The sequence below is a fragment of the Collinsella aerofaciens ATCC 25986 genome, assembly GCF_964239575.1.
GTDB classification, from domain to species: domain Bacteria; phylum Actinomycetota; class Coriobacteriia; order Coriobacteriales; family Coriobacteriaceae; genus Collinsella; species Collinsella aerofaciens_BQ.
Genome location: NZ_CAXSQQ010000005.1, coordinates 56,251 through 113,921 on the forward strand (window position 1 = coordinate 56,251; position 57,671 = coordinate 113,921).

Annotated in this window: 46 protein-coding genes and 2 tRNA genes (2 of these 48 only partly in view); 34 read left to right on the forward strand and 14 right to left on the reverse strand. The window is 61.8% G+C overall.

Going from position 1 to position 57,671, the window contains the following annotated elements; genetic code table 11:
* From ACESUZ_RS04330 to ACESUZ_RS04345, 4 genes are all read left to right on the forward strand, one after another.
* Nucleotides 1-969, forward strand: partial view of a ribonuclease R family protein gene (locus tag ACESUZ_RS04330; protein WP_373198671.1) — the 3' portion only. 1,167 nt of this gene lie to the left of the window's left edge; only the last 969 of its 2,136 coding nucleotides appear in the window; its start codon lies off the left edge, out of view; the stop codon is at nucleotides 967-969.
* A gap of 177 nt (nucleotides 970-1,146) precedes the next feature.
* Nucleotides 1,147-1,614, forward strand: a complete 468-nt coding sequence (locus ACESUZ_RS04335) for a recombinase family protein (protein WP_443985222.1) — start codon at nucleotides 1,147-1,149, stop codon at nucleotides 1,612-1,614.
* Between the two features lie 242 nt (nucleotides 1,615-1,856).
* Nucleotides 1,857-2,438: a VanZ family protein gene (locus tag ACESUZ_RS04340; protein WP_373198673.1), complete on the forward strand. Its 582-nt coding sequence runs from the start codon at nucleotides 1,857-1,859 to the stop codon at nucleotides 2,436-2,438.
* Between the two features lie 122 nt (nucleotides 2,439-2,560).
* Nucleotides 2,561-2,920, forward strand: coding sequence for an arsenate reductase family protein (locus tag ACESUZ_RS04345; protein WP_055285675.1), 360 nt, complete (start codon nucleotides 2,561-2,563; stop codon nucleotides 2,918-2,920).
* A 195-nt stretch (nucleotides 2,921-3,115) separates the two neighbouring features.
* On the opposite strand, the gene ACESUZ_RS04350 is transcribed toward ACESUZ_RS04345, so the two are convergent.
* Nucleotides 3,116-3,526, reverse strand: a complete 411-nt coding sequence (locus ACESUZ_RS04350) for a hypothetical protein (RefSeq protein WP_271746478.1) — start codon at nucleotides 3,524-3,526, stop codon at nucleotides 3,116-3,118.
* 276 nt (nucleotides 3,527-3,802) lie between these two features.
* On the opposite strand from ACESUZ_RS04350, the gene ACESUZ_RS04355 reads away from it, so the two are divergent.
* The 6 genes from ACESUZ_RS04355 (at nucleotide 3,803) to ACESUZ_RS04380 (ending at nucleotide 6,388) form a co-directional block, all read left to right on the forward strand.
* Nucleotides 3,803-3,876 (forward strand) — tRNA-Gln (locus ACESUZ_RS04355).
* Nucleotides 3,877-3,893: 17 nt separating this feature from the next.
* Nucleotides 3,894-3,970 (forward strand) — tRNA-Glu (locus ACESUZ_RS04360).
* A gap of 97 nt (nucleotides 3,971-4,067) precedes the next feature.
* A complete protein-coding gene (locus ACESUZ_RS04365) occupies nucleotides 4,068-4,985 on the forward strand; it encodes a tetratricopeptide repeat protein (protein WP_271759129.1) in 918 nt (305 codons plus the stop codon).
* Entirely contained in the window at nucleotides 4,975-5,445 is a 471-nt protein-coding gene (gene smpB / locus ACESUZ_RS04370; protein WP_035137396.1) for an SsrA-binding protein SmpB, read from the forward strand. Before ACESUZ_RS04365 ends, smpB begins: the two co-directional genes overlap by 11 nt.
* 206 nt (nucleotides 5,446-5,651) lie before the next feature.
* Nucleotides 5,652-6,155 carry a flavin reductase family protein gene (locus tag ACESUZ_RS04375; protein WP_373198675.1) on the forward strand — a complete coding sequence of 168 codons (504 nt, stop codon included), beginning with the start codon at nucleotides 5,652-5,654 and terminating at the stop codon, nucleotides 6,153-6,155.
* Between the two features lie 89 nt (nucleotides 6,156-6,244).
* Nucleotides 6,245-6,388, forward strand: coding sequence for a rubredoxin-like domain-containing protein (locus tag ACESUZ_RS04380; RefSeq protein ID WP_055251878.1), 144 nt, complete (start codon nucleotides 6,245-6,247; stop codon nucleotides 6,386-6,388).
* 149 nt (nucleotides 6,389-6,537) lie between these two features.
* Here ACESUZ_RS04380 and ACESUZ_RS04385 read toward each other — a convergent pair whose 3' ends face one another.
* Entirely contained in the window at nucleotides 6,538-7,809 is a 1,272-nt protein-coding gene (locus tag ACESUZ_RS04385) for an Nramp family divalent metal transporter (RefSeq protein ID WP_373198677.1), read from the reverse strand.
* 60 nt (nucleotides 7,810-7,869) lie between these two features.
* Complete coding sequence (gpmA, locus tag ACESUZ_RS04390) at nucleotides 7,870-8,643, reverse strand: 2,3-diphosphoglycerate-dependent phosphoglycerate mutase (RefSeq protein WP_443985223.1); 774 nt, start codon at nucleotides 8,641-8,643, stop codon at nucleotides 7,870-7,872.
* A 570-nt stretch (nucleotides 8,644-9,213) separates the two neighbouring features.
* On the opposite strand from gpmA, the gene gltB reads away from it, so the two are divergent.
* The 5 genes from gltB to ACESUZ_RS04415 all read left to right on the forward strand — a co-directional run bounded on the left by gltB (nucleotide 9,214) and on the right by ACESUZ_RS04415 (nucleotide 19,457).
* Complete coding sequence (gene gltB, locus ACESUZ_RS04395) at nucleotides 9,214-13,911, forward strand: glutamate synthase large subunit (protein WP_373198679.1); 4,698 nt, start codon at nucleotides 9,214-9,216, stop codon at nucleotides 13,909-13,911.
* A gap of 5 nt (nucleotides 13,912-13,916) precedes the next feature.
* Complete coding sequence (locus ACESUZ_RS04400) at nucleotides 13,917-15,398, forward strand: glutamate synthase subunit beta (protein WP_373198681.1); 1,482 nt, start codon at nucleotides 13,917-13,919, stop codon at nucleotides 15,396-15,398.
* Between the two features lie 415 nt (nucleotides 15,399-15,813).
* Nucleotides 15,814-16,521, forward strand: coding sequence for a hypothetical protein (locus ACESUZ_RS04405; protein ID WP_195919256.1), 708 nt, complete (start codon nucleotides 15,814-15,816; stop codon nucleotides 16,519-16,521).
* A gap of 193 nt (nucleotides 16,522-16,714) precedes the next feature.
* The gene (locus ACESUZ_RS04410) at nucleotides 16,715-17,791 is read left to right on the forward strand and encodes a hypothetical protein (protein ID WP_373198682.1); all 1,077 of its coding nucleotides are present in this window, start codon (nucleotides 16,715-16,717) and stop codon (nucleotides 17,789-17,791) included.
* A gap of 295 nt (nucleotides 17,792-18,086) precedes the next feature.
* On the forward strand, nucleotides 18,087-19,457 hold the full coding sequence (locus ACESUZ_RS04415; RefSeq protein WP_230308367.1) for an amidohydrolase family protein: 1,371 nt from the start codon (nucleotides 18,087-18,089) through the stop codon (nucleotides 19,455-19,457).
* 90 nt (nucleotides 19,458-19,547) lie between these two features.
* Here the strand turns inward: ACESUZ_RS04415 and ACESUZ_RS04420 are convergent, their stop codons facing one another.
* The 7 genes from ACESUZ_RS04420 to ACESUZ_RS04450 form a co-directional block, all read right to left on the reverse strand.
* Entirely contained in the window at nucleotides 19,548-20,021 is a 474-nt protein-coding gene (locus ACESUZ_RS04420) for a hypothetical protein (protein WP_373198683.1), read from the reverse strand.
* 146 nt (nucleotides 20,022-20,167) lie between these two features.
* Entirely contained in the window at nucleotides 20,168-20,437 is a 270-nt protein-coding gene (locus ACESUZ_RS04425; protein ID WP_226812542.1) for a metal-sensing transcriptional repressor, read from the reverse strand.
* 138 nt (nucleotides 20,438-20,575) lie between these two features.
* On the reverse strand, nucleotides 20,576-20,797 hold the full coding sequence (locus ACESUZ_RS04430; protein WP_055310331.1) for a heavy-metal-associated domain-containing protein: 222 nt from the start codon (nucleotides 20,795-20,797) through the stop codon (nucleotides 20,576-20,578).
* A gap of 147 nt (nucleotides 20,798-20,944) precedes the next feature.
* Nucleotides 20,945-23,284, reverse strand: coding sequence for a heavy metal translocating P-type ATPase (locus ACESUZ_RS04435; protein WP_373198685.1), 2,340 nt, complete (start codon nucleotides 23,282-23,284; stop codon nucleotides 20,945-20,947).
* 331 nt (nucleotides 23,285-23,615) lie between these two features.
* Nucleotides 23,616-25,274, reverse strand: a complete 1,659-nt coding sequence (locus tag ACESUZ_RS04440; protein WP_373198727.1) for a protein kinase domain-containing protein — start codon at nucleotides 25,272-25,274, stop codon at nucleotides 23,616-23,618.
* A 27-nt stretch (nucleotides 25,275-25,301) separates the two neighbouring features.
* Nucleotides 25,302-25,700: a hypothetical protein gene (locus ACESUZ_RS04445; protein ID WP_373198687.1), complete on the reverse strand. Its 399-nt coding sequence runs from the start codon at nucleotides 25,698-25,700 to the stop codon at nucleotides 25,302-25,304.
* A 171-nt stretch (nucleotides 25,701-25,871) separates the two neighbouring features.
* Nucleotides 25,872-26,834 (reverse strand): FHA domain-containing protein, encoded by a 963-nt coding sequence (locus ACESUZ_RS04450; RefSeq protein ID WP_195245911.1) that lies wholly within the window; start codon nucleotides 26,832-26,834, stop codon nucleotides 25,872-25,874.
* Between the two features lie 588 nt (nucleotides 26,835-27,422).
* Here ACESUZ_RS04450 and ACESUZ_RS04455 point away from each other — a divergent pair.
* The 12 genes from ACESUZ_RS04455 (at nucleotide 27,423) to ACESUZ_RS04510 (ending at nucleotide 43,641) form a co-directional block, all read left to right on the forward strand.
* On the forward strand, nucleotides 27,423-29,666 hold the full coding sequence (locus ACESUZ_RS04455) for a DEAD/DEAH box helicase (RefSeq protein ID WP_373198690.1): 2,244 nt from the start codon (nucleotides 27,423-27,425) through the stop codon (nucleotides 29,664-29,666).
* 681 nt (nucleotides 29,667-30,347) lie between these two features.
* Entirely contained in the window at nucleotides 30,348-31,049 is a 702-nt protein-coding gene (locus tag ACESUZ_RS04460) for a 4Fe-4S dicluster domain-containing protein (RefSeq protein WP_373198692.1), read from the forward strand.
* Nucleotides 31,050-31,391: 342 nt separating this feature from the next.
* A complete protein-coding gene (locus ACESUZ_RS04465) occupies nucleotides 31,392-31,904 on the forward strand; it encodes a PTS sugar transporter subunit IIA (RefSeq protein ID WP_373198694.1) in 513 nt (170 codons plus the stop codon).
* 18 nt (nucleotides 31,905-31,922) lie between these two features.
* Complete coding sequence (locus tag ACESUZ_RS04470) at nucleotides 31,923-32,777, forward strand: PRD domain-containing protein (protein ID WP_271755783.1); 855 nt, start codon at nucleotides 31,923-31,925, stop codon at nucleotides 32,775-32,777.
* A 99-nt stretch (nucleotides 32,778-32,876) separates the two neighbouring features.
* The gene (locus tag ACESUZ_RS04475) at nucleotides 32,877-34,493 is read left to right on the forward strand and encodes a PTS transporter subunit EIIC (RefSeq protein ID WP_373198696.1); all 1,617 of its coding nucleotides are present in this window, start codon (nucleotides 32,877-32,879) and stop codon (nucleotides 34,491-34,493) included.
* 3 nt (nucleotides 34,494-34,496) lie between these two features.
* Nucleotides 34,497-35,879: a 6-phospho-alpha-glucosidase gene (locus ACESUZ_RS04480; protein WP_195534849.1), complete on the forward strand. Its 1,383-nt coding sequence runs from the start codon at nucleotides 34,497-34,499 to the stop codon at nucleotides 35,877-35,879.
* Between the two features lie 256 nt (nucleotides 35,880-36,135).
* Entirely contained in the window at nucleotides 36,136-37,968 is a 1,833-nt protein-coding gene (locus ACESUZ_RS04485) for an NAD(P)-binding protein (RefSeq protein ID WP_373198698.1), read from the forward strand.
* Nucleotides 37,962-39,773, forward strand: a complete 1,812-nt coding sequence (locus ACESUZ_RS04490; protein ID WP_443985224.1) for an NADH-dependent [FeFe] hydrogenase, group A6 — start codon at nucleotides 37,962-37,964, stop codon at nucleotides 39,771-39,773. The genes ACESUZ_RS04485 and ACESUZ_RS04490 overlap by 7 nt, the downstream gene beginning before the upstream one ends.
* A gap of 2 nt (nucleotides 39,774-39,775) precedes the next feature.
* The gene (locus tag ACESUZ_RS04495; RefSeq protein WP_373198700.1) at nucleotides 39,776-40,831 is read left to right on the forward strand and encodes an ABC transporter substrate-binding protein; all 1,056 of its coding nucleotides are present in this window, start codon (nucleotides 39,776-39,778) and stop codon (nucleotides 40,829-40,831) included.
* Between the two features lie 24 nt (nucleotides 40,832-40,855).
* Entirely contained in the window at nucleotides 40,856-42,211 is a 1,356-nt protein-coding gene (locus tag ACESUZ_RS04500) for an ATP-binding cassette domain-containing protein (protein WP_373198702.1), read from the forward strand.
* A 226-nt stretch (nucleotides 42,212-42,437) separates the two neighbouring features.
* Complete coding sequence (locus ACESUZ_RS04505; protein WP_006235351.1) at nucleotides 42,438-42,641, forward strand: type II toxin-antitoxin system RelB/DinJ family antitoxin; 204 nt, start codon at nucleotides 42,438-42,440, stop codon at nucleotides 42,639-42,641.
* A gap of 88 nt (nucleotides 42,642-42,729) precedes the next feature.
* Entirely contained in the window at nucleotides 42,730-43,641 is a 912-nt protein-coding gene (locus ACESUZ_RS04510) for a CPBP family intramembrane glutamic endopeptidase (RefSeq protein WP_373198703.1), read from the forward strand.
* On the opposite strand, the gene ACESUZ_RS04515 is transcribed toward ACESUZ_RS04510, so the two are convergent.
* Entirely contained in the window at nucleotides 43,638-45,779 is a 2,142-nt protein-coding gene (locus ACESUZ_RS04515) for a YgiQ family radical SAM protein (RefSeq protein ID WP_373198705.1), read from the reverse strand. The genes ACESUZ_RS04510 and ACESUZ_RS04515 overlap by 4 nt on opposite strands.
* Nucleotides 45,780-46,032: 253 nt before the next feature.
* Here ACESUZ_RS04515 and ACESUZ_RS04520 point away from each other — a divergent pair, with 253 nt between their 5' ends.
* The 3 genes from ACESUZ_RS04520 (at nucleotide 46,033) to ACESUZ_RS04530 (ending at nucleotide 49,428) form a co-directional block, all read left to right on the forward strand.
* Nucleotides 46,033-46,749: a YoaK family protein gene (locus tag ACESUZ_RS04520; protein WP_373198707.1), complete on the forward strand. Its 717-nt coding sequence runs from the start codon at nucleotides 46,033-46,035 to the stop codon at nucleotides 46,747-46,749.
* Between the two features lie 230 nt (nucleotides 46,750-46,979).
* A complete protein-coding gene (gene fucO / locus ACESUZ_RS04525) occupies nucleotides 46,980-48,146 on the forward strand; it encodes a lactaldehyde reductase (protein WP_195502787.1) in 1,167 nt (388 codons plus the stop codon).
* Nucleotides 48,147-48,408: 262 nt separating this feature from the next.
* Nucleotides 48,409-49,428 carry a M42 family metallopeptidase gene (locus tag ACESUZ_RS04530; RefSeq protein ID WP_373198709.1) on the forward strand — a complete coding sequence of 340 codons (1,020 nt, stop codon included), beginning with the start codon at nucleotides 48,409-48,411 and terminating at the stop codon, nucleotides 49,426-49,428.
* A 136-nt stretch (nucleotides 49,429-49,564) separates the two neighbouring features.
* Here ACESUZ_RS04530 and mnmA read toward each other — a convergent pair whose 3' ends face one another.
* Both mnmA and cysK read right to left on the reverse strand, forming a co-directional pair.
* Nucleotides 49,565-50,788 carry a tRNA 2-thiouridine(34) synthase MnmA gene (mnmA, locus tag ACESUZ_RS04535; RefSeq protein ID WP_260699260.1) on the reverse strand — a complete coding sequence of 408 codons (1,224 nt, stop codon included), beginning with the start codon at nucleotides 50,786-50,788 and terminating at the stop codon, nucleotides 49,565-49,567.
* A 57-nt stretch (nucleotides 50,789-50,845) separates the two neighbouring features.
* Nucleotides 50,846-51,784: a cysteine synthase A gene (cysK, locus tag ACESUZ_RS04540; protein ID WP_055310201.1), complete on the reverse strand. Its 939-nt coding sequence runs from the start codon at nucleotides 51,782-51,784 to the stop codon at nucleotides 50,846-50,848.
* 253 nt (nucleotides 51,785-52,037) lie between these two features.
* On the opposite strand from cysK, the gene ACESUZ_RS04545 reads away from it, so the two are divergent.
* Entirely contained in the window at nucleotides 52,038-52,466 is a 429-nt protein-coding gene (locus ACESUZ_RS04545; protein ID WP_022094857.1) for an RrF2 family transcriptional regulator, read from the forward strand.
* 141 nt (nucleotides 52,467-52,607) lie between these two features.
* On the opposite strand, the gene ACESUZ_RS04550 is transcribed toward ACESUZ_RS04545, so the two are convergent.
* Nucleotides 52,608-52,973, reverse strand: coding sequence for a phage holin family protein (locus ACESUZ_RS04550; protein WP_035137358.1), 366 nt, complete (start codon nucleotides 52,971-52,973; stop codon nucleotides 52,608-52,610).
* 324 nt (nucleotides 52,974-53,297) lie between these two features.
* Between ACESUZ_RS04550 and ACESUZ_RS04555 the strand changes: the two genes are divergently transcribed.
* The 3 genes from ACESUZ_RS04555 to ACESUZ_RS04565 form a co-directional block, all read left to right on the forward strand.
* Nucleotides 53,298-53,597: a YerC/YecD family TrpR-related protein gene (locus ACESUZ_RS04555; protein WP_022094855.1), complete on the forward strand. Its 300-nt coding sequence runs from the start codon at nucleotides 53,298-53,300 to the stop codon at nucleotides 53,595-53,597.
* Between the two features lie 220 nt (nucleotides 53,598-53,817).
* Nucleotides 53,818-56,913 carry a PD-(D/E)XK nuclease family protein gene (locus ACESUZ_RS04560; protein ID WP_373198712.1) on the forward strand — a complete coding sequence of 1,032 codons (3,096 nt, stop codon included), beginning with the start codon at nucleotides 53,818-53,820 and terminating at the stop codon, nucleotides 56,911-56,913.
* A gap of 3 nt (nucleotides 56,914-56,916) precedes the next feature.
* On the forward strand, nucleotides 56,917-57,671 hold the 5' end (the start) of the coding sequence (locus ACESUZ_RS04565) for a UvrD-helicase domain-containing protein (protein WP_373198713.1). The gene runs 2,872 nt beyond the window's last position; only the first 755 of its 3,627 coding nucleotides appear in the window; the start codon lies at nucleotides 56,917-56,919; its stop codon lies beyond the right edge, outside the window.

Below are 57,671 nucleotides of genomic sequence, written 5' to 3' on the forward strand. Positions count from 1 at the left end.
GAACTTCGCCGTCGTATTCGTCGCGCCCGCGGCTCAGTCGATTTTGACACGGCCGAGATTCGCGCTCTATTGGATGAGGACGGAGTGCCCGTGCAGATTGTGGCGCGTGAGCGTTCGTGTGCCACGTCGCTTATCGAGGAAGCCATGCTGCTCGCCAACGAGTGCGTTGCAGAGTGGCTGGCGGACCGTGATATCGAGGCCTGCTATCGCGTGCATGAGGATCCGAGCCCCGACAGCCTGCACGGTGCCGCCGTTGCGCTGGCGCAGCTAGGCATCATCGACGATCGCCGTGCTGCCGGTATTGCCCTGGGGAGTCCCGATGAACTGCAGGCTGCAGTTGATGCTGCCGCCGGTACGGCCAACGCACCGCTCGTCAACACGCTGCTTCTGCGCAGCATGCAGCGCGCGCTGTACAAGCCGCGCAACGAGGGCCACTTTGCGCTCGCCGCGCCGTGCTACTGCCACTTTACGAGTCCCATCCGTCGCTACCCCGATCTGGTGGTGCACCGCGTACTCAAGCTGCAGTTGGCCTATGAGCAGCTCGGCGGCAAGGACGCCTTGGTCCGTACGCCGCGGCTGATCGGCAAGGGGCGCGAGTCGCTGCCGCGCATTCTGCCGCAGATCTGCCGCGCATGCAGCGATGCCGAGCGCGCGGCAGATGCCGCCAGCCATGCGACGCAAAAGATCAAGATTGCCCAGTACTATGAGGACCGTCTAGGCGAGCGCTATGCCGGAACCGTCTCGTGGGTTAGCAGCATGGGCCTCTTTGTGCGCTTGGACCTGACGCAGGTCGAAGGCTTGGTTTCGATCAAGAGCCTGGGCAACGAGTGGTTCGAGTTCGACGAGGACGCGCTAACGCTCACGGGTGCCGACACGGGCACCCGTTACGAGCTGGGGCAGCGCGTGATCATCGAGGTCTCGCGCGTCAATACCACGCGTGGGCACTTGGACTTCAAGCTTATCCATTAGCCAAATCCCGACTGATGGTGGGGGAGCGGAGGGCGGCCTTTCGGGACCGCCCTCCGCATTTGAATCGTGGCTACCTTGCCGTCTGCTCGGCCGCCCGCTTACCTGCTATTTGAGAGGTAAAACCTACCAAAATAAACCTGTCCCTTTTTGGCAGGTTTACAAGAAAGCGGGGATGAGATGGCGACGGTGTACGGTTATGCGCGGGTGAGTTCGCGCGATCAGAACCTTAATCGGCAGCTGGATGCGCTGGGCGCCTATGGCGTGGGCTCGGCGAATATTTATGCCGACCATGCGAGCGGCAAGGACTTCGATCGACCGCGTTATCGCGAGCTGCTGCACGTCCTGGGAGACGGGGACGTACTGGTGGTGCTTTCTATCGACCGACTTGGCCGTAATTACTCCGAGATTCTTGAGGAATGGCGACGCATTACCAAGGAGCTCGGGGTTGCCATTGTGGTGTTGGACATGCCATTGCTTGACACGCGCGTCAGGGCCAGCGGCGCGCCGGATGTGACCAACACCCTGATTGCCGATATTGTGCTGCAACTGCTGAGCTACGTGGCGCAGGTGGAGCGCGAGAATATCCATCGGCGCCAGGCGGAGGGGATTGCAGCGGCGCGAGCGCGAGGGGTCCGTTTCGGTTGACCTCGCAAGCCGTGCCCTCCTCAGTTTGAGCTGGTGCGCGATAGCTATGAGGCAGGCGATATTACCCGCAGCCAGGCAGCAAAATGCCTGGGCGTGTGCGTGGGGACGTTCGATCGCTGGATGCGCGAGGCGGGGTAGGGGTTTGCGTCGCTTTGTCGCTTCCTGTTGCGATTCAAATTTTGATACGGTGACGATGCCATTTGGGGCTACACTCGCTGATATTCAAAAAAGGAGGTTGGCCCTTGGCGCGCGTAAAACAAATAATCGGATGGACCGCGATCGTTCTGTTCGCTGCAACGCTGGCGGGCATCTGGGTGCTGACGGAGCAAAATGCGGTGGAGACGTCGTTGCTGAGCGAGTCCACCGCGCGTGTGGTGGAGGGTCAGGCTACGGGCGTTCAGGCCGCCGATGCCACGGGTGAAGCCCAGACGGAGAACGGAATGACCGGGGGCACCGATTCGGCTGCCTCGAATGTCCGGTCTGGCCGACTTGCTTCCATTCGCATGTGGGTGGGCACAAACGTCCGTCGCGTTGCCCATACCGTAGAGTTTTTCTTCGTCGGATTGTTCGCCTCGGTGGTCGTGGTCTGCTTTTCCAGGCGTCCGTGGAGCGTATGCTCCCGTTGCGTGCCCGTATTGCTCTTTTGCGCCGCCTGCTCCGTTGGCGATCAGGTACATAAGATCTTTGTTCCCGGCAGGCATTTCGACGTTATCGATTTAGGATTCGATGCTGCGGGCTATGTCACCGCCATGCTGTTGGTATTGCTGGCAGCGGCGTTGGTGCGCCATGCGACTCGGCCGATCGGCGCCCATGCGAGGCGCTAGCCTTAAGACGAGACATCGCGACTGCCTATGCTTCGACATTGACTACAATAACGGCTGCAATCGCGAGTGGTCGTCGATGTGCAGTTTTCCAGACACCTGTTTTCTCTAAGAAAGGAAATCCCATGGCGGTATTGTTTGTTGAATATCCCAAGTGCTCGACCTGTAAGAAGGCCAAGGCATGGCTGGACGAACATGGGGTAGAGTATATCGATCGCGATATCGTTTTGGACAATCCCACGGCTGATGAGCTTGCGACCTGGATTGCTCGTTCGGGGCTGCCGGTGCGGCGCTTCTTTAATTCGTCGGGCATGAAATATCGAGAGCTGGGCCTGAAGGCGCGTCTGGATGCGGGCATGACGGATCAGGAGTGCTACGAGCTGCTGGCGACCGACGGCATGCTGGTCAAGCGTCCGCTGCTGGTGGGCGACGACTTTGCGATTCCCGGCTTTAGGGAAGCGGCTTGGGCCGAGGCGTTGCTGTAGCGGCTGCGGAAAGTGCGACCCGTTTTAAGCTCGGATTCCGGGACGCAGTTTCCGGTTGAAGGGGCTAGCGGAAACCGTATCCCAGTTTGAGCGCGAAATCTGGGATACGGTTTCCGTTTGGGGCCTCTAGGGGAAAGCGCGTCCCGTTCTGGACGTAAATTCCGGGATGAGCTTTCCGGTTGGCGGGCATATGCGCTAATCCTCAAGCTGTGCCCATTCGTGCGGATCGTAGACCTTTACGTGTTTGTTGGGCTTGCCGCTCCAGTACTCCTCGTCCATAAAGGGCAGATATGCCTGAACGCCGGGGCAGATAAAGGGAATCCGCTGCTGTTGCAGTCGCTCGCGCTGGCGCTGCTCCAGGTGCGCCTCGGATATGACGGTCGGCATACCGGACAACTCGACGAGGCTTGCCTGGATTCGCTTAAGGTCGGGGAGTCCCGCGTGCCATGACATCCGCATGATCAAAAAGGATGCACGGCGGTATTTTGCCTGCACCACAGTAATGGCGGGGCGCAGTGTGGGATGGATTTTGTCCCGTTCGGGCCAAAGGTCGGCAGTGATCTCGAGGCCCAGGGTCTCCCATAGGTAATCAAGCTCTTCGTCCATGGTACCTCGATATCTACGCGATCATTGATACTTCGATTGTGTTGCCTGGTGCTATCGTTTTCGCGGTAGAATCTGCCAACGGTTGACGGCTACCGCTCGCGGTGTTTTGCCCTTCGTGTACAGCGGTCGGCTTCACAGGTCCTTCACGGGTTGGACTAAATTAGGCCAATTTGACTGAATTTCAAAAAAGTCAAAATTGGGGCTTGCGTCACGGCGAGACTTCCCGTATATTTCTTTCTTGCGCAAAGGCACAGCCGAGCGCAGCGATGCAGTCATTGGGATGTCGTCTAATGGCAGGACAGCGGATTCTGGTTCCGTCAATGGGGGTTCGACTCCCTCCATCCCAGCCATTGCATTTGCTACATATGGCCCGTTCGTCTAGCGGTTTAGGACGCCGCCCTCTCAAGGCGGAGATCACCAGTTCGAATCTGGTACGGGCTACCAAAATTGAATGCCCGGGCCTCGTAAGAGACCCGGGTTTTGTGTATTGACCGATGCTTAAGGCGCGCGTTGAGTCTGCCGCCCGGATCGAGGAGTTGTCATGGATCTGCCCATCAGCTTGCAAGACATCACGTATGCCGAGAACTATCTGGCGCAGGGCGACCTGGCTACGGCGACGCCGCTGCTGGAGCGTCTGGTGGAGCTCGCCGAGGAGTATATCGACGCTGAGTGCAAGACGGAGGAGAAGCGTCAATACTTTAGCTTCGATAGCAAGTTTGAGCGCTTGGCCTATCGCCGCGTGGAGAAGGATCCGCGCGAGCTCGTGCAGGTCGAGGTGCCGTTTGACCGCCTGTACTCTGACATGGCGTTTGCCTACATTCGCCAGCAGGATTATGTGAGTGCTCGCAACGCCTTGATGCAGGCCGTGCGCTGGGACCCCATGAACTGCAACTACCGCCTGGATCTGGCCGAGCTGTTCCGCGCTCTCGAGGACAAGCAGGAATGGGCATCGCTCTCGTTCTCGGTGCTGGAGCGTGCAAGCGATGGCAAGTGCGCCGCCCGCGCTTACGCCAATCTAGGTCAGTACTTCTTGGAGCCCGAGACCGAGAACGTTTCGGCTGCCGTGGGCTGCGCGCGTCTGGCGCTGCGCCTGGCGCCCAACGATGCGCATACGACGCGCCTGCTCAACAAGATCCATACCACCTATCCGGATGCCGCCGATGAGAGCGACGACCACGTGATGGGTGAGCTCGCCCTGCAGGGCGTGCCGACCTCACCTTCGGCCGAGATCGCCATCTGCCTGATCATGTGTGCGACCGATGCTGCAAGCGACGGCGACAAGCAGGAGGCGACGCGCCTGACGGTGCGTGCTCGCGACTTGGTGGGCGAGGAGGCCTGCGCGGCGATTATCAAACTGGTGCGCGAGAGCGATGCCGAGCTCAATGCCGAGCGCAAGGCAAAGCGCGCAGGTGCCGACAAGGGAACCGATGGCGCCAAGGAGGCCGGCGATGCCCAGTAAGCGCGAGCGCAAACTCATTTCCAAGAATCGCTCGGCACATCACGAGTACTTTATCGATGAGACGTTTGAGTGCGGTATTGAGCTGAGCGGCACCGAGGTCAAGTCGATTCGCGAGCGCGCCTGTCAGATCACTGACACTTTTGCGCTGATTCGTGGCGGCGAGTGCTGGCTCGTCGGCCTGCATATCCACCCTTATAGCCATGGTGGCGTGTGGAATCGCGATCCCGACCGTCGGCGTCGTCTGCTGCTGCACCGCAAGGAGATCGACTTTCTTGACGGCAAACTTCGCAACCGTGGTTATGCGCTGGTTCCGTTGGAGCTCTACTTTAATATCGACGGCCGCGTAAAGCTACTGCTGGGTCTGGGTCGCGGCAAGAAGCTCTACGACAAGCGCGAGGACATGGCCAAGCGTGATGTCCAACGCGAGATCGACCGCGCCCTCAAAGAGCGCAATCGCTGACCACCCTTCATAAGTTGCGGTGGAATACGGACTGTTTTGCCTGTTTGAGGGGCTATTCAGTCCCTATTTCACCGCAACTGCGGGCGTCTCATCTTGCTTACTGTTTTTACACATATGTCTTAAAGGCGGCGTCCGTTATAGGCGCCGCCTTTTTTGTGGGTACATACATCCATGAGGTTCAATCCCGAGTTAGGGGAGTGATCGTTGTGGATAAAACTGCGTTCTTTACCATGCCGAGCGGTCTGTATGTGGTGAGCGCCGCGGCCGATGGGCTGCGCGCCGGCTGCGTCATCAACACGGCGGTGCAGGTGACGTCTACGCCGCCGCGCATCTCGGTTGCCGTGAATAAGGACAATGTCACGTCTGGTGTTATCTCGTCTGCCAAGGCCTTCGCGCTGACCGTGATCGACCAGACGGCCGATATGCTCTACATTGGCAACTTTGGGTTCCGCACCAGCAGTGACTATGACAAGTTTGCCAAGTACGAGACGCGCGAGACCACGCTGGGCATGCCCTATGTGCCCGAGCACGCGGCAGCGCTGTTTAGTTGCCGTCTGATTGACACCGTGGACGTGGGCACGCATCTGCTCTTTATTGGCGAGGTTGAGGATGCCGAGCGTCTGAGTGGCGAGACTCCGTTGACCTATGACTACTACCACAAGGTGCTGAAGGGCAAGACGCCGCCCAAGGCTTCATCGTATCAAGGCTAGAAATGTTCTAAAAATACTTGCATTATATTATTGAGAACATATACTAATAAGTGAAGTACATCACCAGTCGCGTTCGAGAGGAGAACATCATGGCTGAGGAGAAGAAGACGTATAAGTTTGTGTGCGTCGTTTGCGGTTACGAGGTTGAGGTCGACACGCCCGAGCTGCCCGAGGACTACGTGTGCCCGGTGTGCGGCGTCGGTCCCGATCAGTTTGAGCTCGTCGAGGAGTAGCTCGCAGGCACACGGCGAAAGCCGAATATAGCTCTGTCCAAGGGCCCCGGTCGAATTCTCGGCCGGGACCCTTTTGATTTATCTGACGGTTTAAAACGGTCTCACGTGTTACAGATCGAGACGTTTGTCTGGGCGGGCTCCCCGTCCCGTTACATCCCCGTTAGCAGCACGATGTCGAGAGCCGTCACGATGGCACCGATCCCTACGAGCAACGCGTTGAGCGGGCGCGAGTTGGCGTATTTGCCCATGACGCGGGGCGAACTGGTGAGTCGTATGAGCACAAAGACCGTAATTGGCAGCTGAAGCGACAGCAGCGCCTGACTCCAAATGAGACCCTCAAAAGGATTCGGGACGACCAAGCACGCCGCCACTGCGCCGGCGAAACAGGCCGCCACCCCGATCGAGGAATGTCGGTCGTGGATGTCGTATTCCTCGTCGAACATGCCCGCGGTGATGGTGCCCGCCGCCATGCCCGCCGTCACACTACTCGAGAGGCCCGCAAACAGCAGCGCCACGGCAAAGATGGTCGAGCTCGCCGGGCCCAAGATGGGGGAGAGCGTGGCCGCTGCGACAGCGAGGTCGTCTACGACAATACCGTGCGCAAAGAAGGTTGTCGCGGCCAGGATGACCATGGCCGAGTTGATTGCCCAGCCCACGCCCATCGAGAAGAGCGTGTCAAAGAGCTCGTAGCGCAGACGTTCTTCGATAACTTGCTCGCCTTGGCCTTCGAAGTGCATGGATTGGATGACCTCGGAGTGCAGAAAAAGGTTGTGTGGCATAACGACCGCACCCAGGACACTCACGATAATCGCGGCAGAGCCAGTGGGCATACTGGGCGTGATCCAGCTTGCGGCGGCTTGCGGCCAGTCGACCTTGACTAGTGCAAGCTCGGCCAAAAACGAGAGTCCTACCACGCCGACGAAGGCGATGATCCAGCGTTCGGCGCGCTTGTAGGAGTTCGTCATGAGCATCGCCATCGATACTGCCGCCACGATGACGCAGCCCGCACGCACGGGCAGCCCAAAGAGCATCTGGAGCGCAATCGCACCGCCCAGGACCTCTGCCATGGCGGTGGCGATCGTAGCGAGATAGGCGCTGCCGAGCACCGCGCGTCCCACGATGCGGGGGAGAAAGCGGGTCGTGGCCTCGGCGAGACAGGCGCCCGTGGCGATACCCAGGTGCGCCGCGTTGTGCTGCAGCACGATGAGCATGATCGTGGACAGCGTGACGATCCACAGCAGCGCGTAGCCAAACTGCGAGCCGGCGGCCATATTGGAGGCCCAGTTGCCCGGGTCGATAAAGCCGACGGTCACGAGCAGCCCGGGGCCGATATGCCGTGCAATGTCTAGGCCTCCGTGACCACCGGTGCGCCGGGAGCCAAAGTGTTGTTTGAGATGGTTGATCATGGTCGGTTCCTGCATAGGGGCAGCGCGGCGCCGCGCTTGGGTCATGCGGCGCCGCGCGCTCGGTTTGGGTTGGGGTTACTTGCGCGCCTTGCCCTGGTTGGCCACGGCGTCGATCTTGGCGGCGATGGTTGCCGGGTCGCCGATGTAGCGCTTGTCGAGAACATTGAAATCGGCATCGAAGGTGTAGACGAGCGGCACGCCGGTGGGGATGTTGACCTTGAGGATTTCCTCGGGCGTGAGGTGCTCGAACTTCATGACGAGCGAGCGCAGGGAGTTGCCGTGTGCGGCGATGAGTACGCGCTTGCCGGCGAGCATCTGGGGGCGAATCTCGTCTTCGAAATAAGGCCAGGCGCGGGCAATCGTATCTTTGAGGCACTCGGTATAGGGCAGCTGATCGGGCGCGACGTCGCGGTATTGCTCCTGGGTGTGGGGGTCGCGACTGTCGCCCGGCTCGAGCGCCGGCGGGCACACGTCGAAGGAGCGGCGCCAGATGAGCACCTGCTCGTCGCCGTGCTCCGCCGCGGCATCGGCCTTGTTGAGACCCTGCAGCGCGCCGTAGTGGCGCTCGTTGAGCTTCCAGGATTTGATGACGGGCAGCCACTCGCGATCCATCTGGCCGAGCACGATGTTGAGGGTGTGAATTGCGCGCTTGAGACGCGAGGTGTAGCAGACGTCAAAGTCGAAACCGGCTTCTTTGAGGGCGCGGCCGCCTGCGGCGGCTTCTTCACGGCCCGTGTCGGTGAGCTCAACATCGGTCCAGCCGGTGAACAGGTTGAGTTTGTTCCACTCGGATTCTCCGTGCCGGATAAGGACGAGTTGCATCGTCTGTTGGTCTGTCTGGTGTGCCATAGGGGCCTCCTTAATGTGGCACGACGCGCGTGCCGTTTGCTTGACGCCGCAAAGGATACCCGTTTTAGGCTAAAAAGTTAACCAAGACTAACAAAATTGTTGTATTTGAATGGGATGGTGAAAGAGGGGCTGCCGAAATGTCTCGATCTGTAACAACAAGGGATGGAAATTGGGCCTAGGTGTTACAGATCGAGACAGGAAGAAATGGTCCTATGGAAAATCTCGATCTGTAACAGCTGACCGCCAAAACCGACCCTTCGTGTTACAGATCGAGACAAACCAAAACCGTCCTGCAGAAAATCTCAATCTGTAACATCTAGGCGCCAAAATTGGGGCTTCCTGTTACAGATTGAGATGGTAGATGCAGTGAGCTTACAGGCCGCCCGGCACGCGGAAGGTGGCGTTGCCGATGGGCTCAATCGACACCTCGGGCGCATGCTCAACCTGCGACACCCACTCGTAGGGAGCGCGTTACGCGATTGTTTCGAAACGGGCGGGAAACACAACGGGCCGGCGATGCTCCTAGTATGCCTATTCAACTGACTGTCTAACACCAAGGGGAGGATCGCGATGCAGGCAGATTCCGCTCAGCAGCAGGGCCTTTATCGCCCCGAATTCGACCACGATGCATGTGGCATCGGCGCGCTTGCCGATATCAACGGCGAGCGTCATCACCAGATTCTGGACGACGCACTGTCCATTCTGGTCAACTTGGAGCACCGCGGCGGCACCGGACTCGAGAAGAACACCGGCGACGGCGCCGGAATCCTGTTTCAGGTTCCGCATCACTTTTTCCGTAAAGAGGCTCAAAAGTGCGGTCAGATTCTGCCGGCAGAGGGCGACTATGGCGTGGCCATGCTGTTCTTCCCGCAGGACGACAAGGGTGTAGAGGATGCCCGCCGCGTGTTTGAGGAGGGCTGCGCCGAAGCCGGCGTGCCGCTGCTCTTCTGGCGCGAGGTGCCGGTCGACCCGCACGACCTGGGCGAGACGGCCCGCGCCTGCATGCCCACCATCTTGCAGGCCTTCCTGGGCCGTCCGGACGACACGCCGGCGGGCGACGCCTTCGAGCGTCGTCTGTACGTGTGCCGCCGCACCATCGAGAAAAAGGCCGACGCCGAGTTTGCCCTGCGCGACAAGATCTTCTACGTGTGCTCCATGAGCTCGCGCACCATCGTGTACAAGGGTATGCTGGTCGCCACGCAGATGCGCCGCTTCTTCATCGATCTCAACGACGCCGCCGTCAAGACGGCCGTGGCGCTCGTCCACTCGCGCTACTCCACCAACACCACGCCCAGCTGGGAGCGCGCGCACCCCAACCGCTTTATCATCCACAACGGCGAGATCAACACCCTCAAGGGCAACGTCAACTGGATTCGCGCCCGCGAGCCCAACCTGTACAGCCCCGTGCTGCAGCACGATCTTGAGCGCGTGATGCCCATCATCAACCGCGAGGGCTCCGATTCCGCGATTCTGGACAATGTGCTCGAGTTTTTGGTCATGAACGGTCGCCCGCTCACGCGTGCTGCGTCCATGTTGCTGCCCGAGCCGTGGGATCACAACGACAGCCTGAGTGAGGAGCGTCGCGCCTACGACGCTTACCAGTCCATGCTCATGGAGCCGTGGGACGGTCCGGCCGCCATCGCCTTTACCGACGGTCGCACGCTGGGCGCTGCCCTCGACCGCAACGGCCTGCGTCCCGCCCGCTACTATGTGACGCGCGACGGCCGCTTTATGCTGGCAAGCGAGGTGGGCACCATCGAGGTGAGCCCCGAGAACATCCTGACGAGCGGCTGTCTGGGACCGGGCCAGATGCTCGAGGTCGATTTTGCCCGCGGCTGCGTGATCTACAACGATGAGCTGCGTGCCCGCTATGCCAAGGAAAAGCCCTACCGCGACTGGATTGCCGAGGAGACGCTGACCGTTGACGCGCTCGACAAGCCCGTCGCGCCCACGCCCGCCGAGGATACCGAGGTGCCCGCCGCCGTGCGCATGGCCAAGCTCGGGTATCACTGGGATGATGTTGACGAAGTCGTGCGTCCCATGGCCCAGCAGGGCAAGGCGCCGCTCGCCTCGATGGGTATCGATGCGCCGCTGGCCTGCCTGTCCAAGAAGACGCGCTCGTTCTTCGACTACTTCTATCAGCTGTTCGCCCAGGTCACGAACCCGCCGATCGATGCCCTGCGCGAGCATATGGTCACCTCGACCACGCTCTACCTGGGCAACCACGGCAACCTGCTCGAGGACTCCCGTACGGCCTGCCAGCTGGTTCGCTTGGAGCGCCCGTTGCTCAACGAGGAGGAGTTCGAGCGTATCTGTGCCATCGACCGCGTGGGCTTTAAGACCCGCCGTTTCCGTGCCGTGTACCGCCGCGACGCGGGTGAGGGCGCGCTGCAGGCTGCGCTCAAGCAGCTTGCCGAAGACGTCGAGGCCGCGGTTCGCGATGGCGTGAACATCGTGGTGCTGAGCGACCGTGCTGCGGCGGGCGAGGTCCCTGTGCCGTCACTGCTCGCTGTGGGCTGCGTGCACAACCACCTGATCCGCGCCGGCGTGCGTACCTTTGCCGACATCGTGGTGGAGTGTGGCGACGCCGTGTCTCCGCACGACTTTGCGGCACTGGTGGGCTACTCCGCGAGCGGCATCTATCCGTACAACGCGCATTCGTGCATTCGCGACTTGGCGGCGCACGGCGATCTGGACGTGACAGCCGAGCAAGGCATCGCCAACTACAACAAGGCTGCGACTGCCGGCATCGTTTCCATCATGTCCAAGATGGGCATCTCCACGGTGCAGAGCTACCATTCGGCGCAGATCTTCGAGGCCGTGGGCTTTACGCCGGAGTTTGTCAACGCGTACTTCGCCGGCACGGTGAGCCGTGTGGGCGGTATGGGTGTCGAGGACGTTGAGCGCGAGCAAAACGAGCGCTACGACGCCGCGCTCGCTATCCTTAAGAGCCCGGCTCCCGATCAACTGCCCACGCTGGGTCTGACCAAGTGGCGCCCGCTCGGCGGCGAGGATCACCTTATCGACCCGCAGACCGTCTACCTGCTGCAGACCGCCTGCCGCGAGGACAGCTACGACACCTTTAAGGAGTACAGCGCCCGCCTGCACCGCACCGGCCGTGCCGTGCGCCTGCGTGACCTGCTGGACTTTAATGCCAACGGTCGCACGCCGGTTTCGCTCGACGAGGTGGAGCCCGCGCTCAACATCGTCCGCCGCTTTAACACCGGCGCCATGTCGTACGGCTCCATAAGCAAGGAAGCACACGAGTGCATGGCCATCGCCATGAACCGCCTGCACGGCCGTTCCAACTCGGGCGAGGGCGGCGAGGACCCGCGTCGCGAGACCCCGCTGGCTAACGGTGACTCCAAGAATTCCGCCATCAAGCAGGTGGCAAGCGCGCGCTTTGGCGTGACGAGCCGCTACCTGTGCAGCGCCTTCGAGATTCAGATCAAGATGGCCCAGGGCGCCAAGCCCGGCGAGGGCGGCCACCTGCCCGGCAAGAAGGTCTACCCCTGGATTGCCGAGGTCCGTCAGTCCACGCCCGGCATCGGCCTGATCTCGCCTCCGCCGCACCACGATATTTACTCTATCGAGGACCTGGCAGAGCTGATCTTTGACCTTAAGAACGCCAACCCCGGCGCACGCGTGTCGGTCAAGCTGGTCAGCGAGGCCGGCGTTGGCACCATCGCCACCGGTGTGGCCAAGGGTGCCGCCGACAAGATCTTGATCAGCGGTCATAACGGCGGCTCGGGCGCCGCGGCGCGCGACTCCATCTGGCACGCCGGCCTGCCGCTGGAGCTTGGCCTTGCCGAGGCTCAGCAGACGTTGCTGCAAAACGGCCTGCGCTCCCGCGTGGTGCTCGAGGCCGACGGCAAGCTCATGGACGGCACCGACGTCGCCGTCGCCTGCCTGTTGGGCGCCGAGGAGTTTGGCTTTGCGACCATGCCGCTCATCTCCATGGGCTGCCTCATGCAGCGCGACTGCCAGCAGGATACCTGCCCGGCCGGCATTGCCACGCAAAACTGCCGCTTGCGTCGCGGCTTCCGCGGCAAACCCGAGCACGTTGAGCACTTTATGCTCTTTGTTGCCGAGCAGCTGCGCGAGGTCATGGCGAGCCTGGGCTTCCGCACCGTCGACGAGATGGTCGGCCATCCCGAGTGCTTGCGCCAGGTCGAGGTCCCGGGCAACCGCAAGGCCAACCTGCTCGATCTGTCGCCCGTGCTGGCGAGCGCGACCTGCGAGTTCGGTGCCCATATTCCGGGCGCCGACGGTCGCCACTTCCTGCCGCAGATGGCTGCGGACAGCGAGCTCGACAAGACGCTCGATTCCACGTTGTTTGTGCCCTATACGGCCGATGCCCGTGCGCACCTGCGTCCGATTCGCTTCCGTGCCGATATCGCCAACGTCAACCGTTGCGTGGGCACCATCCTGGGCAACGCGGTGACCAAGGCGCATCCCGAGGGCCTGCCCGCCGGCTCCATTACCATCGATTGCGATGGTTCGGCTGGTCAGAGCTTTGGCGCGTTCCTTCCGCGTGGCATTGCGCTCAACGTGTGCGGCGACGCCAACGATTACTTTGGCAAGGGCCTTTCGGGCGGCGAGGTGTCGGTGCGCCCCAACCCGCATGCGACTTACAAGTTCGACGAGAACATCATCGTGGGCAATGTTGCGTTCTTTGGCGCCACGAGCGGCCGCGGCTTCATTAACGGTCTGGCCGGTCAGCGTTTTGCCGTGCGCAACTCCGGTGCCACCGTGGTGGTCGAGGGATGCGGCAACCATGGCTGCGAGTACATGACGGGTGGTCTGGCGCTCATCCTGGGCGAGGTCGGGCAGAACTTCGCTGCCGGTATGACGGGTGGCGTGGCCTATGTCTTTGACCAGTACGGCACGCTCGATGCCCGCGTGAACCACGAGAGCGTTGAGCTTAAAGCCCCGACGGCCGGTGAGCTGGCGCAGATTCGTGCGCTCATCCAGGAGCACGTGGACGCGACGCAGAGCCCGCGCGGCATTAAGCTGCTCTACAGCTTTGAGACGATGAGCAAGCACTTTGTGAAGGTCATTCCGACCGAGTACGAGCGCGTGCTGGCGATTGTCGCCGCCGCCGAGGCCGTCGGCAAGACGCATGAGCAGGCCGAGGAGCTGGCGTTTGACATTGTGACCGGTCGGGCGAGTGCCGCGGATGTTGCTCGCTTCGATGTTGCGGGCGGTGCTGCGGGTGCTGCGTCCGTGGCTGCCAGCTCTGTTGCTTCGACCAAGAAGGAGGCGTAAGTGCCATGGGTAAGCCCGGTGCTTTTCTTGATATCGATCGCGTGACCCATGAGCTGCGCCCCGTGGAGGAGCGCAGCCGCGATTTCGATCCGCTGTACGTGGAGCTCGACGACGACGCGCGCCGTGCCCAGGCGAGCCGCTGCATGATGTGCGGTGTGGCGTTTTGTCAGATGGGCGCGAGCTTTGGCAAGGCACGTCCGAGCGGTTGTCCGCTGCACAACCTGATTCCCGAGTGGAACGAGCTGGTGTACCGCGGCCGTTGGGACGAGGCCGCCGAGCGCCTGTCACTCACCTCGCCCATGCCCGAGTTCACGAGTCGCGTGTGCCCGGCGCTGTGCGAGGCCGCATGCAACCTGGGCTCGGTCGATGGCCAGCCCACGACGATCCATGACAACGAGCGCGCGATTAGCGACCATGAGTGGGCCAACGGCGGTCCGCACCGCTTTGAGCCGGCAGGGGAGGGTGCACCCACGGTTGCCGTGGTGGGCTCCGGTCCCGCTGGTCTGGTGGCAGCATGGGAGCTTGCGCGTCGTGGCGCCCGCGTGACGGTGTTTGAGCGCGACGACCGCCCGGGCGGTCTGCTCATGTACGGCATTCCCAACATGAAGCTCGAGAAGTCCGTGGTCGAGCGTCGCGTGGCGCTCATGCGCGAGCTGGGCATTGTGTTCGAGCTGAGTGCCGACGTTACGAACCCTGCGGTGGCGGCCAAGCTCAATGGCTTTGACGCCGTCGTGGTGGCTGCCGGTGCTCGCGCCCCGCGTGGGCTGGCTGCTGAGAATATTGACGCACCCGGCGTGGTGTATGCCGTGGACTACCTGACGGCCTCGACCGTCTCGGTGCTCGATGGCGGCGAGCCTGTCGTCGATGCACACGGCCTGGACGTCGTGGTCATTGGCGGCGGCGATACCGGTAACGACTGCGTGGGCACCGCGGTACGTCAGGGTGCGCGCAGCGTGCGCCAGTTTGAGTTCTTGCCGGCGGCGCCTGATGCGCGCGCGGCGAGCAACCCCTGGCCGCAGTGGCCAAACGTTAAGAAGACCGACTACGGCCAGCAGGAGGCCATCGCTGTCATGGGCGGCGAGATGCGCGCTTGGGGCGTGGATACGCTCGAGGTGCTGCTGGACAAGAAGGGCGCGGCCGCGGGCCTGCGCGTGGTCGATCTGGATTGGTCGGCTGGCAAGCCCGAGCGCATCGCGGGCTCCGAGCACGAGGTGCCGGCCCAGCTGGTGCTCATCGCCTGCGGCTTTACGGGCCCAGAGCACGGTGTGTTCGACGCCGTTGGCGTGCCCGTTGCCACTGCTGGTCGTCCGCTGCCTGTGATGGCCGCCGAGGGCTCGCATCTTGCGGCGCGTGTTGGCGGCGTCGCTGTGGATGCCGCGCCGGTGTATGTTGCCGGTGACGCTCGTAACGGCAGCTCGCTCGTGGTGAACGCTATGGCCGACGCCCTGGCCTGCGCTGCCGAAGTCGCCGACGCGCTGGAGCTGTAAGGCGGCTGTCCACAGCTGAATCGTCAAGGGCTGTCCCCGAATGCCGGCCCAAAAGGAACGTCCCCAAGTGCCGGCAGCTGGGGACGTTCCTTATGTGCCGGCATTCGGGGACACTCCTTGCGAGTTCGCAGGCGACTTTGTCATTTGCCGACGTGCAAGTGTTCATTCGTCGACGTTTGCGACTGTGCTACTCTGCTCTTTCTGTGGTGGTAGCGGGCGTTTGCCTCAAATGAGTGAACTGACTGTCTATATCTACCTGCGGTTTCTTTGCGGTGCGCTCATTCGGTCAAGTGTCCCGTCAAGTGTTTGGTCAGCATCTGGTTTGCAGCCGGAGGCCTATTTTGCCCGCGCTGGTCGTGGCTGCCCACCCTCCTCGTAAGCTCAAATTGAGGTTCATCAGTTTGAGGAGGATGCCGTGACTGACCACGTTTTAGACCGAGCGCAGCTGGCTGAAGCCGTCGGCAACGATATTGCCGACATGGCCCATTTTTGGATGCTGCGGAAGTTCCAGTTTTTGGAGCCGGCACGCGAACAGTTCGAGATCATTGTCGACCCGTGGCTCAGCTATTGCACCGAGCCTTCGCAAAACGAAATCATGGCCTACAACATGGCATTTACCGATTGGCTGCTCTTCGAGCGCCCTTATCGCCATGGCAAGACGCTGCTCGAGCTGTATGTTGACGAACCGCCGGCATCGCTTTCGCCTGCCTCGCTCAAGCGGCTCGAGCAGGTACGCGACACGCAGTATTTCTCGCGCTTTGGCATTTTGGACAAGGATCCTGCGAACGGCATGGTTGCGCTGAAGGATACGCGTGCCGACCGTCGCTTTGATGTCTACGACCCGCATATCGTGCAAAAGGAGCATTGGAGCGACGGCGCGATCGCGGTGCGCCTCGCCTGCATCGACGATGTCTGGCTGACGGCGGGACAGCTCTATCTGTATGACATCGCGCGCCTGAGTGACACGGCGGTCGATGGACCGGGTGCGGTGCATCCCGAGGATCTGCAGGACGGCTTTGACACCTCGTGCGTCAGCTTCTTTTTGCGCCTGGTCCGCGACATCATGGGCGCCCAGGGGCGGTACGTGAAGTCGCTCAACATCTACGAGCAGGAGTGGGAGTAGGGGATGTGACTGGCGTCGCCCTGCTGCCCTGACTTTGTCTCAATCTGTAACGTTTGGCGGCTGTTTGGGCCCGTAACTGTTACAGATTGAGACGGAAGGTTGGCGGCTGCCGAAAGATCTTGTTCTGTAACAACTAGAGGCTCAAAGACTGTCTTCCTGTTACAGATCAAGACATTTGTCAGCGGAGGCAACGGTGACGATGGTCCATTTGTCTGACGTGGTGGTGATGAAAGTGTCTAATACCGTTCTCAAACACAAACATGCGACTCGCAACACGTTGGCGCGGAATAGGATGCTCGCGCGGCTCACGGAGACGGCCAAGCAAGGTGCGCTGCTCGCAACGCATGACAATACCGAGCTCATGTGGCTGCGACGCCATGTTGGAACCGACGATATCGCGGAGCCCGAGCCGTACCTGTTCTGTTTTCAGCATGATTGGGATGCATTGACGCCGGCGGAGCGAGCGCTGAGGACTATCAAAGGGCTTGCGAAATTTCATCCCGATTGGGCGTTTTGGGGATATGACGCCGCGCTGATATGGGGTCTGGAGGTGCCGAATGATCTGCTCGGGCCGCGTTTCCTTGTTAAGACTTGCTGTTCGGTGACGTTGAGCGGCGGGTGCAGGTTGTTGCGTCCGCAGATTGCGGGCGCGCTCGAGCGCGTCGACGGCGTGCGGGTGACGTCGTTTTGGCGCACGGCGGAGGATTGCTTGCTGCGTGCGCCGTTCTCCTACGGGTTGGCGATTGCCGATTCTGCACTGCGGGTGAAAGACGTATCACGTGGGGATTTGTGCGAGCGCCTCCGCGCCGATTGCGAGGGCAGGCGAGGGTATCGCAGGGCACAGGCGATTGCGTCGTATGCGGACGGGCTGTCCGAAAACGGCGGCGAGTCTCGGTTCCGAGCGTTCTTTATTGCGTACGGCTTTCCGGTTCCGGAGCTGCAGGTGGAGTTTCGCGACCCGCTCGATCCGAGCCAGGTGTTTCGCGTCGACTGTTTTTGGCGGCTCGAGGAGGGAACGTGCGTGATTGGCGAGCTGGACGGTAAGGGGAAGTACACCCTGCAGAGCGGCGAGGCCCGGGAGCCGGTCGACCCATTCGTGGCAGAGCGTCAGCGGGAATCTCATCTGACAATGCTCGGGCACAAGGTGCTTCGGTTTACGTTTGATGAGCTCAAGAATCCGGGGAAGCTGGTTGAGAAGATGAGGCTGGCGGGTATTCCGCGACGGCCCGATTTGGCTGAGGAGTGGAGACGTCGGTGGTATGGGCGCTGAGAGGTTTTGTCTTGATCTGTAACGTTTAGAAGTTGTTTGAGTTCGTAATTGTTACAGATCGAGACAAACCGGTGAAACGTCGACCGAATGTCTCGATCTGTAACATCAAGGGGCCCAACAACCCTGTATCTGTTACAGATCGAGATATTTCCCTGGTGTCGCTGGGGTGGGACTGCAGCATATTCCGTCTCCCACATCCCCTCTTCCCTCCGTTAACCGATGCGTCTGCAACAATCCAGCGGGACTAGGTGATAATGGACAAATGTTCAAGTTAATCGTGAGGGAGGAGCTCGATATGGCGTCTGCCGATCGTTCCACGTTGTTTATCAATGCGACCATTCTGGATGGCTCGGAGCATATGGAGCCGCAACCCGATATGGCCGTGACTGTTGAGCGCGGCGTCATCACCTGGATGGGGCCGAGTGCTGTGGCGCAGGCGCCCGCGGGTGCCGAGGTTATCGACCTGGGCGGTGCGTATCTCATGCCCGGTCTCATCAATATGCACGTGCACCTGTGCGGCTCGGGCAAGCCTGTCTCGGCCGGCGATGCGGGCGCGCTGATGAAGAAGCTCGATAATCCCGTGGGGCGCGCCATCGTGCGCCATATTCTTAAGGGCAGCGCCCAACAACAACTGGCAAGTGGCGTGACCACGGTGCGCGGCGCGGGCGATCCGCTGTTTGCCGATCTGGCCGTGCGCGATGCTATCGATGCCGGCAAGTATCAAGGTCCTCGCCTGGTGGCGCCGGGAACGGGCGTCACGGTGCCGGGCGGCCATGGTGCGGGCTTGTTCGCCCAGGTGGCCAACAGTCCCGCCGAGGCAGCCGAACAGGTGCGCGACCTGTATGCGCGTGGTGCCGACGTCATTAAGCTGTTCGTGACGGGCGGCGTGTTCGACGCTACCGAGGTGGGCGAGCCGGGCGTGCTGCGCATGCCGGTCGAGGTTGCCGCGGCGGCGTGCAAGGCTGCGCACGAGGTGAGTCTGCCGGTTATGGCCCATGTCGAGAGTACCGAGGGCGTGAAGGCCGCGCTTGAGGCCGGCGTTGACACGATTGAGCACGGCGCTCCGTTGACGCCCGAGATTCTGGAGCTGTACCGTGGCGCCGCGGGCACGCAACTCGAGGGGCGTGCGCCCAGTGTTACCTGCACTATCAGCCCGGCGCTGCCGTTTGTATTGCTCGACCCGAAAAAGACCCATTCGACCGATACGCAAAAGAAGAACGGCGATATCGTGTGCTCGGGCATTATCGAGAGCGCCCGTGCCGCACTGGAAGCTGGCGTTAAGGTGGGCCTGGGTACGGACTCGAGCTGCCCGTTCGTGACGCAGTACGACATGTGGCGTGAGGTGGCCTATTTTGCCAAGTATGTCGGCGTGAGCAACGCCTTCGCACTGCATACGGCTACGCAAGTCAACGCCGAGCTGCTGGGGCTGGACGGCGAGACTGGCACGATCGAGTGCGGCAAGGCCGCCGATATCTTGGTGACGCGCGAGAACCCGCTCGATGACCTGTGCGCTCTGCGTGAGCCGATGCACGTGATGTGTCGCGGCGATCTGGTGTGCAAACTCAAGGTGAAGCGCATCCCCGAGGTGGATGCCGAGCTCGACGCGATTATGGCCATGCCAGCCGAAGCGCTGGCTGAGGAGCTGGCCCGCGACGGCGTAGCATAGGTGTGACAAAGGGACAGCTCCGTTGTCGCATACAAAAAGCCGAGGTCTCAGCGCGAGGCCTCGGCTTTTATTTGTCCTATGGTATGGCGGCTAGGAGCGCGTCTCCATCTTGGCGTGGCACTTGGGGCAGGTGACGCGGATCTTGCCCTTGCCCTTGGGGACGGAGAGCATCTGGCCGCAGTTGGGGCACTTGAGATAGGCCGTGGTCTTGCGGCCCTTCCACATCTTCTTGGCCGTGCGCTTGGCACGCTCAAAGTCTTCCTTACTGGTGCCGGCCGCGCGTGAGGTGCTGGCCGCTGCGGTTCCGCCGCCCAAGCTGGCGACGAATTTGCCCAGGCAGGGGACGTTTGCAGTCGCGGCGACAAAGGCCTCGTTCTCCTTGCGACGTGCGTCGACGTTTTTGGACAGGCCGCGCAGCACGCCAATCACGATAACGGCGATGGCGATCCAGCTGAGCCACTGGATGCGGGCTATCGATCCGACCATCGCGATGACGATGCCGGCAAAACCCATCACGATGGTGAGTTCATCGGCACCATTGCGACCCTTCATAAAGTCATTCATGCAAATTGCCTTTCGTTCGATATGCTGCACGCCTTTATACCCGATTTAGAGCAAGGGGGACAGGTTAATCTGCACCAATGTGGTGCAAACATACCTGTCCCCGGAATACCAAGACGGTGCAAACGTACCTGTCCCCAATGCCCCAATTACTTGGAGAGTTTGTCGACGACGCGTTCGATTTCGGCGAGTTTGGCGGCTTTGAGGTCTTCGTCGCCCGATTCGATTGCCGAAGTCACGCAGCCCTCGATATGCGCCTTGAGCACGTCGGCGTTAATGCGCGCGAGGAGCGCCTGTGTGGCCATGAGCTGCGTGGAGATATCGACGCAGTAGCGGTCCTCCTCGACCATCCGCAGGATGCCGTCGATCTGACCGCGTGCCGTCTTGAGCATGCGGGTCACCGATTTATGGTCTGCCATCATGTCGGGTCCTCGTTTCTGGTCGATCTTCCGGATGTCCCCGTCAGTTGCGGTGAAATACGGACCGTTTAAAGGCCTAGGGCGGCACAACAGTCCGTATTTCACCGCAACTTCTGAGGATTCAGTAGGCAGCGACTGCTATGCGGCGGTCACAGACAGGGCGTGGAATTTCTCGCCCGCGGCCTCGACAGCGGCGGCGAGTTGCTCGGCGGTTACGGTGTCGGCGCACTCAACCTGGACGGTCTGGGTCTCGTGATCGGCGTCGGCGTCGGTCACGCCGGCAACGTTGAGCAGTGCCGTCTCGACAGTAGCGTCGCAGTGGCCGCACATGAGGCCGGAAGTCTTGATTGTGTATCGCATGGGTATTCCTCCCTGTTGTGTCGGCTTTCCCAGGCACCCGACCTTGACCTTCAAGCCGTCGCTCGCGTACCAAAGTACGCGTCGCTCCTCTTTCAGGTCAATCTCGGGCACCTGGAAAACCCGTTCTAAATGGACTTAATGGTGAGCTTATTTTGCCACTTTTGGCTTAAAGGATTTTAAGCGCAGCGCATTGCTTACGACGCAGACACTCGACAGGCTCATGGCCGCGGCGCCAAACATCGGCGAGAGCTGCCATCCGGTGAGCGGGAAGAACACGCCCGCCGCCAGCGGAATGCCGATGCCGTTGTAGAACAGTGCCCAGAACAGGTCCTGCTTGATGTTGCGGATCGTGGCGCGCGAAAGCTCGATGGCGCGGGCGACGTCCATGAGGTCGCTGCGCATGAGAACCACGTCGGCGCCCTCCTTGGCGATGTCGGCGCCGGTGCCGATAGCAAGGCCCACGTCGGCGCGCGCCAGGGCGGGGGAGTCGTTGATGCCGTCGCCTACCATGGCGACCTTGCCGCCCACATCCTGCAGCTCGCGGACGTGGCGCTCCTTGTCGGCAGGGAGGACGTCGGCGATGACCTGTTCGCTGCTCAGCCCCACGCGGCGGGCGATGGCCTCGGCCGTCACGCGGTTGTCGCCGGTGAGCATGCGCACGTCGACGCCAAGCGAGCGCAGTGCGGCGATGGCCCCGGCGCTCGTCTCCTTGACCTCGTCCGCCACGGCGATGGTACCGACAAGCTCGCTGTTCTTGGCAAAGAACAGCGGCGTCTTGCCCTCGGCCGCGAACTGTTCGGCAAGGCCGGCGGGAACCTTCACGCCCAGCTCGTCCATCAGACGCACGTTGCCGGCGGCGATGACATTCTGCCCCTCGCGTGCCGTAACGCCTCGCCCGGGCACGGCGGTAAAGTCCTCGACCATGCGTGCGACGATTCCGCGCGCCTCGCACTCGGCCATAATCGCCTCGGCCAGCGGGTGCTCGCTTGAGCGCTCCAGCGCAGCGGCCAGCTTGAGCAACGCCTTTTCGCTCATGGCGGGCGAGCCGTCAGCGCGCGTGGCTACCGTGATATCGGTCACAGCCGGCTTGCCGCGGGTGACGGTGCCCGTCTTGTCGAGCACCACGGTGCCCACGCTGCGTAGGTTCTCCAGCGCCTCGGCGCTCTTAAACAGAATGCCCATTTCGGCGCCCTTGCCGGTGCCGACCATAATGGCGACGGGCGTGGCCAGGCCCAGCGCGCACGGGCAGCTGATCACCAGCACGGCGACGGCGGAGGTGAGCGCTTCGTTCACGCTTCCGGTCAGTGCCGTCCACACCACGAAGGTCACGGCCGAGATCATGAACACCACGGGCACGAACACGCCGGCGACCTTGTCGGCCATGCGGGCGATGGGCGCCTCGGTGGCGTTGGCGTCCTCGACGAGCTGGATAATCTTGGCGAGCGACGTGTCGGCGCCCACGCGTGTGGCACGGAAGGTAAACGAGCCGGTGCGGTTGACAGTGGCGGCGTTGACGGTGTCGCCGGCGGTCTTCTCCACGGGGATGGACTCGCCGGTCAGTGCACTTTCGTCCACGGCCGAAGCGCCCTCGAGTACCACGCCGTCGACAGGGATGGACTCGCCGGGGCGCACACGCAGCACCTGGCCGGGCAGAATGGCATCGACGTCGACGGTGGCCTCGGTGCCGTCCTCTGCCACGACGGTCGCGGTCTTGGGCGCTAGGTCGATGAGCGCCTCGATGGCGCCGCCGGTCTTGGACTTGCTGCGCGTCTCGAGGTATTTGCCTACGGTGACGAGCGACAGGATGGTGCCGGCGCTCTCAAAATACAGATTGTCCATGCCCGTCATCATGGCCTCGTGGACCTGACCCGCGGCTAGCTGGTCGGCCATGATAAACATGGCGTAGAGCGACCAGGCGATGGAGGCGGTGGCGCCCACGGCAATAAGGGCGTCCATGGTAGGCGCGCCGTGCGCGAGTGATTTAAACCCGTTGATAAAGTACGCGTCGTTGACGTAGACGATGGGAATGAGCAGGACGAGCTCGGTGAGCGCGAGCGTCATGCTGTGGGTGTGGTCGGTGAAGATGCCGGGCAGCGGCCAGCCGAGCATGTGCCCCATGCCTATGTAGAACAGTGGGATGAGGAATACGATCGAGACGATGAGGCGGGTGCGCATGGCAGAGGCGGCGGCCTCCAACTTTTTGGTCGGCGACTCCATATGGGCGGCGCCGGACCTGGCTTGCGCACTTCCGCTTTGGACAGCGTCGGTGCCCGTGCTGATGGGCGAGGCCGAGTAGCCCGCGCGGTCGACAGCGGTGCAGATGTCGTCGGGGGAGACCTGCGCAGGGTCGTAGTCCACCAGCATAGAGCCGGCGAGCAGATTGACCGCGACGCTTTGGACGCCGTCGAGCTTGCTCACGGCACGGTCCACGTGCGCCTGGCAGGCGGCGCATGTCATGCCGCCCACGTCGAACTTATCTTGAGCCATGGCTTCTCCTTTCTGTAGTTCGGTGTTGGAATTGTTAACCTGCCGATACTATACACCCATACCCCCTGGGGGTGTCCAGTACAGAAAGAAATGTATGACATTTCGTTACAGATGAGGGTGGTTGGTTGGCCGATGGACCGTCCCAACCAATCATCTCAATCTGTAACATCTGAGGACCGTTTTGCCTGCTAGATGTTACAGATTGAGATGTTGTCTCGCGGGGTTGGGGTTTGTCTCGATCTGTAACATCTAGACCTGTATCTGCCGAGCTAGTGTTACAGATCGAGACAATTGCCGGGGAGGGGTCCCGTCACGGCAAGACGCCCGCCTCCTAGATACAGAACCCGGGGATCACACAGGTTAGCTTGTTTGGCTTTTCCGCAGGCGTTGCGTACGTAAAGACGTCGCCGTCGTGCCCCACGCGGTTCATATAGAGCGTGCCTTCGCTCTCCGATGTGTCGGGGCTCACCGTGCGCTCCCACCAGCAGGTGTCCTTGCCCTTCCACTGACGGACCATCGTCTCGTTCGTGGAATACGGGCTCACCTTGAGCTCGCGGAAGAGTTGGTACTCCTTGCCCTCGCTGTTGTAGATGTCTGCCAGGTAGTGATAGTCCTTGGCAAACGAATCGGGCGGTTGCGTACCGCACAGCTCGACCATGGTGGGCAGCCAAAGGGTTGCGGGCAACTCGCTCAGACACGATGCACTGTTGGCGGCGCCCACATTGTTCGAGACCTTCTTGACCCCTTTAATGAGCGCGCGCAACTCGTTGGGTAGCAGCTTAAGGCCGTCGCCGTTGAGCCATTCCCGCAGCTCGCAATCTGCCCAGCCGGCGCTCGGCGGTTCAGCTGCAGCGTTGCGCTCGGCAATACCCGCATCGAACATAAACGTCAGTCCGGCCTTGCCCGTCCCGTCCAGAAGCTCATCGTGGCGGATGCCCACAAGCTGCGCGCCAGCCTGCAGCCCGTTGGTGAGCGTGACACGCTTGGTACACGGATAGGGGATATGCCCATCGGCATCGAGCAGATGATAGCGCTTGGCAATCTCGCGTGCCTCGCTACGGGTCTCGGCGGCCTTAATCTTGAGCGAAATCTCCTGCAGCTGATCCCAGGTGTAGTCGTCAAGTGAACCGCGGATGCCATCGAGGTAGTCGGGGATGCCAAAGCCATGGGTTGCCGCGCCAATGACGCCGAGCCCCGCAACGACTGCAGCGACGCCGCCGATAATAAAGCGACGGCGGGTCATGGCATCGTTCCGGGCCTGCTCCAGGATCTCTCGCGCGCGCTCGCCGGCGACGTCGACCTTAAGGTGCGTACCGGAGTCGATGTCGATTGCGGCGTCACTGCCCGCGCCTTCGCGGCCCTCGGATTCGGCATCGGTGAGGTATGCCGAGAGCACCTCGAGCATCTGCTGCTCGGTGGGACGATCGCACTGCTCGACTGAGAGACCCTTCATGATGATTTGGACGAGCGCTTCATCGCCCTCGCAGCGCGGCTCGAGCGGCGCCGGCTTGGTCTTGGTCTTTACGAGATAGAACGAGCCGGTTGCAGCGGCGTCCGTCGACTCAAAGTCAAACGGTTTGCGACCGCTGTAGAGCTGGTACAGAATGCTCGAAAGCGCGTAGACATCGATTGCCGGCGAACGGCGAAGGGCCGCGATGCCTTCGATATCCTGCGTGAGCATCTCGGGCGCGGCGTATGCGGGCGTGGCAAAGCGCCAGATGTCGGCGCGCCGGGTGATCGTGTCGTCGCCGAGAGCCATGGTCGCGGAGCCCATGTCGATGAGGCAGGGGTCAAAGGAACAATCGGCAATCTGCTGCTCGAGTGTTCGGCTGGTGGTGCGGAACATGATATTGGCAGGCGACAGGTCGCGATGGATGACCGGATTCACGAGGCCTTGGGTCATCAAGAGCGCACGAAGCACGGCGTTTCCGACGGCGGCGACCATCTGGGTGGTCAGCCCGCCCGAGGCGTCGTGCGGAAGCAGGGGCAGCGCCTGCTTGAGCGAGGTGCCCTCGACTCACTCCATGAGGATGAGCGGGTCGTCCTCGCACGATCCGTAGCCATAGACGCGCGGAAATCCGCGCAGGTGCGAGACGGTACACAGATGACGGTACTCCTCGAACAGCGCAGCGGTGTTGGCCAGGTGCGCGGCCGATTGCTCGGCGGAGCGGTCGGGGGCTTGGCCGGAAAGGATGGCGTTGTCCTTGAGTAGCTTGACGGCAAAGACCTCGCCGCTCGTGTTGGTCGCGCGCAGCACGTGCCCGATGTTGCCGTTGTTGCGGTGGGCCGTCTGGAGAATAAGCGTCATAAACCGACGCTTGGCGTCGTCCTCGGCGCTGGGGTCGACCGCCACGGCGGTATCGAACGTATCGAGACGGATGAGTTTGTCGCCATAGGCGCTATCGGTAGTATCCATGGCGTTCCTTTGTCTGGCATGGGTTGCCGCGCGTACACGTGAGCAGTGCGGATATCGGTAAAGTACCATGATAGCCGCACTGCTCACGTGTACCGCTGAGTATTGTCGTTTACGACGCAGAAGGTAGAAGACGAAAGACGGACGGCGACCGTCTTCCGATCGCTGTCCGTGCTAGTCCACAATGACAAGGAATGTCGTGTAGAGACCCAGATGGAGCCTGTCGCTGTTGGCGATTTCCACGGGGGGATAGACTTTGCCGGGCTCGCGTTGGTCGCGCGGCGGCTCAATCACAATATCGCCGTCGCCCGCGCCCGATTCGAGCACTGTGCCGTTGGTCGATCCAAGGCCCTGGGCGTACCAGTGCTCACCCTCGAGCCAAATACGAAGATGCTCGCGCGAGGCGTCGGCGCCTACATCGGTGATGCTGGGCGAGGTTTTGGGCAAAGAACCAATCACGGTGCCGCGCGGATTGCGTGTGAGGGGATGGATTTGCATGTCGGCGCAGTTGTCGGCATGGGTTCTGAGCAGACCGAGGTTGGGGGCGACGGTGCGCGGCTGCTCCAGGCTGCTCATAAAGCCACGTCCGACGGTAGTTTCGGTGGTGCCAAAGTGCCCGCCCGTCTTGCTGTCGCAAAAGCGCTCGACGGTGGCCACGCCCTGAACGGGATCGGCGAGCGCCCCCGTTGCCACAAAGAGCATAAGGTAAAGCGTGCTTTTCTCGCGCACGGCATTGCCGTCAAAGTTGTCGATGCGATTGAGGGCATTTGCATACAGGCGGCTGTCCAGCTTGTAGCTGGCGAGAGCCGACATCATTTCGTTGGCGGCCGGACCGCGATAGTGCTCGGCGATTGCCCGATAGGCGGACTCGCCGCCGCCGAGCTTGCTGCAGATTGCCGAGGAAAGGTTGAGCGTGGTGACGGTAAAGTCGCTGTAGATGGCGGGCGCGCACTGGTCAGGCTTGCGATGGACGATGTAACGGGTGAGATACGAGCGGTTGGAAGAGCATTTCTCGAGCAGGGTACTGCCGAGATAAGAGTTTCCGTTGATAAGCATTCGGGCGATCTCGAGATGTTTAAGACCGCCGAACGAGCGAATATCGTTATAGAGGACCGAGCAAGGCGTCTCTGCTGCCACGGATACCTCCTTTGATTGCTTCCTAGCCAATATGGCGATAGGAATTAATGGCCCCCGGTGGGCGACGTATTAAATGGTTGCGCAATATATAGCGTAACCAAAGCAACATTATAGGCCACATGTTCGAAATTGCAGGAAGACCGAGAGATTTGGTTTGGATTGAACGGAAATCCCCCTCTGTCTTGATCTATAACAATTAGGGCCGATTTTACTCGTTAACTGTTACAGATTGAGACGTTTGTGAGCCGTGTCGACCGTTTGTCTCGATCTGTAACACGTAGAGGAAGATTTGCCCTGTAGATGTTACAGATTGAGACAATCAGCCAGGCCCGCCCCGTCCGCCTCGTCATCTGTGGTTTACGTGGGGGCATGCGAAGCACGGGTATACTAACCGGCGGCGAATCTGCTCCATCGCTTAGAGCTGCTGCGTCTGGACGGCGCGTGATAGGGCTGCCAAAGCGATCGCCAGCGTGCTGAGCAACGTCCTCTCTGTGCGCACCTGTTTTTGTATGTATTAGCGCACTACCAAGCACGCCCGCGCGGCCGCATGCCGTGCCCATTGCGCGTGCAGATAAGGAACAACAACATATGCGTAATTCTGTATCCGACGTCACGGACGCCGAGATTCTGGACGAGACCCGCGAGGCCATGACCCAGGCTGCCTTCGATGCCGCCGATGAGGCCAATGCTGCCCAGGCCGTCGAGTCCGCTACCGAGAGCCTGCCCGCCTTTGACGAGCTGGGGCTTTCCGACGAGATGCTTCGTGCTATTGAGAACCTGGGCTACACGGCGCCGACGCCCGTGCAGGCCGGCTCGATCCCCGTGGTGCTCGAGGGCCGCGACTTGCTTGCCGCCGCTCAGACCGGCACCGGCAAGACGGCCGCCTTTTTGCTGCCGACCATGAACAATCTGGAGCACATCGCTCCTCCCAAACCCGTGCGCGAGCGCGGCGGCCGCAACCGTCGTCGCGGTGCTAAAAAGCCCGAGGGCAACGGCCGCGGCCCGGTGATGCTCGTCATCACCCCTACGCGCGAGCTTGCCCAGCAAATCGACGAGGTCGCGAGCAAGATCGCCGACGTCACCGGCCATGTCGCCGTGACCGTCGTGGGCGGCGTGAGCTACAAGCCGCAGACTGCTGCCCTCAAGTACGGCTGCGACATCCTGGTCGCCACGCCGGGCCGTCTGGTCGACCTGATCGAGCAGGGCGCCTGCCACCTGAACGAGGTCAAGGTGCTGGTGCTCGACGAGGCCGATCGCATGCTCGACATGGGCTTTTTGCCCGCCGTCCGCCGTATTGTGCGCGAGACGCCGGCCGAGCGCCAGACGCTGCTGTTCTCGGCGACGCTCGACGAGGAGGCCGTGGGCGAGATCACCGACCTGGTGAGCGACCCGGCCCGCGTGGAGATCGCGCCCGCCACGTCGACCGCCGACACCGTCGACCAGTTTGTGTTCCCGGTGTCCATCGAGGCCAAGAATAACCTGTTGCCCGAGTTTCTCAAGAAGGAGGGCCCGGAGCGCACCATTGTCTTTATGCGCACCAAGCATCGCGCCGACAGCTGCTGCCGTCGTCTGGAGCGTAAGGGCATCAAGGCCGCCGCGATTCACGGCAACCGCAGCCAGGCCCAGCGCGAGCGCGCGCTTTCTGCCTTCCGCGACGGCACCGTCGACGTGCTGGTGGCAACCGATGTTCTCGCCCGCGGCATCGACATTAGCGACGTGCGCTACGTCGTGAACTTTGACGTGCCGGCCGAGCCGACCGACTACATCCACCGTATTGGCCGTACGGGCCGTGCCGGTGAGCTGGGCTGGGCCATCACGTTTGTGACCGAGCAGGACGTCGACGAGTTCTACGAGATCGAGAAGCTCATGGACAAGACGGCCGATATTTACGAAGCCGGCGACCTGCACGTGGGTCCCAACCCGCCCGCCGTTGACCCCGAGCGCGATCCTGCCGCCTTTAAGGTGAAGAAGAAGACCAAGCGCGGCAAGTCCAAGAGCAAGAAGAAGCTTGAGCAGGCGCGTCGCGACGGCAAGCGCAACGGCGACGATTACGGCGATGTGGCTGGTCGTTCCAACCGCGGTCGCGACGAGCGTCGAGGCGACGGCGAGCGTCCGAGCCGTCCCAAGCGCGGCGGCAAGACCCGCGTGCGCGAGGGCGTTCAGGCTCGCGTGGACGAGGCCGTGGAGAGCGTGGCCCGCGAGGTGGCTGCCGAGGAGCGCGGCGGTGCTGTCGAGCAGACCCCGCGCGGCAACCGTGCCGAGCGTCGTGCCAAGCAGTTCCAGGGCGAGGCACATCGCCGCCGCCGCGAGGACGAGGATCGCGGTGGCCGTCGTCGTGTCGAGCGCGAGGACGAGGGCCGCGGTTCGCGTAGCGGCAAGCGTGGTGCGGGCGACCGTCGTCGTTCCGGTCGCGATGACGAGCGCGGTGGCCGTGATGAGCGTCGTGGCGGCGAGGGCCGTGGTGAGCGTGGTGCCCGCGGCGGTGAGTCCCGTGGCGGCAAGCGCTTTGAAGAGCGCGGTAGCCACGGCGGCGAGCGTCGCGAGGGTGCTCGCGGCAATGGCGGCCGCGGCGGCGCTGGTCGTTCTAACGAGTCGCGCGATCGTCGTGACCCGCGTGCCAGCCGCGATCGTCGCGATGACTGGCGCAACTACGACGATACCCGCGAGGAGCGTCGTGGCGGCTATCGTGGTGGTCGTGGCGGCAACCAGGCCGGCTCCCGTGGCGGCCGCGCCGGCGGTCGCGATAACCGCGGCAGCTATGGCAACAGCCGTGGCGGCAAGCGTGGTAGCAGCTCCCGTCGTCCCGGTGACGGCGGCGGCAAGCGCAAGTAACATACGCATCGCCCGCTAGAGCGAGGTGAACCAAGGGTCCCGAGCAACTACGCTCGGGGCCCTTTTTGTTTGTCGTATCCGATCGCTAGTTCAAATGTGATTTCCTCGGGAATGCATCTAGAGGATGCCGTGGACCTGTTTCCTGCCATGCGGCAATGGGTCCCATGGGGTGCGCCGTGCATTTTTTGGAGTATTCTGCAGTTCGAGTTGTCTGCATATGATTCGACGTCGCCAACGGTGGCCTTCAGATATCCCTTATGAGCGTTTTGAGTTAGATTTCGCCGTTTTCCGGAGCAGGGGCGCGTCATTCTCGCCATGTCGGGACTTAAAATGATACGGCGCCCTACAGTTTTGCCCACCCGCGGCGGTGCTGGCGTGGTTACGTTGCAGAATACTCCGTTTTTTGCACGGGGCAGGATGGGGTACCTCGGGAGAACACAGCGGTATCCCGTAAATATATACAATCTGTACCGTAATTTATACAAAACGAAGAGGCAGACAGTGTAGGGTGGGTGCATTGGGGTGCTTGGTGCATCAAAACGGGGACCCCCACGTGCCGTATACTCTGGCTGGATGTGAAAGCGGCTTGACGCGTTGCCAGGCGTAGGGGAGGGTGCCTCGATGAGCGTATTCGAAATTGTGTTTAGTCCGACGGGTGGAACGCGGAAGGTGTCTGGCCTTGTGGCCGGGGCACTGGGCAAGAATACCGTTACCGTCGATCTGACCGATAGCGGGCTAGATTTCAGCGCTGTCTCGATGACTGAGGACGACGTGGCCGTAATCTCTGTGCCGGCGTATGCCGGTAGAATCCCGGCTGTGGTGGCTGACCGGTTGGGCATGGTGCGCGGCAACGGGGCTCGGGCTGTTTTGGTTTGTGTATACGGAAACCGCGCGTTTGAGGACACGCTCGTAGAGCTGGAGGACGTTGCGAAGCATGCGGGATTCCGGGTGATCGCGGCAGTTGCAGCCATTGCAGAACATTCCATTGCGCGACAGTTTGCTGCCGGTCGTCCGGATGCGCAGGATGCGGCGCAGCTTGCTGAGTTTGCTCAGCAAATTCAGCAAAAGCTGTTGGCTGAGGATACATCCGAGCCCTCTATCCCCGGCAATCGTCCTTATAAACAAGCTGGAGGTCACCGCATGGCACCCGAGGCAACAGAGGATTGCGTTTCCTGCGGTGCATGCGCCGCGGCGTGCCCCGTTTGTGCTATCGACAAGGGTGACCCCAAACGAGCAGCTGGCGAGGCGTGCATCTCCTGCATGCGCTGCATTGCCGTATGTCCGCGAGGTGCTCGTAAGGCTGATCCCAACAAGCTATCCGCTGTTTCCCAGATGCTGAGCAAGGTTTGCGTCGTGCGGAAGGAATGCGAGCTCTTTATCTAGCGCATACGAAATTGGTGCAATGGGACCAGGTTAATCTGCACCAACCTGGTGCAAACAAACCTGTCCCCAATGCACCAGAGTGAGGAGTGTCCCCGAGTGCCGGCAGAAAAGGAACGTCCCTAAGTACCGCATAAATACCGTTTATCGGAGAAAAAATACCGTTCGCCGGTCATAATGATTGTTCCGGCTTTGGGCTTGTCTACAATAACCCCCGTAAAGAAATGCGGAAGGTTACCGAGTCCCCTCGGACGTGGGCCTAACCAAAGTCTTTGATCGCGAGCGTCTCAATGGGCGCATTCGCTTGATTTTGGTTGGGCTATATTTATGAAGGGACATACCACCATGGGTTTCTTTTCTCGCCTGATGGGCGGTTCGGGTGAGCAGAAGACTGCAGCTTCCGAGTTCGAAATTCTCGCTCCCGTTTCCGGCGAGCTTGTTCATCTAGAAAATACCAATGACCCCGCTTTTAGCAGCCGTGCCGTGGGCGATGGCGTTGCCGTGGTTCCCCAAGAGGGAACGGTGTGCGCTCCTGTTTCCGGCACCGTCGCGGCGCTGTTTCCGACTGAGCACGCGCTGGGCATCATGTCCGACGACAGCTCTGCTCAGGTGATGCTGCATATCGGAATCGACACTGTTAAGCTTGAGGGCAAGGGCTTCCATGCGCTTGTTGCCCAGGGTGACCATGTCGACGCGGGCCAGCCCCTCGTCGAGGTCGATTTCGACGTGGTCCGCGCCGCCGGCTTCGATCCCACGGTCTTCGTTATCGTGTGCGAGCGCTCGGAGAACTCGACTCTTCGTGAGCATGCTTCCGGCCCTGTTGCTGTTAAAGAGCCTGTCGTCTGGCTTTCCGAGTAAATTCTTGTGGTGGGTACCGTGGTTATCAAGCGAGTTTTTAACAACAACGTCGCAATGGTCACTTCGGACGATGGCTCCGAGCTCATCGTCATCGGTCGAGGCCTCTGCTTTGGCCGTCATGCCGGCGATGCCATCGACGAGGCGTCGATCGAAAAGACCTACGCGTTGCAGGAGGGAACTTCTCAGGACTCGCGTACGATTGACCGCTTGGCACATCTTTTGGAGTCCATCCCCACCGTCAACCTCGTGATTGCCGAGGACATTGTTCAGATGCTCCGTCGAGAGCTCAATGTTGATATCAACGACAAGATTCTCATTGCTCTCGCAGACCATATCAGCCTTGCTTTGGAGCGTGAGCGCAAGGGCGTCTCCTGTGAGAATCCGTTGCTGCTCGAGATCCAGCAGTTCTATCGCAAGGAGTATGCGCTTGCGGGCCGTGCACTGCAGATTATCAAGGAGTATATGGGCATCCAGATGAGCGAAGAAGAGCAGGGTTTTATTACGCTGCATATCGTCAACGCCACCATGCCGCAACGCTCCGATCGTTTGATTGTTTCGGTCCAGCTTGTTCGCGACGTGCTTGCGATTGTTTCTGAGCGCTATGCTACGACCCTCGATGACACCTCGCTGCCTTACGAACGTTTCGTTCGCCACCTGCAGTTTTTCGCACAGCGAGCGCTCGATCCTACGGCCGGGCAAATCAACGGAGACGCGCTGTTCCGAATCGATGAAACGGCGTATCCGTGCGCTTTCTCGTGCGCGGACGCCATAGCCGCCCACTTGTCGTCTACCTATAACGTTGTCGTTACCGATGCCGAGAAGAGTTATCTCGCATATCACATTGTTAACCTGCTTGGAGAACCTGGTCTCTAGGCGTAACGTGCCCACACATCGATTGATATAAGGCAAGGCTCACGGTCTTGTCCAGGGCACATCTGTCTTAATTTGCGGAAAAGGAAGGGGAGTACCGCTATGACCGCAAAAAAGAAGTTCAATTTCAAAGCGCCGTTGGAGGTGTTCGCGAAGTCGATCGTTCAGCCGATGATGTATCTCTCGGTTGCCGGCATCCTGCTCATCGTGGGCATCATTCTGACCAACAAGACCATCTGCGCTTTGGTCCCCGTACTGGGCTCCGGTCCGTTCCAGCTTGTGGGCGCCGTTGTCTACCAGTCGCTGATGTTTATCATCAACAACCTCTCGATTCTGTTCTGCGTGGGCATCGCCGGCGCCATGGCAAAGAAGAACAAGGGCCATGCTTCGTTGATCGCCCTGATGTCGTTCTTCCTGTTCCTGCAGGCTAACAACATCGTGCTCAACGCCACCGGCTCTCTTGCCGATGCGAGCGGCATGCTCGGTCTTACCGGAACCGGCCAGGCCACCGTTATGGGCATTCAGGTGCTCGATACCGGCGTGTTCGGCGGCATTATTCTCGGTTGCATCACCGGTGCCGTGTTTAACAAGTACTCGAACAAGCAGTTCCCCATTGCCCTTTCGATGTTCTCGGGCGTTCGCTTCCCGTTCCTGATCATGATCATCATTTCCTGGATCATGGGCGCTGGCTTCTGCATCGTTTGGCCTCCGGTTCAGGGCGCCATCTCCTCCGTTGCCGGCATCATTAAGGAGTCGGGCAACATCGGTCTGTTTATCTACGGCATGCTCAACAAGCTGCTCGTTCCCACCGGTCTGCACCACCTCATCTACACCCCGTTCCAGTTCTCCGATGTGGGTGGCACCCTGACGCTGGGTGATCAGGTTATCGCCGGCGCCTATCCCATCCGTGTTGCCGAGATGGCAATGACGGGCCAGCCCTTCTCCGATAGCACCTACTTCAACAGCTACACCTTCAACAACCTGTGGCCCTACATCGGCATCGGTCTCGCCTTTATCTTCACCGCTTACAAGGGGAACAAGGATAAGACCAAGGCCGTTATCATCCCGCTGATCATCACCGCCGTGCTCTCCTGCGTGACCGAGCCCATGGACTTCCTCTTTGTCTTTGCCGCTCCCGTGCTCTTTGTCGTTCACTCGGTTCTTTCCGGCATCTTCCTGGTCCTGCTCAAGGTCCTCTCCGTGCCCGCTTCGACTGCAGGCAGCATCATCAACATCGTGGTTTCCAACCTGGTCCTCGGTGTCGACAAGACCAACTGGCCGGTTATGCTGGTGCTTGGAGTCGTCAACGCCGCTCTGTACTTCTTCCTCTTCACCTTCCTTATTAAGAAGCTCAACCTCCACACGCCTGGTCGCGAGGAGGAGTCCGAGCTCGCCGAGTCCGTTGCCGAGGGCGAGGCCGCCGCGTCTGTCGCGGTGAAGCAGGGCGCTGTTGCCGCAGCTCCCGCAGAGGGCGTCGATGCGGGTATTGCCGACCTGGTCGCAGGTCTTGGCGGCAAGGACAACATCGAGGAGCTCGAGAACTGCTTTACGCGTCTCCGCGTGAACGTTAAGAACCCGGACCTCATCAATGAGGACCTCATCAACCACGTGCCCAACAGCGGCATCAACCGCAACGGCAATAATATCCAGATCATCTTTGGCATGAAGGTCGCCGAGATGCGCGACAAGGTCGAAAACGCAATTGAGAAGGAGCAGTAAACAATGATCATTACTCTGTGTGGTGGCGGATCCACCTTTACCCCCGGCATCGTCAAGTCCATCGCCCTGCGCAAGGACGAGCTCGATGTTGACGAGATTCGTCTGTACGACATCAACGAGGAGCGCCAGCGCAAGATCGGCGTGCTCGTGGACTGGATTTTGCACGAGGACCTCGGCCTGGACATCAAGCTCACGGTGACTACCGACAAAAAGACGGCTTTTACCGACGCGAGCTTCGTGTTTGCCCAGATGCGCGTGGGCGGCTACGCCATGCGCGAGCAGGACGAGAAGATTCCGCTGCGTCACGGCTGCGTGGGCCAGGAGACTTGCGGTTGCGGCGGCCTTGCCTACGGCATGCGCACCATCTTCCCCATGGTCGAGCTGATCGATGACGTTGAGAAGTACGCCAAGAAGGACTACTGGATTCTCAACTACTCCAACCCTGCCGCCATCGTCTCCGAGGGCTGCCGTGTGCTGCGTCCCAACGCTCGCATCATCAACATCTGCGACATGCCGATCGCGATTATCGACGTGGTTTGCGCCGCGCTCGATATCGACAAGAAGGATGTCGAGTACGATTACTTTGGCCTCAACCACTTTGGCTGGTTCACCTCGATCCGCCACAAGGGCGAGGAGGTGCTCCCGCAGCTGCGCGAGTACATCAAGGAGCACCAGATCCTGCTGCCCGACTCCTACCTCAAGGGCATGGGCTCGCTCATGGCAAAGAAGCCCGAGGAGGCCACCGACGAGCATCCCGAGCAGAACCGTCACACCAAGGGCAGCTGGTACTACGTCTGGAAGGGCGAGTACGAGATCATGGAGTGCTTCCCGGAGTACCTGCCCAACACGTACCTGAACTACTACCTGCAGCAGAAGGAGTTCGTCGAGCACTCCAACCCCGAGCGCACCCGTGCTAACGAGGTTGAGGAGACGCGCGAGAAGAACCTCTTCGACGGCATCGACCATTACGAGAAGACGGGCGAGATCGACGAGAGCACGTTCTATGCGGGCAGCCACGGCGACTGGATTGCCGACCTGGCTATCGCTCTGAAGAACGACACCAAGCAGCGCTTCCTGGTCATTTGCGAGAACAAGGGCGCTATCCCCAACATGCCCTACGACGCCATGGTCGAGCTGCCTGCCTACATTGGCAAGAACGGCCCCGAGGTCATCAGCCGCGACAACATTCCTCTGTTCCAGCAGGGCCTCATGATGCAGCAGCTGAACTCCGAGAAGCTCGTGGTCGAGGCTACGATCGAGGGTTCGTACGAGAAGGCGCTCAAGGCCTTTACGCTCAACAAGACCGTGCCGTCGATGAAGGTCGCCAAGGAGGTTCTCGACGACATGATCGAGGCCAACAAGGGTTACTGGCCCGAGCTTAAGTAAAAGCAACAGGGTCGCTGACCGCATACCTGGAGCAATGCCCCGTCCACGTGATTGCGTGGGCGGGGCATTGTCGTTTGGTAACGCGTTTTATCAAATATGGCATTTATCTGCGGTAATGTTCTTTTTCACCGCTGAGGGTGACATTTCTTACCGCCTGCCGAACTGCGTGGAGACCTAACAACTTTTTAGGTCAGTGTTGTGCGTGTAGCAACTTCGCCCGGCCTCGCCTCCGGGCTGCCATGTGAGAGGGGATCTTATGGCTCGACTGCATGTAATGGAACGCAGCCACGCTCAGGCCGTCATGGACGACCTGCACGATGCGCTCGGACGCCGTCTGGCGGTGAGTTCGCTCGCCCCGTGTCCCGTTGAGTTTACGGCGGCGCTCGTCAACCTGTGCTCCACCCAGAGCTGCGGCAAGTGCACGCCCTGCCGCGTGGGCCTGAGCGCGCTGAGCGATCTGCTCGCCGATGTGCTCGAGGGCCGCGCCGACGAGTCCACGCTCAACCTGATTGAGCGCACGGCTCGCACCATCTACCTTTCGAGTGACTGCGCCATCGGTTACGAGGCCGGCGCCATGGCCCTTACGGCTATCCGCGGTTTCCGCGACGATTTTGAGCACCACATCCGCGAGCATTCCTGTGGCTTTGACCGCGAGGCCCGCGTCCCGTGCGTCTCGGGCTGCCCGGCGCACGTCGACATTCCCGGTTACATTTCGCTGGTCGAGGCCGGCCGCTATGCCGATGCCGTCAAGGTCATCCGCAAGAACAACCCGCTGCCGCTCGTTTGCGGTCTGGTGTGCGAGCATCCCTGTGAGATGCACTGCCGTCGCGGCATGGTCGACGATCCCATGAACATCCTCGCCCTCAAGCGTTTTGCCGTTGAGCACAGCGACCTCAACGATTACAAGCCCAGCGTGGCCGACAACACCGGCAAGCGCATCGCCGTGATTGGCGGCGGCCCGGCCGGCCTTTCCTGTGCCTACTACCTGGCCGTGATGGGCCATAAGGTGACGATCTTTGAGCAGCGTCATCACCTGGGTGGCATGCTGCGCTACGGCATCCCCAGCTACCGTCTGCCGCGCGAGCGCCTGCAGGCCGAGATCGACTGGATCTTGAGTACTGGCATCGACGTGGAACTCGACCACTCCGTCAATGGCGAGGAGCTTGCCCGCCTGCGCGACGAGTTCGATGCCGTCTACCTTGCCATTGGCGCCCACAGCGATAAGAAGCTCGGCCTTCCGGGCGAAGAGGCGCCCGGCGTGGAGTCGGCCGTCAAGACGCTGCGTGCCATCGGCGATGACGAGCTGCCCGACCTGAGCGGCCAGCGCGTGTGCGTCATCGGCGGCGGCAATGTGGCCATGGACGTGGCGCGCTCTGCCGTGCGCTGCGGTGCCGAAAAGGTGAGCATCGTCTACCGCCGTCGCATCTGCGACATGACGGCCCAGGATGCCGAGATCGCCGGCGCCCAGGCCGAGGGCTGCGAAGTTCTGGAGCTCACCGCACCGCTCGCTATCGAGACGGGCGAGGACGGTCGCGTGAACGGCCTGCGCGTGCAGCCGCAGATTATCGGCGAGCCTCGCCGTGGCCGTCCGGCCCCGCGTGCCGCCGCCACGCCCGAGCGCGTCATTCCCTGCGAGCGCGTGTTTGTGGCCATTGGCCAGGACATCGATTCCAAGCCGTTTGAGGACATGGGCATCGCCTGTAAGTGGGGTTGCGTGGTCACCGATTCGGATGGCGCCGTGCCTAACTTCGATGGCCTCTTTAGCGGCGGCGACTGCCAGACCGGTCCCGCCACCGTCATCCGGGCCATCAACGCCGGCCGCGTTGCTTCGGCAAATATCGACCGCTACCTGGGCTTTGACCACAAGATCAAGCTCGACGTTGAGCTGCCGACTGTGCAGTTTAAGGGCAAGCACGAGTGCGGCCGCTGCGAGCTGGGCGAGCGCGAAGCCGGCGAGCGCATCCACGATTGGAATCTGGTCGAGCAGGGCCTTACCGAGGAGGAGGCACGCCAGGAGGCAAGCCGCTGCCTGCGTTGCGACCACTTTGGCTTTGGCGCGTTCCGCGGAGGGAGGAACCTGGAATGGTAGAGCTCAACAACCCCACTGTCAGCGACAACACCGAAAGCGGAGCACTCAACATGGTCAAGCTCACTATCGATAATTGCGAGGTCGTGGTGCCCGAGCACACCACGATCCTGGACGCGGCCAAGTCCGTCGGCATCCAGATTCCCACCCTGTGCTACCTGCGCGATCTAAACGAGATTGGCGGTTGCCGCGTGTGCGTAGTCGAGGTTGAGGGCTGCGACCAGCTGGTTGCCGCCTGCAACAACTACGTGCTCGACGGCATGGTGGTCCACACCAACAGCCCCAAGGCCCGCGAGGCGCGTCGCACCAACGTGCAGCTGCTGCTGTCCCAGCACGACTCGCGCTGTACGAGCTGCGTGCGCAGTGGTAACTGCAACCTGCAGGCCATCGCCAACGACCTGGGCATCTTCTATCTGCCGTACGAGCAGCACCTGGCGCGCGAGGGCTGGGACTTCGATTTCCCCATCATCCGTGATAACGACAAGTGCATCAAATGCATGCGTTGCATCAAGGTGTGCGAGAGCGTGCAGGGCTTAGGGATTTGGGACCTGACCAACCGCGCCACGCACACCGCCGTGGGCACCCGTGGGCGTGCGCCGATCGGCAAGACCGATTGCGTCGCGTGCGGTCAGTGCATCACGCATTGCCCGACGGGCGCCCTGCGCGAGCGTGACGATACCGAGACCGTGTTCGACGCCATCGCCGATCCCGACAAGATCGTGCTGGTGCAGATTGCGCCGGCCGTGCGTAGCGCCTGGGGCGAGGAGCTCGGCATTCCGCGCGATGAGGCCACCGTCGAGCGCCTGGCTTGCGCGCTGCGCCGCGTGGGCTTTGAGTACGTGTTCGACACCGACTTCTCGGCCGATCTCACCATTATGGAGGAGGGCTCCGAGCTGCTCGAACGCTTGGGCGCCGCTGCCAAGGGCGAGGGCGACAGCCGCGGCTGGCCCATGTTTACGAGCTGCTGCCCGGGCTGGGTGCGCTTTGTGAAGGCGCGTTACCCCGAGTTTGTCGACAGCCTGTCCACGTCCAAGTCGCCGCAGCAGATGTTCGGCGCCATCGCCAAGACCTACTACGCCAAGGTGCTGGGCGTGGAGCCCGAGCGCCTGTTCGTGGTGTCCGTGATGCCGTGTACGGCCAAGAAGGCCGAGTGTGCGCTGCCGAGCATGGTGGGCGAGGACGGCACGTCCGACGTTGACGTTGCGCTGACGGTGCGCGAGATGGTGCGCATGGTCCGCGCGAGCCACGTGAGCGTGGATACGCTGGTTGAGGAGCCGCTTGATACGCCGCTGGGCTTTGGCACGGGCGCGGGTGTGATCTTTGGCGCCACGGGCGGCGTGATGGAGGCCGCCGTGCGCTCGGCCTATTACCTGGTGACGGGCAAGAACCCCGACGCCGACTTCTTTACCGATGTGCGCGGCCTGGACGGCTGGAAGGAAGCCGTGGCCGATATCGATGGCACCAAGGTGCGCGTCGCCGTGGCACACGGACTGGGCAACGCTGCCCGTCTGCTCGACGCGATTCGCGACGGCCGTGTGAGCTATGACTTCGTTGAGGTCATGGCGTGCCCGGGCGGCTGCGTCGGTGGCGGCGGTCAGCCCATCCACGACGGCTGCGAGCTGGCAGCCGAGCGTGGCCAGGTGCTCTGGGGCCTGGATGCCGCTGCGGACATTCGCTTCTCGCACGAGAATCCCGATGTCCAGGCGTGCTACCGCGAGTTCTTGGGCGAGCCGCTCTCGCCGCTGGCCGAGGAGCTGCTGCATACCGACCATCACGCATGGACGATGCCTAACGAGGGGACGTGCTAGCGATGCGCGCGTTTGATGTTGAGATGTCGCGCCGGGGGTTTGCCTCGGCGCTCGCCGCGGGCGCGCTGTCGCTTGCACTCGCGGGCTGTGGCGGCGGAGCTGCGGGGGCGGGCTCTGCTGCGGGCTCGGCTGCCACGGACGGCGCCGGTGCCGCTGCCGAGCCGGTCGAGGTGCACGTCGCCTCGCTCAAGGGGCCGACCTCGATTGGCCTGGTGCAGTTTATGGACCAGGCTGCCGATGGCGAGACGGACAATGAGTTCGACTTTGCGATCAACACCGCCGCCGACGAGATTGTGCCCAAGGTCATTCAAGGCGATATCGACATTGCCCTGGTGCCGGCCAACGTGGCGAGCGTGCTCTACAACAAGACCGAGGGCGCGGTGCAGGTCATCGACATCAACACGTTGGGCGTGCTGAACGTGGTGACGGGTAACGCGGACGTTACTTCGTTTGGCGATCTGGCGGGCCATACTGTCTATATGACGGGCAAGGGCACCACGCCGGAGTACGTCATGAACTACCTGTTGGAGCGCGCGGGCCTGACCGGCCAGGTGGCGCTTGAGTTTAAGAGCGAGCCCACCGAGGTGCTCTCGGTGCTGCTTGCCGATCCGTCTGCCGTGGGCGTGCTGCCCGAGCCGTTCAAGACCGCTGCCATCGCAAAGAGCGAAGGCAAGCTGTCGGCGCCGGTGAGTCTGACCGATGTGTGGGATGAGCTGGCGGGCGACACGGGCTCCCGTTTGCTGACGGGCGTGACCGTGGTGCGTCGGGCCTTTGCCGAGGAGCATCCCGAGGCCGTGGCGGAATTCCTGAGCTGCCATGCTGCGAGCGTTGAGGACGTGAACGCGGCGCCGGCGGACTGGGCTCAGGCCGTGGTCGATGCGGGTATCGTGGATAACGCCGCGATTGCCGAAAAAGCGATTCCCGGGTGCATGCTCGTGTGCCAGACGGGGAGGGATATGAAGGCGGCGCTCGGTGGGTACCTGCAGGTGCTGGCCGATGCGGACGCGAGCGCCGTGGGCGGCAAGCTCCCGGCTGACGATTTCTACTACATGGAGTAGCCCGTGCGTGCGTTTGCTCGACAAATGGCAGAGCGTATGAAGGCGGTGGCGGCAGCAGGTGCCGTTGCCGCCTTTTGGCTTGCCGTGTGGGTGCTGGTGGCGGGTCTCGTGGCGCAGCCGTTGATTTTGCCGGGGCCGGGCGCTGTCGTGGTGGCGTTGCTACGACTGGTATGCGATGCCGGCACATGGGCGATTCTGGCAGGCTCGGGTGCGCGTATCTTGGGCGGGCTGGCGCTTGCCGCGGTGTGCGGCGTCGTGATGGCGGGAGCCTCGGTGCGGTCGCTGACGTTTGCCCGCTTGGTGGCGCCTGCGCTTTCGTTTGTTAAGGCGACACCGGTTGCCTGCGTGGTGGTCCTGCTGCTCATTTGGTTGGGGTCGGCGCGCGTGAGCATCGCCGCGGTCTTTTTGATGGCGCTGCCGGGCGTGTATTTTTCGCTGGTCGAGGGTTTGACGCAGGTTGATCAGTCGCTGGAGCAGATGTTTCATCTGCATGGCGTGCGGGGTTGGCGTCTGTTTTGCGCCCATACCTGGCGCGAGGTCCTGCCGTTTGTGCTTTCGTGCGCGCGTGCCGTGATCGGCATGAGCTGGAAGGCCGGCGTGGCGGCGGAGCTCATCGGCATGGCGACGGGCACCGTGGGCGAGCGCATCTATCAGGCGAAGCTGCTCATCGAGACGGCTGACCTGCTGGCGTGGACCGTGCTGGTCGTGGCGGCATCGTGGGCATGCGAGCGCGTGCTGGTGTGGTTGCTGCGGGCTTCGGGGCCCGTGGCGTGGCGAACTGCCGCGCGGGCGCATGGGCATGGACTGCGCGGGCGTACAGGGGCTGCGAGCGATGGTGCTGCAGCGGAGCTTGCGCTTGCCGTGGGCGATCGCGCGCCTTGGGCGCCGGCGCTCGACGGGCTGGTGCTTCATGTGCCCGCCGGTGGACGCACCTGTGTGATGGGCGCTTCGGGCGTGGGCAAGTCGACGTTGCTTGCGCTGGCGGCGGGGGAGTGCGCACCGTGCTCCATGGTGTTTCAGGATGTGCGCCTGGTCGAGGACGCTTCTGCCTTGGATAATGTGCTGGTGTGCGCCGACGCGCGCGTGGATGCCTCGAGTGCCGCAGCCCTGTTGCGCCTGCTGGTACCGGGGATCGATGTGCATGCACGCGTGGCTGAGCTCTCGGGTGGGCAGCGTCGTCGCGTCGAGATTGCCCGAGCCCTGCTGTGCCCGGGCGGCGCAGTGATTCTGGACGAGCCCTTTACCGGTCTAGACATCGCTGCGCGCGACGCATGCGCCGAGGTCGTGCTCGACTTGCTCGACGGCCGCATGCTGTTGCTTGCCACGCACGATGCCGCTGACGCTCGGGCCCTCGATATCTCGGATATCATCACGCTCTAAAAGCCATTTCAGGCGCTAACTCAACAATAAAATGATTCGTTTTCTTCTGTCTCCATGGGGTCGGGTATGGTATTCTATCTACGGGGTAATACTTAGGATTACCAAGTAATACCAACGCCGTAGAACAAACTCCAGATGCGGGCCAATCGGGTTGCCTTCACAGCCCGTCGCCCAGCCGCGTGGCCCGCATCCATCCGCACCACCGTCGTTTCAAGAAGGAAGCGCCATGGCAGAACACATGACCCCGGTTGTCGCGAAGGTTTTGCCCGAGGAAAAGGCGGCCTTCGCGGCGGCAACCCAGCTCGTGGGCACCACACCGTCCAACGCCATCCGCATGTTCATCGCCGCTTTCAATCGCTGCGGCACCTTCCCGTTCGACATCTCGCCGAGCGGGGCTTTTGGCGCTGCGCCCGATTCTCATCAACAATGACTGTCCCAAACTGCCGGCACTTGGGGACGTTCCTTTTTAGCCGGCAGTTAAGGAACGTCCCTAAGTGCCGGGTTTTGAGGAGGTTGGCATGCTCAATGCGATGGCGTGGGCGCTTGCCTGTTTTGGCGTTGTCGCTGCCGATATAGCCCTGAGCGTGGTTCTGTTTTCAGTTCTCGATGCCGTGTCGGTGCTGACGGGTTTCCCGATCGACAACCTCGATATTCAATGGTTCCAGGCTGCCGCTCAGACGGCGTCATTTTTGATGGCGCTGCTGTGGTGGCGTTATCTGTGGCCCCGCTCCTTCATGGCACGCCGGCAAGGCGAGCGCCCGCTCGGTGGGGGAGCAAGCGCGGCATGGAAGCGCATTGCCTGCGTTGTCGTGATCGGCCTATCCATGCAGGTGGTCATTAGCTACCTATGCGACGGCGTGCTGTCGCTGCTGCCCGAGGTCGCGGCAGACTATAGCGAGCTCGTCGAGGAAACGGGCATGGGCGATACCAGCCTTCTTGCCGTCCTGACCACGGTGCTCGGCGCTCCGTTTTGCGAGGAACTGCTGGTGCGCGGCATCATCTTTGAGTTTTCGCTGCGTGCGTTTAATCCACAGTGCCGTTCGCTCTGGAAGCGCCGGCGCCGCGCGAACGCGCAAGACGGCGCCATGGTGCCCTGGGCGGCCCCAAGCACGTGGGGTATCGCCGCGGCAATCGTGCTGCAGGCGGCCATCTTTGGCTTTATGCATATGAACTGGGTGCAGGGCTGCTATGCGGGCGCTGCCGGCCTCATTTTTGGTTGGGTGTTCGTGACCACCGGAAAGCTCCGCTACACGATCCTGCTGCACTTTGCCTTTAATGCCGGGTCGTATCTCATGACGTTGCTCTGGTTTGTGAACACGCCGTTCGACGTGGCAATTACGGTCGCTATCGCCGGCGTCATCCTTGTTGAGGCAATGCGCTTGCTACGCCACGCGTGTGGGATGGACGCAGCGAGCGCACCGCTGCCCTAGTTGCGGCGTCCGCCTCCGTTGGCACCCTGACGCCCCTGAGCTGCACGGTTGCGCCCGGCAGTGTTCTGCGCGCGCGACATGCCGCTGTGCCCCTTGCTGCCCTTAGGCCCCTTGCCAGCGGCGCCACCGTGGGCCTTGCCGCCCTTCTTGGCTGCGCCATGCCCACCGCCAGCAGACGTCTCGCCCGGGCGCGGCGGCACGGGACGGATCAGGCAATGCTTGGTGTAGCCGATCAGGTCGCGACGGCCAGCCTTTTCCAGCGCCTCGCGTACCAGCTTGTAGTTCTCGGGCTTGCGATACTGGATGAGTGCGCGCTGCATGGCCTTCTCGTGCGGGTCGCGCGCCACATAGATCGGTTTCATGGTGCGCGGGTCCACGCCGGTGTAGTACATGCACGTCGACATGGTGGACGGTGTGGGGTAGAAGTCCTGCACCTGCTCGGGCATGTAACCCATGTCGCGCACGGCTTCGGCAAGGTCCACGGCTTCCTTCATCGTTGAGCCGGGGTGGCTCGAGATCAGATACGGCACCACGTACTGCTTGAGTCCGTATTCGCGATTCAAGCGTTCAAATTTACGGCAGAATGCGTCGTAGACAGCTCGGCTCGGCTTGCCCATCACGGACAGTACCGCGTCGCTCACGTGCTCGGGCGCTACGCGCAGCTGGCCCGAGACATGGTGTTCCAGCAGCTCGCGCAAAAACTCGTCCGAGGCATCGGCCATGGTGTAGTCAAAGCGGATGCCGCTGCGGACGAAGACCTTCTTGACGCCCGGCAGCTGGCGCAGGTCGCGCAGCAGCTGCGTGTAGCCGGTCTCGTCGACCACCATGTTCTTGCACACGCTCGGCCACAGGCAGCGCTTGTTCTTGCACACGCCGTGCTTGAGCTGCTTGTCGCAGGCGGGGCGGCTAAAGTTGGCCGTCGGTCCGCCCACGTCGTTGATATAGCCCTTAAACTCGGGATCGCGCGTGAGCAGCTCGGCCTCGCGCATGATCGAATCGTGGCTGCGCATCTGCAGCACGCGCCCCTGGTGGAAGGTGAGGGCGCAAAATGAGCACTCACCAAAACAGCCACGGTTGGAGCTAATGGAAAACTTGATCTCGGCAAAGGCCGGCACGCCGCCTGCCACGTCGTAGTCGGGATGCCAATCGCGTGCGTAGGGGAGCTCGGCTACCTCGTCCATCTCATCGGTGGTGAGCGTCGCCGATGGCGGGTTCTGCACCACATAGACGCTGTTGGGGTAGGGCTCTACCAGGCGGTGTCCGGTGATGGGGTCCATATTCTGCTGCTGCACATTGAAGCTGCGTGCGTAGTTGAGCTTGTCGGCGGCAAGGTCGTCCCAGCTGGGCAACAGGTCGTAGTCGTAGACCTCGTCGAGCGAGCTGGTGCGGTAAACGGTGCCGTTGATATAGGTAATCTGATCGACGGGCAGTCCGGCGTCGAGCGCGTCGGCGATCTCGACGATCGCGTGCTCGCCCATGCCGTAGATGAGGATGTCGGCGCCCGAGTCGAGCAGTACCGAGCGCTTGAGCTTGTCCTGCCAGTAGTCGTAGTGGGCCAGGCGGCGCAGGCTCGCCTCGATGCCGCCGATGATGATGGGGGCGTCCTTGAACGTCTGGCGGATGAGGTTGCCATAGACCGTGACGGCTCGGTTGGGACGGCGCCCCTCCTCGCCACCGGGGGTATAGGCGTCGGTGTGGCGGCGGTGCTTGGTCACCGAATAGTGGTTGACCATGGAGTCCATGTTGCCGGCGCTGACGAGAAAGCCCAGGCGTGGCTCGCCGAGCACGTTGATGCTGGCGGGGTCGGTCCAGTCGGGCTGGCAGATGATGCCAACTTTGTAGCCGTGTGCGTCGAGGACGCGGCTGACGATGGCCATGCCAAAGCTGGGGTGGTCCACGTAAGCGTCGCCGCAGATGTAGACAAAGTCGCACTGGTCCCAGCCGCGCGCATCCATGTCGGCGCGGCTGACGGGGAGGAATTTATCGCGGCCCGGTCGCCAGGGGCGGGCGGGCGTCGCTTGGGAATGCTTGGTGCGGGCGACCGTGGCCTGCGCCTTACCGCCGCGCTTTTGCTGCTGGCCCTGTTTGCCCTGCTGACTGCGCTGGTTGTTCTGAGCATGCTGAGGCTTTTTTGCCACGATCCCTCCCGGTGTTTGTATGCTGCATGTAATTGTAACCAGTCTTTTTGGGACGGCGCTAAAAAGACTGGTGGAGTACATGGGCTGGCGGATCGGCGTGTCGATGCGAGTGCCGTTTGTTTCCAGACTGTGTATCCCCGTGTCGAAGGGGCCGTCTCGCGCGCACGCCATGTTGTCAATGGGTTACAGTATGAACGGCGGCTATGTTTCCGCCAACGCACGAGAGAGTCGTCAACAAGGAGGATGCACGACGATGCAGCGTGCCAAACAGATATCGGAGTCTATTGAGCTGGGCATCATCTTGGCGCTCGCCGGTGGCTTTATGGACGTTTATTCGTACATTGGGCGCGACCATGTTTTCGCCAACGCGCAGACGGGCAACATCTTGCTCGTGGGCGTGAGCATCTCGGAGGGCAATTGGGCACTTGCGGGTCGCTATTTCTTCCCTGTGGTGTCGTTTGCCGTGGGCATTATGCTTGCCGACCTGGTGCATGAGCGGTTTGGCAGCGTGATTCACTGGCGCCAGGTGACGGTGTTTTTTGAAGCCGTTATCTTGCTGGGCGTGAGCTTTATCCCCGGTGGCGGTTACAACCTGCTCGCCAACTGCCTCACCTCGTTTGCCTGCGGCATGCAGGTCGAGAGCTTCCGTAAGATACATGGTCACGGCATCGCCACGACCATGTGCATCGGTAACCTGCGCAATGCGCTGCAAAACGTGGACGACTACATCATCACCCACAAGCGCGGCTTTTTGGAAAACGGCGTGCTGTACTTTGGCGTGATCTTTACCTTTGTGTTTGGCGCCGTGCTGGGCAACTGGTGTATTGAGCGCATGGGTCTGCATGCCATCGTCGTGGCGAGCTTGCTGCTGTTTGTCGCGTTTGCCATCATGTTTATCGACCGCGAGCGCGATTTGCGCTCTCGCTGGAAGCGTGCCTGCGAAGATTGGAAAGACGCCTGCCAAAAATAACGGCAGGATGCGGCAAGGGGCTGGCCCCTTTGTCGCACTGATCAATATTGGGGAGGGGACGGCCATCTCGGCCGCCCCTTTTTTGTTTAGTGATCAGGTGGGGACGATACCAGCTGTTGAAACGCTTTAACAACTTTGACGTTCTCACGCGCTTTTTGTTTCAAAAGCGTTAGGATGGGACATATAGCGCGAGGCGTAATGGATGCCCCGCACACGATGGGAGGCTATCAATGGCTAATCGTTTCGTTCTCAACACCATCTCTTATCATGGTTCCGGCGCCATCAAGGAGATCCCCGGCGAGCTCCAGCGTCGCGGCTACAAGAAGATCTTCGTCTGCTCCGACCCCGATCTGGTCAAGTTTGGCGTTACCGCTAAGGTGACCGACGAGCTCGACGCCGCCGGCATCGCTTGGAGCCTCTACTCCGAGATTAAGCCCAACCCCACCATCCAGAACGTCAAGGACGGCGTCGAGGCCTTCAAGGCCGCCGAGGCTGACGCTATCGTGACCATTGGTGGTGGCTCCTCCATGGACACCGCCAAGGCTATCGGCATCATCATCAACAACCCCGAGTTCGCCGATGTCCGCAGCCTCGAGGGCGTTGCTCCGACTAAGAATCACGCTGTGTTCACCATCGCCGTGCCGACGACCGCCGGTACCGCCGCCGAGGTGACCATCAACTACGTCATCACCGACCCCGAGAAGGTCCGCAAGTTCGTGTGCGTTGACACCAACGACGCCCCCGAGGTCGCTGTCGTCGACCCCGATATGATGGCCTCCATGCCCGCTGGTCTGACCGCTTCCACCGGCATGGACGCTCTGACCCACGCCATCGAGGGCTACACCACCAAGGGCGCTTGGGAGCTCTCCGACATGTTCCACTTTGAGGCTATCAAGCTGATCAGCGAGAACCTGCGCGACTCCGTCGCCGAGGCCAAGTCCGGCAAGCCCGGCTCCGGCCGCGAGGGCATGGCTCTTGGCCAGTATGTCGCCGGCATGGGCTTCTCCAACGTTGGCCTGGGCATCGACCATGCCATGGCTCACACCCTGTCCGCTCACTACGACACCCCGCACGGCGTCGCTTGCGCCATGCTGCTGCCGATCGCCATGGAGTTCAACAAGCCGGTTTGCGCCGAGCGCCTGGCCAAGGTCGCCGTCGCCATGGGCGTTGACACCACGGGCATGAGCACCGACGAGGCCGCCGACGCCGCCATCGCCGCCGTCAAGCAGCTCTCTGCCGACGTGAACATCCCGCACGTCTGCGAGGCCATGAAGGCCGACGAGATCGAGGTCCTGGCCAAGGACGCCATGGCCGACGCTTGCTTCCCGGGCAACCCGCGCGAGGCGACGCTCGACGACGTCATCGAGCTCTTCAAGAAGATCTGCCCGGCTGCCTAACTTGGTTCGGCGGGCCCCGCCCGTTAGCCCCACAATCGTCCTCGGACATGTCGGAGGCCCCGCTGCGCACTACGTGCGGCGGGGCCTCCTTCTGTCCTGCGGAAAGATTGCGGGGCTAACGGGCAGGGCCCGCCGGCTCGTTATCGTGGCGGGCGCAGTTCTGGGGAGCTCGAGGGTCATCTCGCTAGGTAAAAAGATGGTTCGCGGTGGTATTGTTGCTGTGGGTTTAATTCGACATGAAAGGGTGACTTTGGTGTCCAAGATGGATTCTACGCTCTCCTATATTACTGACCAGTTGAAGGCGCTTACCTCGATTGCTTCGCCTACGGGCTATACCCGTGCGGCGACTGATTATCTGATGGAAACGTTGCGCGATATGGGCTTTGGGCCCGAGCGCTCCAATAAAGGCAACGTGCTGGTTGAGCTTGGCGGCGAGGGTGAGCCGCTCGTGTTGGCGAGCCATGTCGATACCCTGGGCGCTATGGTGCGCTCCATTAAGGACAATGGTCGCCTGCGTCCCACAACGCTTGGTGGGCACCAGTGGTCTACGGCCGATGGCGAGAACTGCACCGTCTACACACGTGACGGCAATGTGTACACGGGTGTGGTCCTCAATACCGAGCCCTCGGCGCACGTGGCCGACGAGCCGGTCAAGACCATCGAGAAGAACATGGAAATCCTGCTCGACGAGAACGTCGACAGCAAGGACGACGTGCTTGAGCTGGGCGTTCAGACCGGCGACATCATCGCTATGGATCCGCGTACCACGGTGACGGAGAGCGGCTACATTAAGAGCCGCTTCCTGGATGACAAGCTGTCGGCGTCGATTCTGCTGGGTCTGGCCCGTGCCGTTGCTGACGGCGAGGTGTCGCTTTCGCGCAAGGTGTCGCTGCTCTTCACCGTGTACGAGGAGGTCGGCCACGGCGGCGCTTTCGTGCCGGCCGACACGCGCGAGATGATCAGCGTGGACATGGGCTGCGTGGGCGACGACCTGGGCTGCACCGAGCGCATGGTGTCGATTTGCGCCAAGGATTCGGGTGGCCCCTACAACTACGATCTGGTGACCACGCTGTCCAACATCGCGCGCGAGCTGGAGCTCGATTACGCCATCGATGTGTACCCGCACTACGGCTCCGACGTCGAAGCCACGCTCTCGGCCGGCTACGACATTCGCCATGGCCTGATCGGTCCCGGCGTGTACGCGAGCCACAACTACGAGCGCAGCCACATCGACGGCGTGCGCAACACCTTCGAGCTCGTCCGCGCCTACGTACAGCGCTAGCGATGCAGCGGCCTCGGCTGATACGGCAGTACCGACCGAGGCCGTCCTCTCTAAGTTGCGGTGAAATAGGGACTGTTTGGCGGTTTTAAACGCTTAAACAGTCCCTATTTCACCGCAATTTATGAAGGGGATGGGGCTACTTAAGTGCGCCGGTCACCGTGCCGCCGCCGAGGACGATGTCGCCGTGGTAGACTACAACGGCCTGGCCGGGGGCGATGGCTCGCTGCGGCTCGTCAAAAGTCAGCAGCATTTGCCCGTCTTCGCCGCGCGTAAGGGTCGCTGCTTGGTCTTTCTGACGGTAACGGTACTTGGCGCCCACGCGAATGCCGCCGGCATCGAGTTCTGCCTCCATGCGGTCGGCAGGGGCGCTCCAGATCCAGTCGTCGGCCGTGAGTGCTGTGGCCGTTAGGTCCTCGGCCTCGCCCAGATGCACGGTGTTGTTGGCGGCATCGACGCCCGTCACATACACGGGATGCGCCATCGCGACGCCCAAGCCCTTGCGCTGGCCGATGGTATAGCGCAACGCGCCGTTATGGCGTCCGACCACGCTGCCGTCGCGCCACACAATGTCGCCCGGTGCAGCGGGATGTCCGCAGCGGCGCTCGATATAGCCCGCGTAGTCACCGTCTGGAATAAAGCAGATGTCCTCGCTTTCGGCCTTCTGGGCGTTGGTAAAGCCTTGCTCGGCGGCTATGCGGCGCACGTCGCGCTCTTTGTCTAGGCCTGCCAGCGGAAAGATCGTGTGCGCCAGGCGCTCCTGCGTAAGCGAATATAAAAAGTAGCTCTGGTCCTTTTTGGGATCTTCGCCGCGATGCAGCTGCCAGGTGCCGTCTACTGTCTGGCTTGTTTTGGCGTAATGACCCGTTGCGATGTAGTCGCAGCCCATGTCCAGCGCCGCACCGAGTAACGCGCCAAACTTTATGTGGCGGTTGCAGATGATGCACGGGTTGGGCGTCAGCCCCTCCTGGTAGGCGTTCACAAAGCGCTCGATAACGCTGTGGTCGAAGGTCTGCTGCAAGTCGAGCACATGGTGGGGTATCCCCAGACGCTCGGCGACGGCCTTCGCATCGGCGATGTCGCGGTCGACCTTACTCATGCCCGTGGCGGGATCGGGCGCGGGGCAGGTGAGGCGCATGGTGGCGCCGACGCATTCGTAGCCCTGGCTTTTGAGCAGGTACGCGGTCACGCTGGAATCGACGCCGCCGCTCATGGCGACGAGCACGCGCTTGTTGTGCATGGGGAGGTTCTCCTTGGTGGCATGTGGCCAAAAAAGAAAAGCGGCGCGGGAGGCTGGTTCCGCGCCGCAGACATTGTAGCAAGTTCGGGCGTCTCGTGGGACACCCTGATTGGATGGGCTCAGACTGCCGGGAGAGAGGAGACCGGCTCGTCCGTGGGCTCAACCTATGGGCGACAGGCCCTAGTCCTGGAAGAGCGCCGTGGACAGGTAGCGCTCGCCGGTGTCGGCAAGCAGGGCCACGATGGTCTTGCCCTCGTTCTCGGGGCGCTTGGCCAGCTGCAGCGCGGCCCACACGGCGGCGCCGGACGAAATGCCCACGAGCACGCCCTCCTTGTGGCCCACGGCGCGGCCGGTCGCAAAGGCGTCGTCGTTCTCGACGGGGATGATCTCGTCATAGACCTGGGTGTCGAGGACGTCGGGCACAAAACCGGCGCCGATACCCTGGATCTTGTGCGGGCCGGCTTGGCCCTTGGAGAGCACCGGGGAAGTGGCGGGCTCGACGGCGACGACCTTGATTTCGGGGTTCTGCTCCTTAAGGAACTCACCCACGCCGGTCACGGTGCCGCCGGTTCCAACGCCGGCGACGAAGATGTCGACCTCGCCGTCGGTGTCATCCCAGATCTCGGGGCCGGTCGTGGCCTTGTGGATGGCGGGGTTGGCGGGGTTCACAAACTGGCCGGCGATGATGCTGTTTGGCGTCTCCTTCTGCAGTTCCTCGGCCTTGGCGATGGCGCCCTTCATGCCCTTGGAACCGTCGGTGAGCACGAGCTGTGCGCCATATGCCTGCATAAGCTTGCGGCGTTCGACGGACATAGTCTCGGGCATGGTGATGATCACCTTGTAGCCGCGAGCCGCCGCCACCGAGGCGATGCCGACGCCGGTGTTGCCACTCGTGGGCTCGATGATGGTGTAGTCGCCGCCGCGCACGAGCTTGCCGGCCTTCTCGGCCTCGTCGATCATGTTCTTGGCGACGCGGTCTTTGACGGAGCCGGCGGGGTTGAAGTATTCCAGCTTGACGAGCACGCGGGCCTTGAGGTCCTCATCGGCCTCAAAGTGAGTGAGCTCCAGAAGCGGAGTGTGGCCGATAAGCTGATCGATGGACGTGTAAACATTGCTCATGGTGAACCTCCAAAGTGTTCAAATGACTGGATACCGTGTGGTTTTACGGTGTGTGTAGCAGCGAAACCCACAAACCTTATGGGTTGTTCGTTTTGCTGTTGGCAAGCATAGTAGACAGTAAAGCCTAGTAACGCAATAGGAAATAGAAGATTATTACGAGTCGATTAACCATCTTGACCGGAACGGGTATTTTCAAAACCAATATTTCGGCTAGAATTTCTACGGACTAAATGACCGAAAGGCAGCACTATACATGTTGGTTTCTACTAAGGGCAGATATGCCCTGCGCGTTATGGTCGATCTGGCCGAGCACCAGGCAGCCGGTCGCATCCCGCTCAAAGAGATCGCGGCGCGACAGGGGATTTCCGAGAAATATCTCGAGAACATTTTGGCTACGCTCGTGCGCGCCAACATGCTCTCGGGCATGCGCGGCAAGGGCGGCGGCTATGTGCTCACGCGCCCGCCCGAGCAATACACGGTGGGCGAGATCTTGCGCCTGACCGAGGGCAGTCTGGCGCCGGTCGCCTGCCTGGATGGCGACTGCAAGGGCTGCTCGCGTTCGGATGAGTGCCCCACGCTCGACGTGTGGAAGAACCTGGACAAGCTCATCAACGACTACCTCGACGGTGTGACGCTCGATCAACTTGTCGCTCCCAACCATGGCTACGACTACGTCATCTAACCCACACCTGCATTTGGGGACGGGGTGGAAATGGTAGATTTTCTCGCCCTTTGAGACTTGGCAAATAAGAAGGCTGCCCATTTTTGCGATGGGCGGCCTTCGTTTTGGGCTGTTGAGACGGACACGGCCGGAATGGCCGTTTTAGTCCTCGGCGATGCTGTCGAGGATGCTGCGCGTGATGGACACCAGGATGCTGCCCATAAAGGCCGATCCAAAGCTGGCGATGGAGATGCCGACGCCCAGCAGGTTGACCGACAGGTAACTCGCGAGCTCAAGCATAAAGCTGTTGACGACAAGCTGGAAAATGCCCAGCGTAATGATCGTGAGCGGCAGCGAGATGACCGTGAGGAACGGTTTGACGAACGAATCGACAATGTTCAGGAACAGTCCCACAAAGGCAAAGCAGACCCAGGTCTCGGCAAAGCCGAAGGGTTGGATACCGGGGACGAGGAACGTGGCGATCGCGATGGCGATCGAGGTGAAGAGCCAGTTAAGCATAAAGCGCATGGCGTGAATCCTTTCTTGCGCCGGGATTGCTGGCGTCGCGTGAAGCGGCTTACGGCGGCGACCTGGATGGTTGCGCGGGCGCGCCGCGGTGTTTGGGCGCCCATTGTCTCAAATATTCGTGGAGCTTACGTGCGCATATGGTTTCTAAACGGCGTTCGTCCTGAAAAACGCGCCGCTGGCAGAGAGTCTTGTCGCTTTAGTTTGGTGGTGTGCTACACTGCTACGGGCAAAAGCCACAGGCGTTGCCCTATTGCATAGAACGGGTGAACGATGCCCGATGTCAGTATCAACTTCGATGCCTTTTGGCGGGTTTGGCGGTGATCGATGAATATCGAGAACATGTTTGACAAGCCTGATGTCAAGCAGCTGGTCCACGCATTTAGCCTTTTGGACGACGAGAAGGATATCCAAGCGTTTTTGACCGATATCTGCACGCCGCGCGAGATTTGCGACCTTTCTCAGCGTTTGCAAGTTGCGCGCTATTTGGACGAGGGCGAGCCTTATGTTGAGGTTCAGGCCCGTACCGGCGCTTCGTCCACCACGGTGAGCCGCGTTTCAAAGGCGCTGAACGGCGAGTACGGTGGCTACCGCAAGATCCTCATTAAGTTGGAGGATGGCGAGTAGGCCAGCGACAACATTGAATTACGAAGAACCGTCCCTCCGGGGGCGGTTTTTTGATCCCTTGGGGACGGAGGAAAACGAATCACCGGGTTAGACTGACCCCCTCTGTGATCCATTTTCCTCCGTCCTCAAGGGATCAAATCTGTTGGCGTGGGGCAAATCTGTCCGCTTGGGCGGGTAGGATGGATGCATTGATTATTGCGAACAGTTTGAGCGGAGGACCATGCCTGTTCGAATCTATACCACCAATGCCGGCACGGATTTGAGCGATGCCGAGGCGGCGCTACTGGCCGACCTGGTTGCCCGCCACGGGCGCGCTGTTCTGTTGGCGCCAACATTTGCCGAGCTCGACCTGTGCCGCCATGATGCGGCGGAAGCCGGGGTTTCACTGGGTGTCGACTACAAGACGCCCACATCGTGGCTCAGCTCGCTGTGGGAGCTTATGGGCGATGGCCGCAGCTTTGTGGACAACCTTCAGCGCCAGATGCTGTTCTCGGACATGATCGACCGCCGCGACGACGCCGCTCTGCAGCCGCTTTCGCGCAGCCAGGGCACAGTGCGCATGCTCGCGCGCATGGCCCGCGGCGTGTTGCCGGGCGTTGCGGGGACGGGTGCCGAACGATGCCGTGGCGACAACTGCCGGCCTGAGCCAAAAAGCGATGCCGAGGCTCGTGTGTTCGAGCTTTTGCGCGCCTACGCGGGCGGTTTGGACCGTCGAGATATGGTTGAGCCCTGCGAGGCAGCTGACATTATGACCAGTGTCCTGGCCGATAGCCTGCCGGCGTGCACTCGCGCCGTATGCGTGCGCGGTATCACGTCGTTTACGCACGGTCTGCTCGAGCTGCTGTCTGCCGTGGCGAACAATGGGGGAGAGGTCGTCGTGCTGCTTGCCCGCGAGCAGGCGGCGATGCGCGAGGAGCTTGCCGCGGCATTTGATGCCCGCGATGTGTTGTTTGAGATCGCGCCGCTAGGGGAGGGTGTCGGCGCGTCTGATGCCGCTTGCGGGACCGCCGCTCAGCCTGCCTTTATTGAGGTCGCTGGCCCCCATGCCCGTGCTCATGCTTATGCGGACGCAATTGATGATCTGGTAAAAACGTGCCGGGGTTCCGAGGTCGACGGCGTCGCGACGCCTGCCGACCCTGTGCGCGTGCTCGTTGTTTCTGCCCGGGCACCCCAGCTGTTCGTTGAGCTCGCCTCTCGTCTGGCGGCGCGTCACATTGCGGCCGAGACGACTGAGTTCACGGCGTTTTCCCAGTCCATCGCGGGCAGGCAGTTTACGGCGCTCGCCAACCTGATCGAGCGTATGAAAGCCGCCGACGAGGGCACCGCTTCCAAGACCGAGTGGTGGCCCGCTCCGGAGCTTACCGACTGGATTTATAGCCCGCTTTCGGGTGCCGACGCCGCGAGCGCCCGCGGCTTCGACAAGAACATACGCCTGTCGCGCAACAAGACCACTGCGGGCGTTAAGAGCCTGCTGCAGAGCGTCCAGGGTCAGGTGAGGGGCGCGCGCAAGGCGGCGAGCGACGAAAACTGGTTTAAGAACGTGCCGTGTGTGGTCTCGGACGTGTTCCAGGCGCTGTGGCGCGACAAACCCGTGACGGCGCTCAAGGCCATGCTCGCCGTTGCCGAGGCGCTGCCCGATCGCGCTCTAGGCGGCCTTGACGGCCAGGCCCGTCGCCAGGCAGAGACGGCTTTGCTGCGCCATGCCATCGACATCCTTATGAACGATGCTCGCGCACTCGACGTGTCGCAGGCCGCGACCGTGCCGGTTCTCGACGGCGTTCGAACCAAGGTGGACAAGCGCAGTACCGCTTACGATTGCGCGACCTACGAGGTCGATCGCACGCCACGGGCACAAGTGCGCTTCGTGTCGCTTGCCGATGCGTCGGTTTTGCGTCCTGGCGGCTACGATGCCGTGCTGTTTGCCGATGTCGACCTGGACAGCTATCCGCTTTCGCACGAAGAGGGCCCGCTTGCCACATTGACGGCCGAGCTGCGCCGCGACGGCGTGTCTTTGGAGCCCGCCGCCCTGCTGCGCGTGCGCTTTGGCCGTGCGATGCAGGCGGCGAGCGGTCCGGTCGCGCTCGCCCGCGTGACGCACGATCGCCAGGCGCGCGAGTGCTACCCGGCAGCCGTATGGACCGAGCTGCGGGCACATGCCGAGGCCGCTGGCGCTGCCAAGCCCACGTGCGTGGGCGAGGGCGATATCATCGCCGACTTTGATCCCGCGGCAGGTGAAGGCCTCAAGCGCGAGCGCGTGACCTGTGAAGCCCCTCAGCATCTGAGTGCCGAGGCCGTGCCGTATTTGGTCCTGCGCCGTCGCGATGGCGAGGGCGAGGATGCGCCGCTGGTGCCGCGCTTGACGTCTGCCTCGCAGATCGAGGCCTATTCGACCTGTCCGCTATGCTGGTTCGTCTCGTATCGCGTCAAGCCCCAGTCGATCGACGCTGGCTTTGGCAACATGGAGAAGGGCAACTTTGTCCACGACGTGCTGGAGCATCTGCATGCCCGTCTGCCCCAAGAAGGCATGGAGCGCGTGACGCCCGAGAATCTGCCGCGTGCTCAGGAGCTGCTGCACGAGGTCTTTGACGAGACGTTGGCCGAGCACGCCGGCAAGCGCGGCACGGAGGGCCCGCTGGTGCCGCTCTCTGCGGTGGAGGAGCGCCAGGTGGCCGAGATCTTGCCGCAGCTGGAGGGCGTGCTTGCCTACGAGTCCGAGGCACTTGCCCCCTTTGCCCCGCGCTACCTGGAGTTTGCGTTCAACGAGCTCCAGGTCGAGTATGCCGGTTGGCCGCTCGGCGGGCGCATCGACCGTGTGGACGTGGACGCCGAGAACCGCGCCGTGGTAATCGACTACAAGCATCGTTCGGGTGTCGAGGAGTTTAAGCTTGCCGACCCCACGGTGCGTGACGAGGAGACGGGCGAGGCTCCCATCGACGACCCGCGCTGGCTGCCGCCCCATACCCAAACGCTCATCTACGCGCAGGCCATGCGTCGGGCACTGGGCTTGGATACCCGTGCAGCGCTCTATTTTTCGACCAAGGGCGGCAAGCCCGCGCTGCGCGGTGCGGCGAGCGCCGAGTTGCTCGAGGAAGAGCGCGGTGACGGTCGCATCCCGGGCCTCAAGAAGGGCTTCCCGGGCGAGGGCGGCAGCATGGACTTCGATGCCCTGCTCGATCGCGTGGAGGCCGGCATCGCCGAGCGCCTGCGCGAGCTCGAGGCGGGCAACGTTGCCGCCGTCGACCCGGCGTCGGCTCAGGCCGCGCATGCGCGCTGCTCGTATAACCACGAAGGAACGTTTGTAAGGAGGGACGTGTAGACCATGGATCTTTCGACTTTGATGCCGCAACAGCTGCAGATTGTCAAAACGCTCGACCGCCCGCTGTTTGTCTCGGCGGGCGCCGGTTCGGGTAAGACCTTTACCCTCACGCGCCGCATCGTCTATGCGCTCTCGCCCGAATCCGGTCCGTTCGTTGAGCATCTGGACCAGGTGCTCGCCATTACCTTTACCAAAGATGCCGCGGCCGAGATTCGCGACCGCGTGCGCCGTGCGCTTATCGACGAGGGCATGGACGAGGAAGCACTGACCGTCGACGACGCGTGGATCTCGACCATTCACGGCATGTGCTCGCGTATCCTGCGCGCGCACGCGCTGGAGCTGGGCATCGACCCCGAGTTCACGGTGCTCACCGATACCGACGAGCTCATGGACCAGGCTGTTGAGCATGTGCTGGGTCGCGCGACGGCACCCGATGCCGCCCCCGAGCTCGCGGCATCGCTCAAGGCCCTCTATGCCTGGTATCCCATGGCGGGCGAGGGCGGTTCCTTTGGCGGCGGTACGACCATCAAGGGTCTGGTGCGCGACCTGCTGGAGCTGTCGAGCCAGTTGCCGGGCGGTATGGACGACGCGCGCGTGGCGCGCGGCCAGGCCGATACCTCGGCACTCGCCGATGCCTATCGCGCGGCGCTAGGCGCAAGCAAGGCCGCGACCGAGAAGGCGCAGACGGCGCTCGATGCCATCGACGCGTTTGAGGCGAGTGGCAAAACCATGGAGGATGCGGCGCGACTCATGATGTC

Coding starts and splice junctions, on each gene's coding strand:
- ACESUZ_RS04490 (WP_443985224.1), top strand. CDS start 37,962: ATGGTAGAGCTCAACAACCCCACTGTCAGCGACAACACCGAAAGCGGA.
- ACESUZ_RS04455 (WP_373198690.1), top strand. CDS start 27,423: ATGCGTAATTCTGTATCCGACGTCACGGACGCCGAGATTCTGGACGAG.
- smpB (WP_035137396.1), top strand. CDS start 4,975: ATGCCCAGTAAGCGCGAGCGCAAACTCATTTCCAAGAATCGCTCGGCA.
- ACESUZ_RS04380 (WP_055251878.1), top strand. CDS start 6,245: ATGGCTGAGGAGAAGAAGACGTATAAGTTTGTGTGCGTCGTTTGCGGT.
- ACESUZ_RS04475 (WP_373198696.1), top strand. CDS start 32,877: ATGACCGCAAAAAAGAAGTTCAATTTCAAAGCGCCGTTGGAGGTGTTC.
- ACESUZ_RS04435 (WP_373198685.1), bottom strand. CDS start 23,284: ATGGCTCAAGATAAGTTCGACGTGGGCGGCATGACATGCGCCGCCTGC.
- ACESUZ_RS04465 (WP_373198694.1), top strand. CDS start 31,392: ATGGGTTTCTTTTCTCGCCTGATGGGCGGTTCGGGTGAGCAGAAGACT.
- ACESUZ_RS04350 (WP_271746478.1), bottom strand. CDS start 3,526: ATGGACGAAGAGCTTGATTACCTATGGGAGACCCTGGGCCTCGAGATC.
- ACESUZ_RS04560 (WP_373198712.1), top strand. CDS start 53,818: ATGCCTGTTCGAATCTATACCACCAATGCCGGCACGGATTTGAGCGAT.
- gpmA (WP_443985223.1), bottom strand. CDS start 8,643: ATGGCACACCAGACAGACCAACAGACGATGCAACTCGTCCTTATCCGG.
- ACESUZ_RS04430 (WP_055310331.1), bottom strand. CDS start 20,797: ATGCGATACACAATCAAGACTTCCGGCCTCATGTGCGGCCACTGCGAC.
- ACESUZ_RS04420 (WP_373198683.1), bottom strand. CDS start 20,021: ATGAATGACTTTATGAAGGGTCGCAATGGTGCCGATGAACTCACCATC.
- ACESUZ_RS04335 (WP_443985222.1), top strand. CDS start 1,147: ATGGCGACGGTGTACGGTTATGCGCGGGTGAGTTCGCGCGATCAGAAC.
- ACESUZ_RS04400 (WP_373198681.1), top strand. CDS start 13,917: ATGGGTAAGCCCGGTGCTTTTCTTGATATCGATCGCGTGACCCATGAG.
- ACESUZ_RS04500 (WP_373198702.1), top strand. CDS start 40,856: ATGGCAGAGCGTATGAAGGCGGTGGCGGCAGCAGGTGCCGTTGCCGCC.
- ACESUZ_RS04530 (WP_373198709.1), top strand. CDS start 48,409: ATGGATTCTACGCTCTCCTATATTACTGACCAGTTGAAGGCGCTTACC.
- gltB (WP_373198679.1), top strand. CDS start 9,214: ATGCAGGCAGATTCCGCTCAGCAGCAGGGCCTTTATCGCCCCGAATTC.
- fucO (WP_195502787.1), top strand. CDS start 46,980: ATGGCTAATCGTTTCGTTCTCAACACCATCTCTTATCATGGTTCCGGC.
- ACESUZ_RS04445 (WP_373198687.1), bottom strand. CDS start 25,700: ATGGATACTACCGATAGCGCCTATGGCGACAAACTCATCCGTCTCGAT.
- ACESUZ_RS04505 (WP_006235351.1), top strand. CDS start 42,438: ATGGCAGAACACATGACCCCGGTTGTCGCGAAGGTTTTGCCCGAGGAA.
- ACESUZ_RS04365 (WP_271759129.1), top strand. CDS start 4,068: ATGGATCTGCCCATCAGCTTGCAAGACATCACGTATGCCGAGAACTAT.
- ACESUZ_RS04555 (WP_022094855.1), top strand. CDS start 53,298: ATGAATATCGAGAACATGTTTGACAAGCCTGATGTCAAGCAGCTGGTC.
- ACESUZ_RS04345 (WP_055285675.1), top strand. CDS start 2,561: ATGGCGGTATTGTTTGTTGAATATCCCAAGTGCTCGACCTGTAAGAAG.
- ACESUZ_RS04550 (WP_035137358.1), bottom strand. CDS start 52,973: ATGCGCTTTATGCTTAACTGGCTCTTCACCTCGATCGCCATCGCGATC.
- ACESUZ_RS04495 (WP_373198700.1), top strand. CDS start 39,776: ATGCGCGCGTTTGATGTTGAGATGTCGCGCCGGGGGTTTGCCTCGGCG.
- cysK (WP_055310201.1), bottom strand. CDS start 51,784: ATGAGCAATGTTTACACGTCCATCGATCAGCTTATCGGCCACACTCCG.
- ACESUZ_RS04485 (WP_373198698.1), top strand. CDS start 36,136: ATGGCTCGACTGCATGTAATGGAACGCAGCCACGCTCAGGCCGTCATG.
- ACESUZ_RS04480 (WP_195534849.1), top strand. CDS start 34,497: ATGATCATTACTCTGTGTGGTGGCGGATCCACCTTTACCCCCGGCATC.
- ACESUZ_RS04385 (WP_373198677.1), bottom strand. CDS start 7,809: ATGCAGGAACCGACCATGATCAACCATCTCAAACAACACTTTGGCTCC.
- ACESUZ_RS04520 (WP_373198707.1), top strand. CDS start 46,033: ATGCAGCGTGCCAAACAGATATCGGAGTCTATTGAGCTGGGCATCATC.
- ACESUZ_RS04425 (WP_226812542.1), bottom strand. CDS start 20,437: ATGGCAGACCATAAATCGGTGACCCGCATGCTCAAGACGGCACGCGGT.
- ACESUZ_RS04510 (WP_373198703.1), top strand. CDS start 42,730: ATGCTCAATGCGATGGCGTGGGCGCTTGCCTGTTTTGGCGTTGTCGCT.
- ACESUZ_RS04545 (WP_022094857.1), top strand. CDS start 52,038: ATGTTGGTTTCTACTAAGGGCAGATATGCCCTGCGCGTTATGGTCGAT.
- ACESUZ_RS04415 (WP_230308367.1), top strand. CDS start 18,087: ATGGCGTCTGCCGATCGTTCCACGTTGTTTATCAATGCGACCATTCTG.